A 57,671-nucleotide genomic window follows, 5' to 3' on the forward strand; every position below is an offset into this window, starting at 1 on the left:
CCCGAGCAGCAGGGCGAGCACCCCGACCAGCGCGACCCGGCGGCGCGGGGTCACTCCGGGCCGCCGATCCGGTAACCGGCCTTCGGCACGGTGTGGATGACGGTCGGCTGGCCGAGCTTCTTGCGCAGCGTCATCACGGTGACCCGAACGGCGTTGGTGAACGGGTCGGCGAACTCGTCCCAGGCCTGCTCCAGCAGCTCCTCCGCGCTGACCACCCGGTCGCCCCCGCGCATCAGCACGTGCAGCACGGCGAACTCCTTCGGGCTCAGGTTCAGTGGGTGGCCGTCCCGCGTCGCCAGGTGCCGGGCCACGTCCAGCACCACCCCGTGCCGCGCCAGCACGGGCGGGACCGCCGGGGCGGACCGCCGGCCGAGGGCCTGCACCCGGGCGACCAGCTCAGCGAAGGCGAAGGGCTTGGTCAGGTAGTCGTCCGCGCCCAGCCCGAGACCCTCCACCCGGTCCCGGATGCCGGCCGCGGCGGTGAGCAGGAGCACCCGGGTGCCCGCGTCCGAGTCGGCGATGCTGCGGCACACCTCGTCGCCGGTGTGCCCGGGCATGTCCCGGTCCAGCACGGCGACGTCGTACCGGTTCACCCCGATCCGCTCCAGCGCGCCGTCGCCGTCGTAGCAGACATCGACCGCCATGGAGAGGCGGCGCAGCCCCTCGGCGACCATGTCCGCCAGCAACCGCTCGTCGTCCGCCACCAACACCCGCACGATTGCTCTCCCCGTGGTTCCTCGTTGACCGGGACACCGTCTCAGGCTGGAGTTAAGGGTTCTGTAAGCACCCGCAGGAGCCATCCTCCACGGCGGCGATCCCGGGACAAACGACCGCGAGCCGCACGCGGGAGCTTGCCACCCCGGTACGCCGTCTGGGCGCGTCCGTCCCCGGTCCGCGACCGCACTTGGCGATAGCGGGTGAGCTGCGTCACGATGGGCGCGAGGAGGTCGCCGATGGCTGACCCGTGGCTCGCCCTTCAGTTCGGCGTCGATCCGGCGGAGCGGATCGCGCAGGTCGGTGCCGCCCACGAGGCCTTCCTCAGTGCGGGCGCGACGCCGCCGCAGGTGCGCGACGTGGTGGCCCGATCCTGGCGGCGGTCGGCGGGTGCGCTGCTCGACCCGGAGGCCACCCCGCCGATCGACCTGGCCGACGACGCGCTGGAGAGCTACCGCTCGGCGCACCCGCTCGCCCGGGTGCTGCCGCTCTTCCGCGACCTGCTCGGCGGGATCGCCCAGGACGGCGCGCACCTGATGGCGGTCTGCGACGCGTACGGGCGGATGCTGTGGGTGGAGGGGCATCCGGGGGTGCTCCGGCACGCCGAGCGGATGAACTTCGTCCCCGGGGCACGGTGGGACGAGCCGCACGCCGGCACCAACGCCCCCGGCACCGCCCTGGCGGTCGACCACAGCGTCCAGATCTTCGCCACCGAGCATTTCAGCCGGCCCGTGCAGCGGTGGACGTGCGCCGCCGCGCCCATCCACGACCCGGCCACCGGGCGGCTCCTCGGCGCGGTCGACATCACCGGCGGCGACCACCTGGCCAATCCGCAGAGCCTCGCCCTGGTCCGGGCCACCGCCCGGGCCGCCGAGGCGCAGCTCGCCGTCGACCGGCCGGTCGAGCCCGGGGCGGTCGCCGTCGCCGCGCTCGGCCGGGACGAGGCGGAGCTGCGGGTCGACGGGCGGCGGATCCGGCTCGGCCGACGGCACAGCGAGCTGCTGGTGCTGCTGCTCGGCCGTCCCGACGGGCGCACCGGCGAGCAACTCGGCCTCGACCTCTACGGCGACGACCGGCTGCACCCGGTCACCCTGCGGGCCGAACTGTCCAGGCTGCGCCGCGTCCTCGGACCCGAGCTGCTCGACTCCCGCCCGTACCGGCTGCGTGGCACCGTCCGGGCCGACTTCCGTACCGTCGGCGAGCTGCTGGAACGCGGTGATCCGGCGGGGGCGCTCGACGCGTACGCCGGCTCGTTGCTACCCGGGTCGGACGCGCCGGGAGTGGCGCGACTGCGCCGGCTGGTCGACGGCCAGCTCCGCGCGGCCGTGCTGGCCACCCGGGACCCGGCGCTGCTCGCGGCCTGGACCGGCACGCCCGCCGGCGCCGACGATCTCGCCGCCTGGCAGGCCCTGGCCCGGGCGTTGCCGCCGGGCGCGCCGCGCCGGCCGCTCGCCCTCGCGCGCATCCACCAGCTCTCCCAGGAGTACGACCTGCCGCGCGCAACGTCGCTGCAACGTTTCCGAAACTAGCCTTCCCGCCGTCACCCGAGATCGGACGGCGGAGGTAACCATGACGCGCTACGACGCGCCCACCCACTGGCAGTCCCGCTACGACCACTACATCGGCGGCGAGTACGTGAAGCCGCACCACGGCCGCTACTTCACCAACCCCACCCCCGTGACCGGGCAGGCCTTCTGCGAGATCGCCCGGGGCACCGCCGAGGATGTCGAGAAGGCGCTCGACGCCGCGCACGGCGCCGCCGACGCCTGGGGCCGCACCCCCGTCGCCGAGCGGGCGCTGATCCTCAACCGCATCGCCGACCGAATGCAGGACAACCTGGAGTCTCTGGCCATCGCCGAGAGCTGGGAGAACGGCAAGCCGGTACGGGAGACCCTGGCCGCCGACATCCCGCTGGCCATCGACCATTTCCGGTACTTCGCCGGGGCGATCCGGGCGCAGGAGGGCTCCCTCGGCGAGTTGGACGACGACACCGTCGCCTACCACTTCCACGAGCCGCTCGGCGTGGTCGGGCAGATCATCCCGTGGAATTTCCCGATCCTGATGGCCACCTGGAAGCTGGCCCCGGCGCTCGCGGCCGGCAACGCGGTGGTGCTCAAGCCGGCCGAGCAGACCCCGGCCTCGATCCACTACTGGCTGTCCCTGGTGGCCGACCTGCTGCCGCCCGGCGTGCTGAACATCGTCAACGGCTTCGGCGTCGAGGCGGGCAAGCCGTTGGCGTCCTCGCCCCGGGTGGCGAAGGTGGCGTTCACCGGCGAGACCACCACCGGGCGGCTGATCATGCAGTACGCCAGCGAGAACATCAGGCCCGTCACCCTGGAACTGGGCGGCAAGAGCCCGAACATCTTCTTCGACGACGTCAGCGCGGCCCCCGACGACTTCCTCGACAAGGCCCTCGAAGGCTTCACCATGTTCGCCCTCAACCAGGGCGAGGTCTGCACCTGCCCGTCCCGGGCGCTGATCCAGCAGGGCCACTACGCCGACTTCCTCGCCGCCGCCGTGGACCGGACCCGCGCCGTACGCCAGGGACACCCGCTGGACACCGAGACGATGATCGGGGCGCAGGCCTCCAACGACCAGTTGGAGAAGATCCTCTCCTACCTGGACATCGGCCGGCAGGAGGGCGCCCGGGTACTCACCGGCGGATCGCGGGCCGATCTGGGTGGCGACTTGTCCGGCGGATACTACGTCGAGCCCACCATCTTCGAGGGCGACAACTCCATGCGGATCTTCCAGGAGGAGATCTTCGGCCCGGTGGTCTCGGTGACCTCCTTCGCGGACCTCTCCGACGCCGTGAAGATCGCCAACGACACGCTGTACGGGCTCGGTGCGGGCGTCTGGACCCGGGACATGAACACCGCCTACCGGGCCGGTCGGGCGATCCAGGCCGGGCGGGTCTGGACCAACTGCTACCACGCCTATCCCGCGCACGCGGCGTTCGGCGGCTACAAGCAGTCCGGCATCGGCCGGGAGAACCACAAGATGATGCTCGAGCACTACCAGCAGACCAAGAACCTGCTGGTCAGCTACTCCCCCAAGAAGCTCGGCTTCTTCTGATGGGCGACCCCGTCTCCGCAGCCGAGGGCGACCCCGTCTCCATGACCAGGGGCGACCCCGTCTCCGTCACCTCCGCGGCGGCCGAACTGATCCGGTCGCTGCGGGGGCAGCACGGGCCGCTGATGTTCCACCAGTCCGGCGGCTGCTGCGACGGCAGCGCCCCGATGTGCTTTCCGGCTGGCGAGTTCCGCACCGGCGGATCGGACGTCCTGCTCGCGTCACTCGTCGTGGCGGGCGTCCCCGAGCCGGTCGAGTTCTGGATGTCGGCGAGCCAGTGGGAGTTGTGGAAGCACACCAGGTTGACGGTCGACGTGGTCCCGGGCCGAGGCAGCGGCTTCTCCCTGGAGGCCCCCGAAGGCGTCCGCTTCCTGACCCGCTCCCACCTCCGCTGACCCTCCCGCGCCCCGCCCGCCCCGCCCGCCCCGCGCTGTGCCCCGCGCTGTGCCCCGCGCCCCGCGCCCCGGGCTGGGGCTGGGGCTGGGGCTGGGGCTTGCCCCCGCGATCTTGCACTTTCGGCCCACCAAATGTCCGCTTCGCGCGAATCGTCGGGGCCGGAAGTGCAAGATCGCGGAGGACTGAGGGCGGGAGGCGCGGGGCGGGAGGCGCGGGGCCACGAACCCGCCCACCCCGCCCTTCCTTCTCCCGCCCCTTCCCTGCGCCTCCTGCGTGGGGTGGGTGGGGTGGATAGGGGTCAGGAGAGGGCGGCCTGGATGGTGGCGACTATGTGGGCGGGGCGCCGGTACAGGTCGCGGTCGGTGAAGTAGCGCATCCGCCAACCGTTGGCGTCGAGCCAGTTGACCCGCTCACGGTCGTACCGCAGTTGGTCACGGTCCAGGTGTGACAGCCCGTCGTACTCGATGCCGATCCTGCGCTTCCGGTAACCCAGATCCAGCCGGTAGCGGGGGACGCCGCCCCGGTCGTGCACCCACAGTTGCGGCTCGGGTGCCGGCAGCCGCCCGTCGATCAGGGTCAACCGCAACTGGCTCTCCTGCCGGCATTCCGCCCGGCCGTCCGCCAGCGGTACGAGTTCCCGGGCCTGCCGCACCCCACGCAGCGCCTGATGGACCGACACCTCCGCAAACAGTTCGTCCGGCGTGACGGCGCCCGCCCGGAGTGCGGCGTCGAGCACGGGCAGGGCGTCCAGCCGCCCGACGGTACGCGCCAGATCGACAGCGCAACGGGCCGCCGGCACGCAGGGCACCCCACGGACGACTACCGGCTGTACGGGGAGCACCGAGTGGTGCACGGCCAGTCCGGGAAGCCGGGGCTTGGGCACCTGCGCCGGCAACTGGACGTGGACCAGGTCCTCACGCAGCACGCCGAAGCCGTACCGGCGGGCCGCACTCTGTCTGGTCAACATGGCTTCCTCGGGCAGGCACAACATGAGGGCGCGCAGTTCGTCCTCGTCCCCGTAGGGCTGCTCGGCGTAGACACCCCTGCGCACCCGAAGCAGTTCCGCTCTGCCGACGCGGGTACGGATCCGCTTCACGGTAAGCCCCCGCATCAGCTCATCGACGCGCCACAGCTGAGTAGACATGCGCACAGGATCGGGAAATCCTGCCCGCCACCCCACCCCCGCGCCCGTTCCCTGTGGACAACACGCCCCCTGTGGACAACCCCCACCCGCCCCGCTCCCCGTGCTAAGCACGCCCCAACCCACACTCACTCGAGGGCTGTCTCGCCAAGGGCCTGTCTCGCTAAGGGTGTTTCCGGCGATCTTGCACTTGCGGCCCCCGCAATGCGAAGAATGCCCGTATTGTCGGGGCATAAAGTGCAAGATCGACGCGGAGAAGGCGCGGGGCTGGGAGGGGGAGGGAGGGGAGGGGGAGGGCGGGGAGGGAGTTAGCGGGGTTGGAGGTGCCAGGGGGTGCCGTAGGCAGTCAGGAGGTCCAGGAAGGGGCGTGGGGGGAAGGCTTCGGGGCCCAGTACGCCGGTGTCGGACCAGGCGCCGGTGGCGAGCAGTTCCAGGGCGATGACCGGGTTCACCGCCGTCTGCCAGACGACTGCCTGATGGCCGTACTCCCGCATGGACCACTCGTTGTCGACGACGTGGTAGAGGTAGACCTTCCGGGGCCGCCCGTCGGTCCCGGTGCCGGTCACGTACGTGCCGGCGCAGGTCCTGCCGTGCATCCGGTCGCCCAGGGTCGCCGGGTCGGGCAGGCAGGCGGCCACGACGTCGCGGGGCGACACTGACACGTCGCCGATCTGGACCGGTGCGACGGAGTCCAGGCCCAGCCGGTGCAGCGTCTTGAGCACCTCGATGAACTCGTTGCCGAGGCCGTACTTGAAGGTGACCCGCCGGGCCGGGACCCAGCGCGGGATGAGCAGCACCTCCTCGTGCTCGACGTTCACGCACTCGACCGGGCCGATCCCTTCCGGGAAATCGAAGATCTCCGGCTCGGAGAACGGCGGGGTGGTGTACCAGCCGCGTCCGGCTTCCCAGACGACGGGCGGGTTGAGGCACTCCTCGATGGTGGTCCAGATGGAGAACGACGGCGCGAAGGCGTAACCGTCGACGGTCAGGTTGGCGCCGTCGCGTACGCCGATCTCGTCGATCTCGGCGAAGAGTTCGTCGGCGGCGTAGCGGGCGAAGACATCCGACAGTCCCGGTTCGACGCCCATGCCGCAGAGCGCGAGCCGGCCGGCCGCCGACCACCGGTCGGACACGGCGAACTGGTCGTCGCCGAGCTTGACGCCGGTCTCCTCGTACGGTCGGAGCGGGTGCGGGTGGGACAGCGACATGGCCATGTCGAGGTAGTCGGTGCCGGCCGCGAACGCCCCGTCGAAGACCGACATGACGAAGCGCGGGTCGACGGCGTTGAACACGTGGGTGATCCGGTGTGCACGGCAGAGCGCGGCGATCTGGTCGGCCGAGCCGGCGTCGACGGTGGCGGCGACGAAGCGGTCGCCGTGGCCCGCCACGGCGCGGGCCGCGCGGTCGGCGTCGTGGTCGGCCACGACCACGGTCTCGAAGAAGGAGCGGCGGGCCGCGATGGCGACGGCGGCGGAACCGACCCCACCGGCGCCGACGAGCAGGATCCGCATCAGGAATCAAACCCCAAACCAAGACGGTCGAGCGTACGGAGCCAGAGGTTGCGCCGGCCCTCGTGCGCGTCGGCGCGGGCCAGGGACCACCGGGTGAGCTGGATGCCGGTGGTCCGCAGCGGCTCCGGCGGGAACGGCAGCGGTTTGCGGCGTACCAGGTCGAGCCGGGTCAGCGGGGTCGGTTCGCCGGCCAGCAGGTCGAGCAGCACGCGGGCCCCGAACCGGGTCGCGCCGACGCCGAGACCGGTGTAGCCGGCGGCGTACGCGAGCCGACCGTCGTACGCGGTGCCGAAGAACGGGCAGAACCGGGTGCAGGTGTCGATGACGCCGCCCCAGCGGTGGCTGAAGCGCACGTCGGCGAGCTGCGGGAACGTGGTGAAGAAGTGTGCGGCGAGGGCGGTGAAGGTGGCCGGTCGTTGGGCCAGTTCCGGGGCCATCCGGTTGCCGTGGTGGTAGACGGCGTCGTAGCCGCCGAAGAGGATCCGCCCGTCGCCGGTGATCCGGTAGTAGTGGAACTGGTTGCCGGTGTCGGCGAGTCCCTGCCGGTTGCGCCAGCCGACCGCGTCGCGCTGCTGCGGGGTGAGCGGCTCGGTCATCAGCGCGTAGTCGTAGACCGGCACGACGTACGCCCGCAGCCGGCGCAGCAGCGGCGGGAACGCGTTGGTGGCGAGCACCACCCGCCGCGCCCGCACCGAACCGGGAACGCCGTGACCACCCGGATCGCCACGTCTGAACGCCGGATCGCCGTGACCACCCGGATCGCCGTGGCCGGACGCCGGATCGCCGCGTCCGGGTGGTACGCCGAGGGTGCTGGCCCGCAGCGCGGCCCCGTCCCGCCGCAGCCCGGTGACCCGGGTGTGCTCGTGCACCCGTACGCCGAGTTCCCGGCAGGCGCGGCGCAACCCCCAGGCCAGCCTCGCCGGGTCCAGCATGGCTACCCGGTCGCGGTCCCACAGCCCACCGAGGTACGTCGGCGAGTCCACCTCGGCGCGTACCTCGGCCCGGTCGAGCAGCCGCACGTCGTGGCCGTACCGGCGGGCCAGCGCGGCATCCTCGGCGAGGCCGGCGAGCTGGTACGGCTGCACCGCGACGGACAGCTCACCGGTGCGCTCGAAGTCGCAGTCGATGCCGTACTCCTCGACGGTCGCCTCGATGGCGGCCAGGTTCTCCCGGCCGAGCCGCTCCAGCACGTCGATCTCGTCGGGGAAACGCTCGACGCCGTTGGCCAGGCCGTGGGTGAGCGAGGCGGCGCAGAACCCGCCGTTACGGCCGGACGCGGCCCAGCCGCAGGTGCCCGCCTCGACAAGCAGCACGTCGCGGCCGGGGTCGTCCTGCTTGGCGAGCAGCGCCGTCCAGAGGCCGCTGTAGCCGCCGCCGACGACCAGCAGGTCGGTGTCGGTGCCGCCGTACAGCGGCGGCAGCGGGTCGGGGCGTTCCGGGCGGTCGAGCCAGTACGGCACGCGTGTCGCGTCGGCGAGCGCCGGACCGGTAGGCGGACCGGTGCGCCGGCCGATACGCGGGCCGGTGAACGGGCCGATGCGCGGGCCGGTGAACGGGCCGGTCATGCCGGGTGCCGCCCCGGCGCGCCGCCCGCCGGTGCGGTCTTCCCGAGGTCGGCGCGACGGCCCCGCCGCCCGCGCAGGGTGCTGGTCAGCACCAGCAGCAGCGCGACCACGAACATCGCGGTACCGATGACGTTGACCTGCGGCGGGATGCCCCGCTGGGCGGCTCCCCAGACGTACATCGGGAACGTGACGGTGGTGCCGGCGTTGAAGTTCGTGACGATGAAGTCGTCGAAGGAGAGCGAGAACGCGAGCAGCGCGGCGGCCACGATGCCGGGCAGCGCCAGCGGCAGGGTGATCCGCCGGAAGGTCTGCCACTCGCTCGCGTAGAGGTCCATCGCGGCCTCCTCCAGCCGGGTGTCCATCCCGGCCAGCCGCGCCTTGACGGTGACCACCACGAACGACACGCAGAACATCACGTGTGCGACGACGATGGTCCAGAAGCCCTGCGGCACCCCGGCGGAGACGAAGAGGGCGAGCAGCGAGGTGCCCATCACCAGCTCGGGGGTGGCCATCGGCAGGAAGATCAGCACGTTGATCCCGGAGCGGCCACGGAACCGGTGCCGGGCCAGCGCGAACGCCATCAGGGTGCCGAGAACCGTGGCGACCACGGTGGCGATGAAACCGATCTGGACGCTACGTACCACCGCGTCGCACATGTCGGAGGTGGCGCACGGGTTGCGCCAGTTGTCGAGGGTGAACTCGTTGAAGTCGTACGACAGGCGGCTGGACGGGCGGTTGAAGGACAGCGCGGCGACCACGGCGATCGGCAGGAGGAGATAGCCGAGCACCAGCAGCGCCACGCCCGTCACCCAGCGGTCGGCCAGCCAGCGAAAGATCCGCGCGCTCACAGGAGCCGTCTCTCGTTCGCGACTGCGGTGCTCCGCTTCGCTGCACTCCTCGCGCTCACAGGACCTCCTCGGTGCCGGCCCGGCGCAGGTAGCCGAAGACCACCGCGAGGATCGCCGCCATCAGCAGGAACGACAGGGCCGCGCCCTGCGGGTAGTCCAACCGGACCAGGAACGCCGAGTCGATGACGTTGCCGATCATGTACTCGTTGGGGGTGCCGAGCAGTTCGGCGTTGATGTAGTCGCCGCTGGCCGGGATGAAGAACAGCAGCGTGCCGGCGACCAGGCCCGGCATGGACAGCGGCAGCGTGACCCTGCGGAACGCCCGCAACGGGCTGGCGTAGAGGTCGCCGGCCGCCTCCAGCAGCCGGGGGTCCAGCCGCTCCAGGCTCGCGTACAGCGGCAGCACCAGGAAGGGCAGGAAGTTGTACGTCAGGCCGAGCACCACCGCGACGGGGGTGGCCAGCAGCCGGCCGTCGGGGGCGAGCAGGTGCACGTCGCGCAGCAGCCCGACGAGCCAGCCGTTGTCCGACAGGATCGTCTTCCACGCCAGGGTGCGCACCAGGAAACTGGTGAACATCGGCGCGACCACGCAGACCAGCAGCAGGTTCTTCCACCGCCCGGCCTTCTGCGCGATGGCGTACGCCAGCGGGTAGCCCGCCAGCAGCGCCAGCACCAGCGCGGCCCCGGCGTAACCGAAGGACCGCACGAACTGCGGCCAGTACGCGGCGAGCGCGTCCGGGTAGTTGCCGAACGCCCAGGTCATCGCGTAGCCGGTGGCGAGCGAGCCGGCGGGGTCGTAGAGGCTGGCGGCGGCGAGCTGGAACAGCGGCACCGCGAAGAAGAGGAACAGCCAGGCCGCCGCGGGCAGCAGCAGGAGGTACGGCAGGAGGCGGTGCCGCCCGGGTCGGCGGGGTGGCGGTGCCGTCCGCCGGCCCGACCCGGTGGGCAGGTGCGCGAGGGCGCTCATGTCGCCGCCTCGCTGCGCTCACCGGCGTCACGAGCTACAGCCGCACAGCGCTGACCGGTTCGCTCGCTGCGCTCGTTCACGTCGCCGCCTCGTTGCGCTCGTTCACGAGGGTGTACCTACCGGCTCGTCGAGCACCGGCGTGGCCGGGTCGGGTTCGCGGGGTCCGCGGGCCAGCAGGAAGGCGTGCCGCGGGTCCCAGTACGCCACCGTCTCCGCGCCCACCGGCAGCGGACCGGTCGCGCCGCTGTTGGCCACGAAGGCGGACAGCTCGCCGCCCCAGTCGGTACGCAGCAGGTACTGGGTGCTCACCCCCACGTAGGAGGCGTCGGTGACCACCCCGGTGACGTGCTGGCATCCGGCGGGGACCTGGTCGGCGGAGTCGACCAGGTGCAGCTTCTCCGGGCGTACGCCCAGGTGGACCGGCCCCCGGTCGGCCCGGGCGCGGCCGGCGGGCACCGAGAAGCGACGGCCGTACGCCGACACCGCCACCTCGTCCCCGCCCGCGCCGGCCGCCTCCCCGGCGAGCAGGTTGGACTGGCCGAGGAAACTCGCCACGAACGCCGTGGCCGGGTATTCGTAGAGGTCGGCGGGGGCGCCGAGCTGCTCGATCCGCCCGGCGTTCATCACCGCGACGGTGTCGGCCATCGTCATGGCCTCCTCCTGGTCGTGGGTGACGTGCACGAACGTGATGCCGACCTCGGTCTGGATCCGCTTCAGTTCGAGCTGCATCCGCCGGCGCAGCTTCAGGTCCAGCGCGCCGAGCGGCTCGTCCAGCAGCAGCACCTGCGGCCGGTTGACCAGGGCGCGGGCCAGGGCGACCCGCTGCTGCTGCCCGCCGGAGAGCTGGGCGGGGCGACGGTGGCCGTAGTCGTCGAGTTGCACCAACGCGAGCATTCCCATGACCTCGTCGTCGACGGAGCGGATGCCCCGCCGACGCAGGCCGAACGCCACGTTCTCGAAGACGTTCAGGTGCGGGAAGAGCGCGTAACTCTGGAAGACCGTGTTCACCGGCCGCTTGTACGGGCGCAGCCGGGTGACGTCCCGGTCGCCGAGCAGCACCTGCCCGCCGGTCGGCTCCTCCAGGCCGGCGATCATTCGCAGGGTGGTGGTCTTGCCGCAGCCGGACGCGCCGAGCAGGGCGAAGAACGAGCCCTGCGGAACGGTCAGGCTGAGGTCGTCCACCGCGGTGACGGTGCCGAACCGCTTGGTGAGGTTGGCCAGCCGCAGGTCGCCGGCCGGGGTCTCGCGCCCCGCAGTCGTCCCACCCATCCCGCTCACGCCCCGATGACCTGCTGGAACTTGCCTTCGTACTCGCGTTCCTGCTTCTCGTCCAGCGCCATGAAGACCGTGGACTTCGCGAGGATGGCGTCGTCGGGGAAGACCAGCGGGTTGGCGGCCAACGCCGGATCGATCTTCTCCATCTCGGCCCTGGCACCCTGGACGGGGCAGATGTAGTTGACGAACGCGGCGAGCCGGGCGGCGACCGCCGGCTCGTAGTAGTAGTTGACGAGCTGTTCGGCGTTGCCCTTGTGGGTGGCCCGGTTCGGCACCACCACGTTGTCCGACCAGATCATCACCCCGGATTCGGGCACCACGAATTTGATCTTGTCGTCGTCGAAGCCGAGCTGGATGGCGTCGCCGGACCAGCCGATGCACGCGGCGATGTCGCCCTTGGCGAGGTCCGGCGCGTAGTCGTTGCCGGTGAACCGGCGGATCTGGCCGGAGTCGACGGCCTTCTTCAGCTTGTTGATGGCATCGTCGAACTGGGCGGCGGTGAAGTTCGCCGGGTCGTGGCCGTTGGACTGGAGCAGCAGGCCCATGGTGTCCCGCATCTCGGACAGCGCGGTCACCTTGCCCTTGAGGTCGGGGCGGGTGAGCAGTTCGTCGACCGTCCGGAGCTCCTTGGTCACCCTGCCGTTGTAGGCGAGGCCGGCCAGCCCGGTCTGCCACGGGATGGCGAGCTGGTTGTCCTTGTCGAAGGACCGGCCGCGCAGCGAGGGCAGCAGGTTGGCCTCGACGTTGGGCAGCTTCGACCTGTCCAGCTTCTGGATCCAGCCGAGGCGGATCATGCGCGCCGCCATCCAGTCGGTGAGGACCATGATGTCCCGCCCCGTCGACTGGCACCCCGCGAGCTGGTTCTGCACCTTGCCGAAGAACTCGTTGTTGTCGTTGACGTCCTCGGTGTAGGCGACCTTGATTCCGCTCTTCGCGACGAACGCGTCGAGGGTCGGCCGCTCTGACTCATCCTTGTCGTCCACGTCCATGTACTGCGGCCAGTTGGAGAATGTCAGCGTCTTCTCGGTGCCGGACAGGTCCTCGCTGACGCAGCCGGCCTCCGTCTGGGTGGCCGCCTTGGTGCCGCAGCCGGCCACCGAGCCGCCCGCGGCGAGCAGCGCGGCCGAGCCGAGGGTGCCGGTCAGCAGGCCACGCCGGGTGAGGGGCCGAAAGGGAGTTCGCATGTGACGACTCCTTGAGGTCATCGTCGGCGAGCGGGCGGGGGTGGCGCGCCGGCGGGAGGTCAGGTGCGGTGAACGACTGATCCTGACATGAGGAAACCTCTCTTACAAGGGATTCCGTTGCGTGAATAGCGATGTACGACGAAATACGCCAGACTGCGCGGTGGCACTAGGCTCAGCCGGGATTGAACATGGGGAGCGGTCTATGACGAACCGGCAGCACGACAACGGCAACGGCGGACGGCGGGTCACCGTACGCGGGGGTACCAACCACGTCCTGCTCGACGACGTGGCGAAGCAGATCATCGAACAGCTCCAGGAGGACGGCCGCCGCCCGTACGCGACCATCGGGAAGGCGGTCGGGCTCTCCGAGGCGGCGGTACGTCAGCGGGTGCAGCGACTGCTCGACGCCGGCGTGATGCAGATCGTCGCGGTGACCGACCCGCTCCAGCTCGGTTTCCCCCGCCAGGCCATGATCGGGCTACGCACCGACGGCGACCTGGAGGCCGTCGCCGACCGCCTCGCCGAGTTGGAGGAGGTCGACTACGTGGTGATCACCGCCGGCTCGTTCGACCTGCTGACCGAGGTGGTCTGCCGCAACGACGACCACCTGCTGGAGATCCTGCAACGGCTGCGGGCGGTCGACGGTGTGCTCTCCACCGAGGCGTTCGTCTACCTGAAGCTGCGCAAGCAGACATACACCTGGGGCACCGCCTGAGCGATGCGGCGCCAAGCTGAGCGATGCAGCCCCGAGCTGAGCGGTGCGGCACCCGGGGCGGCCGGCGTGGTCAGGCCCGCTGCCGCGCGGTCAGGCCCACGAACGCCCGCCAGGCGTCTGGGGCGAAGGTGAGCGTGCCACCGGCGCGGTCCTTGCTGTCCCGCACGAACACCTGACCGGGCAGGTTGTCGGCAACCTCGACGCAGTCGCCGCCGTTGTTGCTGCTGCGGGTCGCGGTGTGCCAGCGGGCGGCGGTCATGTCCATGTCGTCGCCACTTCCCTGATCAGCTCGATCGACCGGCGTCGCGGCAGCGCCTCGCCCGCGACGCTCTCCCATCTGGCGCCCAGGCTAGCAATGTCGGCACTCTCGGTCACCACCTGACCGCGTAATTGGTTGTCCACATAGGCCGTCTCGACGCCGTCGGGCAGCCGGATCAGGACGAACGGCCCGGCGAGCCCGGTGTGCCACGGCGCCTCGGCGGGAATAACCCGGACCTGCACGTGCTCCTGCGCGGCGACCGCCAGCAGGTGGGCCAACTGTCCGGCCATCACCGCCCGATCGCCGACCCGCCGGCGTAGCACCACCTCGTCGATCACGGCGACGAGCTGCGGCGGCGCGTCCCGGGCCAGGACCGACTGCCGGGCCAGCCGACCGCGCACGATCTCGTCGGCCTCCGCCGCCGGGAGCAGGCCGCCCGTCGCCAGCACCGCGCGGGCGTACCCCTCGGTCTGGAGCAGGCCCGGCACGAGCAGCGGCTGGTAGGACCGGATTGAGATGGCGTCCTGCTCCAACTCGGCCCAGGGGCGGAACCACGGCAGGTCGCGGCGGCGGAACGGCTCGGGCCACAGCTCAGCGGCATCCCGGCCGAGGACCTCGGCGACGGCCAGCCGGGTCCTGGGGTGCGGGATCCGGCCCGCCGTCAGCCAGCGGCCCGCCGTCTTCGGGTCGACGTCCACCTTCTCCGCCAACGACTCGGCCGTCTCGCCCTTCTCGGCCATCGCCACCCGCAGCGCCTCGTTCACATCCAACCTCCCGCCGACATCACACTCCGGCGCACGATAGCCACGCATCGTGTCCACACCTGCCGCCTGCCGGCGTGTCGGCCAGGACCTGTTTCGAGCACTTCAGCTCGCGCCACGAGCGCCCCAAAAAGGCCCCACCCGCGTCCACACCCAGCCCTATCGACGCCACTCCGGCCGAGCCCGGAGCGGCACCCCCTCCCTCTCCCCGCAACCTCCCCCCTCCTCCCCCTCCTCCCTCCCCTCCTCCCCGTGCCCTCCCCGCGCCCTCCCCCTCCCTGCTCGGCGATCTTGCACTTTCGGTCCACCTTTTGCAGCACTACGCGAAGAATGCCGGGGCTGAAAGTGCAAGATCGCCGAGGAAGTCGCGCGGGGCGAGCGTCGGCTCCTGCCGGATGGGCGCATGGATGGGGCAGCTCGACAGCGTTCGCCCGACTAGGCCGTTGGAGTCGGCGCAGGCGCGATCGGCTGTACGGAATCCGTTGCTTTCAGGAGCAATGTTGACTGATTCCGTCGCCAGATCGCCCACTGGCGATCGATCTCACTTGCGCCCATTCAACGGGCTGTGGGATAACCAAGGGCAGAGCGGCCGATGTCACCCCTGACCGGCCCGAGACCCGATGGGGCTGACATGGCCGACGCCACCGACCACCTCTGGATGCACTTCACCCGGATGGCGAGCTACTCCGCCGGAGAGGTGCCGACCATCGTGCGCGGCGAGGGCGCGTATGTCTGGGACGCCCGGGGCCGGCGCTACCTGGACGGGCTCGCCGGGCTCTTCGTCGTCAACGCCGGCCACGGACGCGCCGAGCTGGCCGAGGCCGCCGCCAAGCAGGCGGGCGAGCTGGCCTACTTCCCCCTCTGGTCGTACGCCCACCCGAAGGCGATCGAGCTGGCCGAGCGGATCGCCGCGCTCGCCCCCGGCGACCTGAACCGGGTCTTCTTCACCACCGGCGGCTCGGAGGCCGTCGAGGCGGCGTGGAAGCTGGCCCGGGCCTACTTCAAGCGCACCGGCAAGCCGAACAAGCACAAGGTGATCAGCCGTTTCCTCGCCTACCACGGCACCTCGATGGGCGCGTTGTCGATCACCGGGCTGCCCGGCATCAAGAGCGACTTCGAGCCGCTGGTGCCCGGCGCCGTCAAGGTGCCGAACACCAACTTCTACCGCGCTCCTGAGCACGGCGACTCCCCCGAGGCGTTCGGCCGCTGGGCCGCCGACGAGATCGGCCGGGCGATCGAGCGGGAGGGGCCGGACACCGTCGCCGCCGTGTTCCTGGAGCCGGTGCAGAACTCCGGCGGCTGCTTCCCGCCGCCGCCCGGCTACTTCGAGCGGGTCCGCGAGATCTGCGACGCGTACGACGTGCTGCTCGTCTCCGACGAGGTGATCTGCTCGTGGGGCCGGCTGGGTGAATACTTCGGCGCCGTCCGGTACGGCTACCAGCCGGACGTCATCACCACCGCCAAGGGCATCACCTCCGGCTACGCGCCGCTCGGCGCGATGATCGCCAGCGACCGGCTGATGGAGCCGTTCCTCACCGAGACCGGCATGTTCGCCCACGGGGTGACGTTCGGCGGGCACCCGGTCTCCTGCGCGGTGGCGCTGGCCAACCTGGAGGTCTTCGCCCGGGAGGACCTGACCGGGCACGTCCGGGCCAACGAGGCGGCGTTCCGCGCCACCCTGGAGAAGCTGCACGACCTGCCGATCGTCGGCGACGTACGCGGCGACGGCTACTTCTACGGCATCGAACTGGTCAAGGACAAGACCACCCGGGCGACCTTCGACGAGGCCGAGTCCGAACGGCTGCTGCGCGGCTTCCTGTCCACGGCGCTGTTCTCCGCCGGGCTCTACTGCCGGGCCGACGACCGGGGCGACCCCGTCGTGCAGCTCGCCCCGCCGCTGATCGCCGGGCAGGAGCAGTTCGACGAGATCGAGCAGATTCTGCGCGGCGTGCTCACCGAGGCCTGGTCACGCCTGTAGACCCCGGCCGGCGCGACGGGTCAGTGGTTCGGGGGGATGACGCGGAGGTGCCCTCGGCGACCCGTCTGTGGGGTCGAGTTGGGAGTCTCTTTGCCCTCCGGCGGGCGGGGAGCCACCGGGCGGGCGGCCTCGCGGACGGCCTCGGCGAGGGCGACCAGGTCGTCGGTGGTGGGCGGCGGGGGCTCGAACTCGCCCTCGTGCCGGACCACGTCCCAACCGCGCGGCGCCGTCAGGCTCCGGGCGTGCGGCTCACAGAGGTCGTACGTGTGCGGCTCGGCGAATGCCGCCAGGGGGCCGACCACCGCTGTCGACTCGTTGTAGACATAGGTCAACGTGGCGACCGCTTGCCGGGGGCAGCCGTTACGGGAGCAGCGCCGTGGTGACCTCACGGCGGCAGGGTATCCCCATTACCGGGTCCGGCGCACTGGTTCGCGTTGCGACACGCCCGTCGCGGTGATCACAATTCGGCCGGCGTGGCCGCGCCGCGCCGCGCCGGTGGCGCTGCCACCGGCCAGGTCGGTGCGGGCGCTAACCTTTCCTCATGACAAGCCCGGAACACCGCCGCCCCGGCCCCGGCCGGCGCGCCCACCGCGACCGGCACGGGCGCGGTCTGCGCGGGCGGCTGGTGCCGGCGACGGTCCCGTTGGCGCGTACGAAGGCGGAGATCTTCGACGACCTGGTGCTGGACACGGTCGAGACCCTCGAACGGCGGTTCGCCAAGGAGTTGGCCGGGGTCGAGTTCGCGGTGGAGGACGTCCCACCGGACCTCAACGTCTACGACTCCGACGTGCTGGAGGACGGCGAGGTGCCGCTCGCCCGGCTGCTGCCCGGTCGGCCCGGCCGGCAGGAGGTTCCCCCGCGGATCGTGCTCTACCGCCGGCCGTTGGAGTTCCGTGCGATGGACCGCGAGGACCTCGCGGATCTCGTGCACGACGTGATCATCGAACAGGTGGCCAATCTGCTCGGGGTTGACCCCGACGAGTTGGCCTGAACCGTCGCGCCTGAGCCGGGCGGCCCCCACCGCCCCGGCCCGGGCAACGCTCAGGCGGCCCGCCGCTTGAGCTTGCGCCGCTCCCGTTCCGAGAGCCCACCCCAGATCCCGAACCGCTCGTCGTGGCCGAGAGCGTATTCGAGGCATTCCGTCTTCACCTCGCAGCGCGAGCAGATCCGCTTCGCCTCGCGGGTCGAGCCGCCCTTCTCGGGAAAGAACGCCTCCGGGTCGGTCTGGGAGCAGAGCGCCCGCTCCTGCCACTCCGGCGCGTTTCCGAGCAGGTCGGCCACCTCAAGCTGGCCGTCCATCAGATGCCTCCTTGTCGCGCACCGGCGTCATCGCCGCTGCAACCCCCCACGCGGAAGGCGTGCTTGTCCGTACGGTCCTGTTTTGTTGCGTTCCGTGCGAACAACCCCATTCAAATTACACGCGTGTAATGCGTGCGCCGTCAAGCCGAACTTGATAATGGAGTCGCCCTCCCGACAAACACTCCGGACGGCCACCCGGCCACCCGGCCCTCGCAACCTGCCCTATCGATTCAGACCCCGGCCGAGTAACGCCCTCTCCGGCGAGTTGCCCGAGTTTTCTCCCGTGGCGCTTCCCCGTCGACCCGGGCGGGCGGGTCTACGGAGGCCCGGGAAAGTCACCCACCACGATCCGTTGATCTTGGTGGGGCACAGGTTAACCCGAGTTGGCGCGGACCGCCCGTCAAGCCGGGAACGTCGATGCCGCTCCGCCCACGATGTGGACGGGACGCGGCGACGGACCGACATCCCCCGGGTCGTGGACAGCCGCCGACGCGCTGCTGGACCGGACGAATCCGACCGTCTGTCCACTCCCGACAGAAATCCCGCCGTACGACACCCGATCGTCCCACCCAGCGGTACGTCACTCGGCGGGCGGCGCCGCTAGGGTCGAGGGCTGCCGTACGCGGTCGTACGCCTGCGGGCCGGCCGTCCGGCCGCCGACGCGATGGCGATCAACTGCTCCTCCGTACGCGCCGAGCCGTTGCCGGAACCAGCCATCCGGGAGATCGTCTCCTCCATCAGCGTGCCGCCCAGGTCGTTGCAGCCGCCCCGGAGCATCGCCGCCGTACCCTCGTCGCCGAGCTTCACCCACGAGCACTGGATGTTGTCGATCCGGCCGTGCAGCAGCAGCCGGGCCATCGCGTGCACCACCCGGTTCTCCCGCCACGTCGGCCCCGGTCGGGCGATGCCGGCCAGGTAGATCGGCGCGTTCGTGTGCACGAACGGCAGCGCCACGAACTCGGTGAACCCACCGGTACGGTCCTGCAACCCGGCCAGCACCCGGAAGTGCGCGAGCCACTGCCCGGGATGGTCGACGTGGCCGTACATCATCGTGGAGCTGGACCGGATGCCCAGCTCGTGGGCCGTGCCGACCACGTCGACCCAGGCGGCGGCCGGCAGCTTGCCCTTGGTGAGCACCCACCGCACGTCGTCGTCGAGGATCTCCGCGGCGGTGCCCGGGATGGTGTCCAGCCCGGCCTCGCGCAGCCCGGTCAGCCACTCCCGCACGGACACGCCGGCCTTGGCGGCGGCGGTGACGATCTCCATCGGCGAGAACGCGTGCACGTGCATCCCCGGCACCCGCGCCTTGATGCCCCGGACCAGGTCGGCGTAGACGGTCACCGGCAGCTTCGGGTCGATCCCGCCCTGGAGGCACACCTCGCTGGCGCCGGCCGCCCACGCCTCCTCGGCCCGGTCGGCGACCTGCTCCACCGAGAGCCGGTACGCGTCGGCGTCCCGCTCCCGCTGCGCGAACGCGCAGAACCGGCAGCCGACATAGCAGACGTTACTGAAGTTGATGTTGCGGTTGACCACGTACGTCACGTCGTCGCCGACCGCCGCCCGGCGGACGTCGTCGGCCAGCCGGCACAGCTCGTCGAGGGCGGGCCCGTCGGCGCCGAACAGCGCCAGCGCCGCCGCCTCGTGCCCCGGGTCGAGCAGCGCGGCCGGGTCGTCGGCCGCCAACCGCAGCCCGGCCCGCAGGTCGTGGTCGGTCCCTACCCCGCCACCTGAAGTGACCTTGCCCGCCACCTCGGACCAGTCGCCGTAGACGTGGTCGAAGTCGCCGCGCCGGTCGCCGGTCCGCCCGGTGGTGTCGATGGTGGCGTGCAGGTCGGTCCGGCCGCCGTACGTCTCGTCGGGCTCCTGCCAGGGGCGGCCCACCGGCCGGGCCTCCTCGACGGCCAGCCCCGTCGCCGGGTCGGCCAGCGCGCCGACGTGCGGCAGCAGGCGCGGGTCCAGCCACGGGTCGCCGGCCCGTACGTACTCGGGGTAGATCGTCAGCCGCTCGCGCAGGGTGAAGCCGGATTTCTCCGTGTGCCGGGCCAGCTCGTCGATCTGCGGCCAGGGGCGCTCCGGGTTGACGTGGTCCGGGGTCAGCGGGGAGACCCCACCCCAGTCGTCGATGCCGGCGCGCAGCAGCAGGTCGTACTCGCCCGCGATGAGGTTCGGCGGGGCCTGGATCCGGGCCTTCGGCCCGAGCAGCACCCGGGCCACCGCCACCGTGGCGGCCAGGTCGCGCAGCTCGGCGTCGGGCATCCCGCGCATCGCCGTGTCCGGCTTCGCGCGGAAGTTCTGCACGATCACCTCCTGGAGGTGGCCGTACTCGCGGTGCGCCCGGCGGATCGCGAAGATCGCGTCGACCCGCTCGGCGGGGGTCTCGCCGATGCCGATCAGAATTCCGGTGGTGAACGGCACGCCGACCCGGCCCGCGTCTTCGAGCACCCGCAACCGGACCGCCGGCTCCTTGTCCGGCGAGCCGAAGTGCGGGCCGCCCGGCTCCGACCAGAGCCGCGTCGCCGTGGTCTCCAGCATCATCCCCATGCTGGGCGCGACGGGCTTGAGCCGCTGCAACTCCGACCAGGACAACACGCCCGGGTTCAGGTGCGGCAGCAGCCCCGTCTCCTCCAGCACCGCCACCGCGCAGGCGCGCAGGTAGTCCAGGGTGGAGTCGTAGCCGCGCTCGTCCAGCCACTGCCGGGCCGCCGGCCAGCGTTCCTCCGGCCGGTCACCGAGCGTGAACAGCGCCTCCTTGCAGCCCTGGGCGGCTCCCGCCCGGGCGATGGCGAGGACCTCGTCCCGGTCGAGGAAGGCCGCCGGCAGCCGGTGCGGCACGGTGGCGAAGGTGCAGTAGTGGCACCGGTCCCGGCAGAGCCGGGTCAGCGGGATGAAAACCTTCTTCGAGTACGTGACCACGCCCGGCCGCCCGGCCTCACGCAGCCCGGCGTCGCGGACGCCACCCGCCACGTCGAGCAGCCCGTCGAGCGTCTCGCCCCGGGCGGCCAGCAGCGCGACGGCCTCGTCGACGTCGAGGGCCCGCCCGCTCGCGGCCCGGTGCAGCGCCCGCCGCACGCTCGCGTCGGTCGGGCCGGGCCCGGTGCGATCAACCATCCGCCCAGCCTAAGCGCCCTGCATCCCGGCCCGCCCACCCGGCCCGCGCCATAAACGAGCGCACCCCACCCACCGCCCCACCCACCGCCCGGACGCAATGCCGAGAGGCCGACCGAAACCCGTACCCCGCGCCGCTGCACAGGCATCCCCGGCCCAGGGAATGCCGTCTGCGCAGGCATCCCCGCCCCGCCGGTGATCAAGAAGTTTTCGCCCTGGCAGGCGCTTCCTGCCGACCAGAACCTCTTGATCACCGCACCCGAGAGACGGGGTGGGACGGCGAGCGCCCCGCACGGTGACGTGCGGGGCGCTCGGGTGTGGGCCGTTGGCCCGGTCAGCGTGGGGCGTCGGGGGTGTCGCCGGGGTTGATCCGCTGGGTACGGTCGGTCTCGTCGGCGGCGGGACGCGGAATCGCCTGGGTGGGCTCGGTGAGCTCGGCGGACTGGCGCGGGATCGCCTGGGTGGGGTCGGCCGAGGGCGGCTGGCCGAACGGCGGGACACCCTGCGGCTGGCCGAACGGGGGCGCCGATTGCGGGGCCTGGCCGAACGGCGGCGCGGACTGCGGGGCGGGCGCGGCCGGGGGTGCCGACTGCGGGGCCTGGCCGAACTGCGGAGCCGGGCTGAACTGCGGAGCGGTCTGCGCCTCCGACGCCGGCGGAGGCGCGGACTGCGGGGCCTGGCCGAACGGCGGGGCGGACTGCGGCGTCGGGCTGAACTGCGAGCCCGGCTGCGGGCCGCCGGCGAACGGCGCGGCCTGCTGACCGTATGGGGCTCCGTAGGGGCCCGGCGCCTGCCAACCGCCCTGCTGACCCGGGACCTGCTGACCGGGCACCTGCTGACCGGGGACCTGCTGGCCCGGCGCCGGGTAGCCGCCCTGCTGCTGGGGCCAGCCCGGCTGCGGCTGGCCGTACACGCCGGGCTGGGGCTTCGGCTTCGGCACGTAGTAGAGCGTGCGCCAGATCTTGAACACGACGTACGCGGCGACCGCGAACAGCGCCAGCCAGGCCACCCGGCTGAGCAGGCCCAGGAAGGCGTCGAGGATCTCGCCGTCGGCCAGCCGGGTGACCGTCCAGAAGAGGAAGGTCAGCCCGCCGAAGAGCGCACTGACGGCGTACTCGCCCAGGGCGACCTGGGTGATCAGCTTCGCCTTCGGCACCGGGGGCTTCACGTGCGTGGCGAGCAGCACGGCCAGCAGCGGCAGGAACACCGACTCCACGCCGACGAAGGCGTAGAAGGCGCTGCCCGCCCGACCCCCGAATGTGCTGTACTCGGTCGGCGTCGCCAGCCGGATCAGGCCGACGAAGAGGAACACGGCGTTCGCGCCGAGCAGCGCGAACGCGGCGAGTTCACGCAACGGCTTGGTCAGCTGGCTGGCCTGCGTCGCGTCGGTGGACGCGGGCTCGGCGGGGCTGGTCACGGGTTCCCCCTCGGGGCGAATGCGGACAGTTGCCGACGTGAGCCTAGTCTCCCGGCCCACAGTCGGACCGGAGGCGGCCCGTACGCGAGGATGGTCGCATGCGCATCGTGGTTCTGACGGGCGGCATCGGGGGCGCTCGTTTCCTGGTCGGCGTCCGGGCGTACGCCCGCGAGGTCGGCGCCGAGGTGACCGCCGTGGTCAACGTCGGCGACGATCTGCTCCTGCACGGGCTGAAGGTCTGCCCCGACCTGGACAGCGTGATGTATACGCTGGGTGGCGGCGCCGATCCCGAACGTGGCTGGGGACGGATCGGCGAGAGCTGGACGGTCAAGGAGGAACTGGCCGCGTACGGCGCCGAGCCGACCTGGTTCGGGCTCGGCGACAAGGACATCGCCACCCACCTGGTGCGGACCACGATGGTCAACGCCGGCTACCCGCTGCACGCGGTCACCGAGGCGCTCGCCACCCGCTGGCAGCCCGGCGTACGCCTGCTGCCGGCAACCGACGACCGGCTGGAGACCCACGTGGTGGTGAGCGGGCCGGCGACCGCGGGTGACTCCGGCGCGGACGGGCCCGACGGCGGGCAGCGGGCGATCCACTTCCAGGAGTGGTGGGTACGCCACCGCGGCGACCTCCCCACCCACCGGTTCGTCTTCGTCGGCGCGGAGACCGCCAGGCCGGCGCCCGGCGTCGTCGAGGCCATCGCCGCGGCCGACGTGGTGCTGATCGCGCCGAGCAACCCGGTGGTGAGCATCGCCCCGATCCTGGCCGTGCCCGGGCTGCGCGAGGCGGTCGCCGGCGGCCCCGCCCGGGTGGTCGGCGTGTCGCCGATCATCGGCGGCGCACCGGTGCGCGGCATGGCCGACCGTTGCCTGGCCGTGCTGGGCGTGGAGTGCAGCGCGGCCGGCGTGGGCCGGCTCTACGGCGGCCGGTCGGCCGGCGGGCTGCTCGACGGCTGGCTGGTCGCCGAGGAGGACGCCGGCACCGTGGTGCCGGAGCTGACGGTCCGCGCGGCGCCGCTGCGGATGACCGACGAGGCGGCGACGGCGGCCATGGTCCGTGCCGCGCTGGAGCTGACGTGAGGCTGGAGATCCTGCCGGTGCCGGGCATCGGCCACGTGTCCGAGGGCGACGACCTGGCGGCCCTGATCGCCACCGCCGCGCCCTGGCTGCGTGACGGCGACGTGCTGGTGGTGACCAGCAAGATCGTCTCGAAGGCGGAGGGCCGTCTGGTCGACGTTCCGGCGGACGGGCCGGAGCGGATCGTCGCGCGCAACGAGGTCCTGGCCGCCGAGACGGCGCGGGTGGTGGCCGCCCGGGGCGAGACCCGGATCGTGCAGACCCACCACGGCTTCGTGATGGCCTCGGCCGGCATCGACGCCTCGAACGTCGACAAGACCCGGCTGGTGCTGCTCCCCGAGGATCCGGACGCCTCAGCCCGGGCACTGCGCGCCGCCCTGCGCGAGCGCCACGGCGTGGACGTCGCGGTGATCGTCAGCGACACGATGGGCCGGCCCTGGCGCAACGGGCTCACCGACGTGGCGCTCGGCGTCGCCGGGATGGACGCGATCCGCGACCACCGGGGCGAGGTCGACCCGTACGGCAACGAGCTCCAGCTCACCCAGATGGCGGTCGTGGACGAGCTGGCCGGCGCGGGCGAACTGATCAAGGGCAAGTGCGACCAGATGCCGGTCGCGGTGGTGCGCGGCTACCTCACCGCACTTCGGCCGGACGACGGCGTCGGCGCGTCGGCGCTGGTCCGGGACGCCACGATGGACCTCTTCTCGCTGGGCACCGCCGAGGCGAAGGCCGCCGGACTGGCCGCCGCCGCCACCCTGCCGGACGGCCCCAACCCGACCCCGCCCGACCCGGAGGCCGTACGCCGGGCGATCGGCACGATCGCGAACGTGGTCGCACCCGGCACGTCCTTCAGCCTGGTCGCCGACGAGGAGGTACGCGCGGGGCTGACCGCCCGGGTGCCCGGCTGGCCGGTGGCGGCGACGACCCTGGTGCTCGGCTCCCCCGCCACCCCCGCCGGCCCGGCCGACCTGGTCCGTTTCGGCGCCGACCTGCAACGCCTCCGCACCGCCCTGGCAGCCGAGGGCGTCACCTCCCTGCTTCTTCCCCCGCCCCCCGGCACCACCGCCAGCGCCGCCCTGGCCCTGTAACACCGCCGAGGCACGAACGCCCCGCCCCCGGCTCCCCACCCTCCGCCCCCGGCCCCGGACCCGCCCTCCACCCCCGGCCCTGCCCTCCAGCTCCCCGCTCCCAGCTCCCCGCCCTCCAGCTCCCGCTCTCCGCTCTCCGCTCTCCGCTCTCCGCTCTCCGCTCTCCGCTCTCCGCTCTCCGCTCCCGGCTCCCGGCTCCCGGCTCCCCGCTCGATCGTTTGACGGTGGACCGGGGTAGCGGGGCTTCCTTGGCCGGTTGCCGATCAACTGATCATGGTTGCCCCGCAGACCGCCCCGAGGCCGCTCGCAGACCGCGCCCCCGTGCGCCGGGCTCCGGAATCCGAGGCGCTGGCCTCCATCCACGCCCACGCCGTCGGTGCCCCGGGGCAGCCTGCGGAGCAGCCGCCCGGCACCGCAAGGTGAGACGCCGGCACCGCACGGTGAGACGCCGGCACCGCACGGTGAGACGCCGGCCAGACGCCGGCCAGACGCCGGCCAGCAGGACACCGATGACACCCAGCGAGACATCGACACCTCATCAGGCGCGGGCGCGCTCAGGAGTTGAGCATCGCCCGTCCCAACGGGGTCAGGGTGTGCAGGACGGTGTTGCGGTCGCGCTGGCTGACCAGGAGGCCGGCGTTGCGCAGCACGGTGGTGTGCTGGCTGGCGGCGGCTGCCGAGATGTTCAGCCGGCGGGCCACCTCGCCGGTGGTGCAGCCGTCGTGGCTGGCCACCAGCACCGCGGCCCGGGTCCGACCGAGCAGCGCGGCCAGCGCCTCCCGCCCGGGATCCGGCGCCCCGGCGCCCTCACCGGGGGCCGGCAGCAGGCCGCCGAGCCGGTCCACCGGATAGACCAGGACCGGGGGCAGCGCCGGGTCGAGCAGGGCCACCGGGGTGGCCGCGCAGAAGAACGACGGCACCAGCAGCAGCCCGCGCCCGTCCAGGTGCAGCTCCCGGCTGTGCGGGTAGTCGCGGATCTCCAACACCCCGGACTCCCAGCGCATGGCGGGTCGCAGGCTGGCCAGCAGCCCCTCCACCCCGCCGTCGAGCAGGGCCCGGGCCCGCCGGGCCCGGTCGGCCTCCACCGCCGCCTGGATCCGGGTCCAGTACGGGTCGATGGCCAGGCCGCGGTAACGCTCCATCGCGTCGGTCAGGCCGCGCAGCGTGTCCGCCTCCCCCCGGGCCAGCGGCACGGCGCCGGCGGGCAGGGAACTGTCGGCGGCGAGCAGCGCCAGGTCGCGGTGCAGCAGCGCCACCGGGGTGCTGCGGACCGCCTCCATGCCGGCCTCGAACCCCGACATGCTCTCGTACGGGGTGAGGAAGTCGGGGAAGTAACCGCGGGGCGGGTTGAGCGTCAGGAGGAGCCGCAGCCCCACCGAGCCGCTGCCCTCGCGCAGCCCGCGGGTCACACTGTGCCGCCAGCCCGCCAGCAGTGGATCCCGGCCGCGGCCGGGCAGCAGGTGCAGGCTGAGGACCAGTTCCCACACCGGGTCTGCCGCCGGAGCCACCCTGGTCCGGAGGATGTCCTCGGCGGAAAAGTAGATCTTGAGCATGGACCGCTCCCGCGTCGCCCGGCAGAGGGGACACCTGGCAACCGTTTGCACTGTACCTGGCCGGCAATTATCTCCGTCTTTAAGCGTGGGCTGAAAAACCTCGACGCCCCTGGCGCCGTTCGGCATGCTTCCACTACCCGCGCACGAGGGTTGGCGCGTCACCGACGCGTCCGGAACCCGGCGCCAGGGGGGCGGGGAATGACCCGGCGACCGGGCGGCACCACGAGGGTCTGCGGCCAAGCTCCGCGGAGGTGCCGCCCGGTCGTCGGTCCACCCGCCGGTCAGCCGATCCAGAGCGCCACCCGATGGTCCTCGTCGGTGACATAGAAGCTCTGCCCGTCCCACTCGGCCACACCCTCCACATGGTGGAACGGCGCCAGGTCGGCCACCAGTTCGCCGGGGACCAGGTGCCCGTCGCCGGGCGGGGAGAACCGGACGTGTCGGGAGGTGACCTCGCCGCCGGCCGGATGGTCGTCGAGCAGCACCGAGCCCTTGCCCAGTGCGTCGATCGACCCGATGATCGCCGCGTAGCCGCCGTCGTCCGTGGGCGTGATCGCCCGGAAGCCGGCCAGCACGCCCGGCGGGGTCACCCCGGTCAGGACGTACGCCCCCGACGCCTGCGGCCAACTCGGCGCGGGGTCGAACATGCCCGGCACACCGGTCAGCTCGACCAGGATCGGCTCACCGTCGGCGGTGACCGGGAACCGCAGTCCGAGCAGGACGGTGCAGGTCGGCGTGAAGGTCGCCGCCTCCACGTTCAACGGCAGGTCGTCGGCGACGAGCCGGCTGACCCAGCCCTTCGACCGGGCGGTGCCCCGGGCGACCGTCTCCCCGATGAACCGGGACCGCACCCTCTCGCCCGGCGGCAGCGGCGTGAACGCCGCCTTGAGCAGGGCGTCGTTGACCGCCCGGTGCAGCCGGAACCGGTTACGCACCACCCGCACCGGCAGCGGGCCCGCCGCCGCGTCGTCCTCGCGGAACCGGGCCACGAAGGCGCGGCGCGGGCGCAGCGGCCCCGCCTTCGAGCCGAAGTGCGATCCGAAGACGTACACCCAGCCGTCGTGGTGGGCGAGCGCCTCGCTGTCCTCCGTGCGGCCGTTCTCCACCCCGGCGTCGGCGGCCACGTGGTGGGCGACCCAACGGTCGTCGTCCAGTTCCAGCAGCAGGGCCAGGCAGTGCTCCACCGGCCCCTCGTCCAGCACCGTCCAGAAACCGCGCCGGGCACCGTGCGCCCGCAGCAGCGGCACGGAACGCACCGGCAGCAGGTCGCTGGCCTCGTTGCCGGCCACGACGAACTCCAACAGTCGCAGGGTCACCGGGCCAGGGTACGAATCGTCGGCTCGTACAGTGTCGACATGGCCGACTCCCCCACCGCCGCCGCTTCCCGACGGTCGCCGGACGCCGAGGTGTACGCGGCGCTGCACGCCGACGCCGTCGTGACCCTGAGCCGGTGGGAGCCGACCGGCCCGGCCGCGGCCGACGCCCGGGACCGCACCGTGGCGCTGCTGGCCGCCGGGCCGGTGGCGATGAGCCGGGCACACCGGCCCGGGCACGTCACAGCGAGCGCGTTGGTGCTCGACGCCACCGGATCACGGGTGTTGCTCTGCCTGCACGGCAAGTTCCGGCGGTGGGTGCAGCTCGGCGGGCACTGCGAGCCGGTCGACCGGACCCTGGCCGCCGCCGCCCTGCGCGAGGCGGGCGAGGAGTCCGGCATCGCCGGCCTGCGGATCGACCCGGTGCCGATCGACGTCGACATCCACCCGGTGAGCTGCCAGGGCGGCTCGTTGCACCACGACGTCCGCTTCGCCGTCCTCGCCCCGCCCGGCGCGGTGGAACGGGTCAGCGAGGAATCCGAGGCGCTGGGCTGGTTCCCGCCGGACCGGCTGCCGCAGCCGCTGGCCGGCGGGACGGCGCACCTGGTCGCTCCGGCCCTGGCGACGCTCAGACGAGCCCCTCTTCGCCCCGTTCCTTGAGTTCGTCGACGACCTTCTTGACGTCCTGCGCCCGACTGCGCGGGCAGACCAGCAGCGCGTCCGGGGTGTCGACGATGATCAGGTCGTGTACGCCGACGGCGGCCACCAGCCGCCCCGAGTGCGGCACCACCACCAACCCGCCGCTGTCGCGCAGCAACACGCCCGGCTTGGCGTCGGCGCCGAGCACCACGTTGCCGTCCGCGTCGGCGGGCAGCACCTCACCCAGGGTGTGGAAGTCGCCGATGTCGTTCCACCCGAAGTCGCCCGGCACCGTCGCCACCCGGCCGGCGGTCGCCGCGCCCTCCATCACCGCGTAGTCGACGGAGATCTTCGGCAGCGTCGGCCAGACCGTGCCGAGCACGTCGTCCTGCCCGTCGGTGCCCCACGCCCCGGCGATCGCGACGATCCCGGCGTGCAGGGCGGGCTGCTGACGGGCCAGCTCGGCGAGGAACACGTCGACCCGCCAGACGAACATGCTGGCGTTCCAGAGGTGCCGCCCGGAGCGGAGGTACGCCTCGGCCACCTCGGCGCTCGGCTTCTCCTTGAACTCGGCCACCGGTCGCAGCGGCCCCCCGTCGACCGGGTCGCCGGTCTGGAGATAGCCGTAGCCGGTCTCGGCCCGGGTCGGGGTGATCCCGACCGTCATCAGCAGGCCCTGCTCGGCGCCGCGTACCGCCTCCCCGACGACCTCCCGCCAGCGCTGCGGGTCGCCGATCAGGTGGTCGGCGGCGAAGGAGCCCATCACCGCCTCCGGGTCGCGCCGCGCGATGACCGCGGCAGCCAGGGCGATCGCCGCGCACGAGTCCCGGGGCGAGGGCTCGACCAGGATGTTCTCCTCCGGCAGCCCGGCGAGCTGGCGGGCCACCGCCGTCACGTGGGCGGTCCCCGTGACCACCAGGGTGCGCTCGGCGGTGGCCAACGGGCCCAGCCGGTCCACCGTCGCCTGGAGCAGCGAGGCGGCGGAGCCGGTCAGCGGGTGGAGGAACTTGGGATGGCCGGCACGGGACAGCGGCCACAACCTCGTGCCACTACCACCCGCCGGGATGACGGCGTAAATCACCCGCACATCATGCCCGATTCGCCTGCCCGAGGACGCATTCTCGCGTCGCCGGCCCTCGGCGGTCAGGACCGGGCCCGGCTCCAGGCCGCGATGTGCACCTCGGCGCTGGACTCCCAGGTGAACTCCTTGGCCCGGTCGAAACCGGCCTTGGCCAGCGACAACCGCCGCTGCTCGTCGTCGAGCAGCGCGGCCAGGTCGGCGGCGATCTGGTCGGGCGCCTCACTGGTGTACGCGACCGCGTCGCCGCCCACCTCCGGCAGCGACAGCCGGGGCGTGGTGAGCACCGGTGCGGCGCACGCCATCGCCTCCAGGATCGGCAGGCCGAAACCCTCCCCGTAGGACGGATAGGCGGCCACCAGCGCCCCGCCGAGGAAACCGGGCAGGTCCGCGTAGCGCAGATAGCCCGGACGGAGCAGCCGCAGGTGCGACGGGACCTCCGCCACCGCGCGGTCGATGTCGTCGTCGTGCCCCTGGCCGCCGGCGATCACCAGGGCCGGCGGATCCGCCCGGTCGGTCACCGCGCGGGCCCAGCCGCGGATCAGGTTCGGCACGTTCTTGCGCGGCTCCTTGGCCCCCAGGAAGGCCACGTAGTTGGTGCCGCCGAGCCCCAGCCGGGCCCGGACCCGGGCCTTCTCCTCGTCGCTGGGCGCGTGGAAGGCGGTGTGGTCGACGCCGTGGTAGGCGACGTCGATCCGGGTGGGGTCGGCGTCGAGCAGCCGGATCAGCTCGTCCCGGGTGGCCTTGCTCGGCACGATCACCCGGTCGGCGCGGCGCAGGGACGTCTTGATCGCGCTGCGGAAGAAGGTGCGCCGCGACTTGTCGTAGTGTTCCGGCTCGGTGAAGAACGTCGCGTCGTGCACGGTCACCGTGACCGGGCAGCCGGCCCGCAGCGGGCAGGTGTAGAAGGGCGAGTGCAGCACCTGCGCGCCCACCTGCTGGGCCAGCAGCGGCAGGCCGGTCTGCTCCCAGGCCAACCGGGCGGGGCGGTGCGCGACGGCGGCCGGGGCGGGGATGATCTCCGCGCCGGGCAACATCCGGGTGTAGCGCTCCAGGTCGGTGCGGAGGCTGACGACGGCCAGCTCCACCCCCGACCCGCACACCTTGCCGAGGGCGCCGAGCAGGCCGTCGACGTATCGACCGACGCCCCCACGGTCGGCGGGGACGCTCGTGGCGTCGATGAGCACGCGGGGCGGGCGACCGGCGGTCACGGGGCGACTCCTTGCACTGACGGGCCTGTGGGGAACAACACTCCGGGCAAGCCTACGCCGGAGCCCGGCGCGGACGCTGACTGCGACCCGACGGTACGCCGACTTGTCGTTGTCATCGAGTACGGCCGCTGGGGCGTATCGTTCGCGCCGATGGCCGACAACATTGCCCGGGTCTTCGCCGACGCGATCGCGACCGATCCGACCCGACCGCTGCTGACCTGGTACGACGACGCCACGGGCGAACGGACCGAACTCTCCGGTGCGACACTGGCGAACTGGGTGGCCAAGACGGCCAACCTGCTCGTCGACGAGGTGGCCGTGGGTTCCGGTGACGTCGCCGGCGTACTGCTACCCCCGCACTGGCAGAGCGCCGCGGTGCTGCTCGGCTGCTGGTCGGCCGGGCTGACCGTGACCGACACGCCGGGCGACGTGGACGTGCTCTTCGTCGCCACGGCACGGGTCGCCGAGGCGGAAGCCTGGTCGGCGGGCGAGCGGTACGTCCTCGCGCTGGACCCGTTCGCCCTGCCGATGCGCCAGGTGCCGACCGGCTTCGCCGACTACGTGTCGGAGGTACGCGCACACGGCGACCACTTCAGCCCGTACGCGAAGGGTGGCCCGGGCGACGCGGAACTGCTGGCCCGCGCGAGCGCCCGCGCGACGGAGTTGGGCATCACGCCCGGCGACCGGCTCCTGATCGACACAGCCAGGTACCCCGACCCGGTCGACTGGCTGCTCGCCCCCCTGACGACCAGGTCCACCACGGTCCTCTGCGCCAACCTCGACCCGACGACCCTCCCCACCCGCACCACCACGGAGAGAGTCACCCACCCCCTAACCTGACCCACCCCTACCTCCCCGCCCCCGCAGGTCCCCTCCCCGCGCCCGCCGCCCACCCGTCTCGCCGATCTTGCAGTTTGCGCCCTCGATACAGGCGGTTCACCCCTTATGCCAGGGCACAAAGTGCAAGATCGCCGCGCGGAGGGGGCGGGGTGGGGCGGGGTGGGATGGGGTGGGGATGGGGTGGGGATGGGCGGGGGTGGGGATGAGCGGGGGTGGGTGGGGTTATGGGCGGGGGGTGCGGTGTTGGGCGAGGGTGGCGAAGGCCGTGAGGGACTCCGGGTTGGCCAGGGCGCCCCTGGCCGCCGCCGCGTCGACCGGAGTGCCCGTGAGGATCTTCTTCACCGGGACCTCCAGCTTCTTTGCCGACAGGGTGCGCGGGACGGCCCGGACCTGGTGGATCTCGTCCGGGACGTGCCGGGGCGACAACGCGGTACGCAACTCGCGGCAGATCTTCTTCCGCATCGCGTCGTCCAGCTCCAGCCCCTCGGCGAGCACCACGAACAACAGCAGCTCCCCGGCGCCGCCCTCGTCGTCCTCCAGGTGCACCACCACCGAGTCGACGACCTCGTCGAGCCCTTCGACCACTGAATAGAACTCGGCGGTGCCGAGCCGCACACCGCCCCGGTTGAGGGTGGCGTCGGAACGGCCCGTGATCACGCAGCCACCCCGGTCGTTGATGGTGATCCAGTCGCCGTGCCGCCAGACGCCCGGATAGAGGTCGAAGTACGCCTCCCGGTAGCGGGTGCCGTCCACGTCGTTCCAGAAGCCCACCGGCATGCTCGGCATCGGCTCGGTGATCACCAGCTCGCCCAGCTCGCCGATGACCGGGGTGCCGTTGGCCGAACGGGCCTCCACCTTGGCGCCGAGCGCCCGGCAGGTGATCTCCCCGGCGTGCACCGCCAGCAGCGGCACCCCGCCCACGAAACCGGTGCAGACGTCCGTGCCGCCGGAGAGGGACTGGAGCTGGAGGTCTTCGCCGACCGTCTCGTACACCCAGGTGAAGCCCTCGGCGGGCAGCGGCGCGCCGGTCGAGCCGACCCCGCGCAGCGCGGACAGGTCGGCGGTCTCCTTCGGCACCAGCCCGGACTTGCGACAGGCCAGCAGGAACGGGGCGGACGTGCCGAGGTAGGTCGTGCCGGTCTCCTCGGCCAGCCGCCACAGCGCACCCAGGTCGGGGTGGCCCGGATTGCCGTCGAAGAGCACGATCGCCGCGCCCACCGCCGGCCCGGAGACCAGGAAGTTCCACATCATCCAGCCGGTGGTGGTGAACCAGAAGAACCGGTCCGCCGGGCCCAGGTCGTGGTGCAGGGCCAGCATCTTCAGGTGCTCCAGCAGGATGCCGCCGTGGCCGTGCACGATCGGCTTCGGCAGCCCGGTGGTGCCGGAGGAGTAGAGCACGTAGAGCGGATGGTCGAAGGCGACCGGGGTGAAGGTCAACGGCTCGTCGGTGGGCGCCGCCAGCTCCGTCCAGGAGATCGCGCCCTCCGGCGGCGGCCCGGCCGGGTCGAGGTAGGCGATGCTGACGGTGTGCTCCAGCGACGGCAGGGCGGCCCGGATCGCGGCCACCTCGCCGCGCCGGTCCACCGGCTTCTCGCCGTAGCGGTAGCCGTCCACCGAGACCAGCACCTTCGGTTCGATCTGCTGCCAGCGGTCGGTGACGCTGCGGGTGCCGAACTCCGGCGCGCAGGAGGAGAAGATCGCGCCGAGGCTGCTGGTGGCGAGCAGCAGCACGTACGTCTCGGGGATGTTGGGCGCGTAGGCGGCAACCCGGTCACCGGCGGTGACGCCCAGCCGGCGCAGCCCGGCGGTCACCCGGCGGACCTGCTCGCGCAGCCCGGCGGCGGTCAGGGTCACCGGCGCCCGGGTCTGGCCGTGCGCGATCACCACCGGGTCGTCGTCGGCCCGGCCCGGCATCCGCAGCACGTTCTCGGCGTAGTTGAGGGTGGCGCCGGGGAACCACCGCGCGCCAGGCATCCCCCGGTCGGTCAGGGTGGCGGTCGGCGGGGTGTGCGCGACGACCTCGAAGTGGTCCCAGACCGACCGCCAGAACGCGTCCAGGTCCGTGACCGACCAGCGCCACAGCTCGTCGTAGTCGGCGAACTCCAGCCCCCGGTGCTCACGCAGCCAACGCAGGTAGCTCCCGATCCGGGACCGCTCGCGTACGTCCGCCGGCGGCGTCCACAGCACGTCACCCACTGCTCCACCCTCCCCTGGCCCCGCACGACACTGTGAAGTGGGCCGTGGCGCCATCTTGCCTTACCTCAGAGCGCCATTCTCCGCACCCGACCCCCGTCGGCGCACGTGCCGAACCCACATGCCCCACCCCCACCCGGTGTGGGCCGGGTGCAGGGAGCGTCTCCGGCATGGGAAGGCCTGTCAGCCGGCTCGGTGGGCCTGGATGGCGCGGCGGCGGGCGAGCCGGTGGGCCCGGCGGATCTCCGCCTCCCGGAACCGGCGTTCGTCCTCCGGGCTCTCCGGCAGCACCGGCCGCACCGTCCGCGGCGCCCCACCGAGGTCGACGCCCACGAAGACGAGGTACGCGGTGGCCACCCGGACCGGCTCGTCCTCGGCCGAGTCCCACCGCTCGGCCACCACCCGCACCCCCACCTCCATCGAGGTCTGCCCGGTCCAGTTCACCTGGGCGTGCGCGTGCAGCAGATCCCCGACCCGGACCGCCTCGGTGAAGACGATCTCGTCGATGGCCGCGGTGACCGCCGTACCGCCGCTGTGCCGGGCCGCGGCGGCCCCCGCCACGTCGTCGATGAACTTCATCAGCACGCCACCGTGCACCGTGCCGTAGAGGTTGACGTCGACCGCGGTCATGATCCGGCTCAGGGTGACGCGGGAGTACGAGGTCGGCTTGCCGGCCGGCGCGGTGGCTGGGTGCTCGGTCATGTCGAAAACGGTACGGTGCGCGGATGCGACATCTCTGGAGCTTCCTCGCGGGGTTGGTGGTGGCGCCCGTCACGTGGGTGCTGGTCACCCTCGGGCAGGACGGGTCGGCGGGCACCGTCGACCGTTGGGTCGAGATCGGCACGTCCAACTCGGCCAATCTCATCGAGCCCGCCGTATACCTCGCCGTCGGCGGGGTCCTGCTCGGCCTGCTCGGCACGCTGCGCACCTCACCGCTCGGCCCGCTCGTGGCCGGGCTGCTGCTCGCCGCCCCGTACGTGGGGATGTTCGTCGCGCCCTTCCGGGTGCGCGACCGCATCCCGAACGGCTGGAAGGTCTTCGGCGACCCCCTGCCGCTGCACGTTCCGGTGGAGAACGGCACGCTCTTCCTGATCGGCCTGCTGCTGGTCGTGGCCACCTTCAGCGGGCAGCGCTGGCGGCGGTGGCCCCGACCGCTGGCCGAGCCGACGCCGGCGCCCGCCGAGGGGCCGGACCGCAACGACTTCACGCTGACCGACTGGCCGCCGGCCGACCCGGCCGACCGGGACACTGCCCCGCCGAGCCTCGGCTACCCGGACCCGACGCCGACCGAGCCGCTGCCGCGCCGCACCGGCGGGGAGTCACCGTGGTCGGCGCCGCCGCGCGGCAGCAACCGACCGGAGGAGGACACGACGACCGAGATCCGGTGACGATGCGGGCGGGCCGGGCGACCGGTCCGCCCGCCGGCCCGGTCAGCCCTTCAGGAGCTGACGGGCCATCACGATGCGCTGCACCTGGTTGGTGCCCTCGTAGATCTGGGTGATCTTGGCGTCCCGCATCATCCGCTCGACCGGGTAGTCCCGGGTGTAGCCGTAGCCGCCGAGCAGCTGCACCGCGTCGGTGGTGATCTCCATGGCCGCGTCCGAGGCAAAACACTTGGCCGCCGCGCCGAAGTAGGTCAGGTCGGCGTCGCCCCGCTCGGACTTGCCGGCCGCGGCGTACGTCAACTGCCGGGACGCCTCCAGCTTCATGCCCATGTCGGCGAGCATGAACTGCACGCCCTGGAACTCGGCGACCGCCTTGCCGAACTGCTTGCGCTCCTGGACGTACCCCTTGGCGTAGTCGAGCGCGCCCTGGGCGATGCCGACGGCCTGCGCGGCGATGGTGACCCGGGTGTGGTCCAGGGTCTGCATGGCGGTGCCGAAGCCGGTGCCCTCGCCGCCGATCATGCGGTCCGCGGGGATCCGGACGTTGTCCAGGTAGACCTCGCGGGTGGGCGAGCCCTTGATGCCGAGCTTCTTCTCCGGGGCGCCGAAGCTGACCCCGGCGTCGGACTTCTCGACCACGAAAGCGGAGATGCCCCGGGATCGGGCCGACGGGTCGGTCACGGCGAAGACGGTGTAGAACTCCGAGACCCCGGCGTTGGTGATCCAGCGCTTCACGCCGTTGAGCACCCAGTGATCACCGTCACGTACGGCGCGGGTGGTCATCGACGCCGCGTCACTGCCGGCCTCCGGCTCGGAGAGGCAGTACGAGAACATCGCGTCGCCCGCCGCCACCGGCGTCAGGTAGCGCCGCTTGAGCTCCTCGGAGCCGGCCAGCAGCAGCGGCATGGTGCCGAGTTTGTTGACCGCCGGGATCAGCGAGGACGAGGCGCAGGCGCGCGCCACCTCCTCGATCACGATGGCCGTGGCCAGGGCATCCGCGCCCGCGCCGCCGTACTCGACGGGGATGTGCGGGGCGTGGAAGTCGGCGGCCCGCAGCGCGTCGTAGGACGCCTTCGGAAACTCACCGGTCTCGTCGGCCTCGGCGGCGTGCGGCGCCACCTTCGCCGCACAGACCTCACGGACCGCCTCCCGGATCGCCTCGTGCTCCTCGGGCAACCGGTAGACGTCGAACGACTGCTCTGCGGCCATGTCGGCCCCTCCCCTTCACCGCTATCATGCGCAGTCTGTAGCGTCTTCTGACCGCCGACGGCGCAGACTGAAGGATAGCGACACAGTCGAGGTGATGTTACCGCCGCGTAGCTCGGCCGTGACGAAGCGCCGACGCCGCCCGGCGTCGACGAAACAGGCAGACGTTAGAGTCCCTCCGGTGCCCGCCCAGGCGCCGCAGAACGCGACGCGACGACGCGACGCCAGCGCGAGCGGAGAAGACAGGCGTGACGATCCCGTACCCGAACACCCAGCCGATGCCCGCCATCGCCGCGGTGACGCCCCCCTCCGGCGCGCAGCGCCCCCGGGTGACCTTCCTGGGCACCGGCTACCTCGGTGCGACCTACGCCATCTGCTACGCAGAACTCGGCTACGAAGTCCTCGGCTACGACGTCGACGCCGAGAAGATCGCCATGATGAACGCGGGCGAGGTGCCGATCCACGAGCCCGGCCTGGACGAGCTGCTCAAGCGCAACCTGGCGGCCGGGCGGCTGCGGTTCAGCACGGACATCGCCGAGGTCGCCGAGTTCGGTGACGTGCACTTCATCTGCGTCGGCACGCCGCAGCGCGCCGACGGGATGGGCGCCGACCTGTCGTACGTCGAGGCGTCCGTCACCAGCCTGGCCCAGCACCTGACCCGCAAGGCGCTGATCGTCGGCAAGTCCACCGTGCCGGTCGGCACCGCCGAGTGGGTGGAGCAACTGGTCAGCAAGCACACCCCCGCCGACCTGACCGTCGAGGTGGCGTGGAGCCCGGAGTTCCTCCAGGAGGGCTTCGCCGTCGACGACGTGCTGCGGCCCAACCGGATCGTCGTCGGCGTCAAGAGCGAGTGGGCCAACGGCATGCTCTACGCCGCCCACAAGGGCGTCTTCGACCTGGCCGCCACCGAGGACCGCGAGGTGCCCCTGGTGGTCACCGACTTCGCCACCGCCGAGCTGGTCAAGGTCGCCGCGAACGCCTTCCTCGCCACCAAGATCTCCTTCATCAACGCGATGGCCGAGGTCTGCGAGGCCTCCGGCGGCGACGTCACCCACCTCGCCCGAGCCATCGGCTTCGACCCGCGCATCGGCAACCGGTTCCTCCAGGCCGGGCTCGGCTTCGGCGGCGCCTGCCTGCCCAAGGACATCCGCGCGTTCCAGGCCCGCGCCCAGGAGTTGGGCGCCGGGGAGGCGTTGCGCTTCCTGCACGAGGTCGACCTGATCAACCTGCGCCGCCGGACCCGGGTGGTCCAGCTCGCCGCCGAACTGCTCGGCCGCCGGTCCGGGCCCGCCGGGCCGGATCTCTCCGGCACCCGCGTCGCCGTGCTGGGCGCGACCTTCAAGCCCAACACCGACGACGTACGCGACGCCCCGGCGCTCTCCGTCGCCGCATTGCTGCGCAAGGCCGGCGCCGACGTGCACGTCTACGACCCGCAGGGCATGGAGCGGGCACGGGCCGTGGCACCCGAACTGGTCTACGAGCCCGGCATCAACGAGGCTGTGACCGGCGCGGACCTGGTCTGCGTACTCACCGAGTGGGCCGACTTCCGCAACGCCGACCCGGTGAGCCTCGGCGAACTGGTCGCCGGCCGCAAGGTGGTCGACGGCCGCAACTGCCTGGACTCGGCACTGTGGACGCAGGCCGGCTGGGAGTACCGCGGCATGGGCCGACCCTGACGATCGACGACCGGCGGCCGGTCGCGGAGCACCCTCCGCGACCGGCCGTTCGCCGTCCGTCCTGACGATCTTTGCCCCGGACCCGCCGACAACTGTCGAAATCCGCGCCCGCATTGGGCATGCTGCCAAGGTGGAAGTCCACAGTGCGGGCGGAGGGGTGTCGTGGCGAGCTTTCAGTGCTCCTCGTGCGGCCGGGAGATCAAGCCGGCCGTCAGCTGTCCGCACTGCGGTGCACACCAGCCACAGTGGGTCGAGCACCTGGCGGAGATCGAGCGGTCCATCGCGGAGATGAAGGCCCGTGAGGCCGCCATCGCCAGCGAGCAGCGGCAGATCGCCGCCAAGATGCAGGCCGCGCTCTTCCAGCGGGACACCCTCGCGCACGCCGGTGAGGAACGTCTCAAGCAGGCCGCCCGCCCCCGCCGGGTGCTGCGCCGCAGGGCGAATCGCCGACCGCCCACGGCCACCACCGGTGCTCCACCCCGGGTGCCCCGGCAGGGCGCCCCGGCCGGCCCGGACGACCCGCCGCCACCCCCGCCGTCGACCGCCACCTGGCTCGACGCCGATGACCCGGAGCACCCGCCGGAGGCTTCCTCCCGCGAGGTGCAGAACATTCCCCTCGGGCTCGGTGCGCTGCTGCTCGGGGTCGCCGCCGTGGTCTTCGCCGCGGTGGCCACCAGCTCGATGGACGCGCTCGCCCGGCTGGGCATCCTGCTGCTCGCGACCGTGCTGATGCTGCTCGCCCCGCCGGTGCTGGCCCGACGCGGGCTCACCTCGACCGCCGAGACCATCTCCGCGGTCGGCCTGCTCCTGGTGCCGCTCGCCGGCTACGCGCTGTGGGCGGTGGACCGGATCGGCAACGGCGGTGCCTCGGGCGCGGTCTTCGCCGGGATCATCTTCGCCGTCACCGCCGGCGTCGCCTTCGGCTACGCGGGCTGGACGGGGCTGCGCGCGCCCCGGTTCGCCACGGTGCTGGCCGCCCAGCCGGTGCTGCCGCTGCTGGCGTACGACCGGATCACCGGCGCGGGTGGCTGGGCACTGGTGCTGACCGCGGTGGCCCTGCTCGACCTCTGGCTGGCGCGTTCCGCCGTCACGGTGGAGCGATCGGTCCGCCCCGACCTGCCCGAGCCCCCGGCCGAGCCCGCCGGGTCGACGAATCCCGCCGCGCCCCGCCAGCGCCGCGCCGACGACCGGCCGGAGGGGGCGCCGGAGGAGGCCGGCGAGGTGCTCGACGGCGGGCTGTCGGCGCAGGAGCGGGGCTCCGCCACCCGCCCGGTGCCGTGGCTGTGCGAGCTGACCTGGGTGCTGCACGGGGTGGCGGTCGCCCTCGCCCTCGCGTACGCCGTCTCCGCCCTGTTGCGCGCGGGCACCGTGCCGACCGCGACCGGGGCGGGGCTGGCGCTGCTGCTGGCCGCCGCGGTGGGGCTGGCCGGGACGCTGCTGCTGCGCCGGCCGCCGCTGCCCGACCTCGGCGCCGGGATCTTCACCCTCGCCGTGATCGGCGCGCTGAGCCGGATCGCCTCGGTGGCGTTCCCGGGGCGGGCGCTGCTGCTGATCGCGGCGGTCATCACACTCACCGGGCTGGCTGTCCGGGCGGTGCCCGAGGCAGCTCGACGCGGGCCGCAGCTCGCCTCGGCGGTGGCGCTCACGGTCAGCGGGGTGGTGGTCGCCGGGGGCGCCCTGCGCGCCGGCGTCGCCCCCGTCCGGGCCGCGCTGCCGGCCTGGGCGGCCGACCTGGACCGCTACCCGGCCGAGCTGTCGGCGGCCGTGGGCCCGGCCGCCTGGCAGCTCGCCGCGAGCGCCTTCCTGCTGACCGTCGCCGCGGTGCTGGCCCTGCCGACCGAGATCCGCCGGGAGTTCGCCGTGGTCGGCGCGGCGCTGACGGCGCTCGCCGTACCGGCGTCGTTCGGTCTCGGGTGGGCGGTGGCCCCCTGGCCGATGGTGCTGACGGCCGTCGGCATCGGGGTGGTCGGGCTCTCCGCCCGCACCGGACGCGCGGCACTGGCGCACGCGGTGACCGCCGGCGGTGTCGGCCTGTTCGGCGCGGGCGCCGGACTGGCCCGGCCGGCGTTGACCGCCGCGGTGCTGCTCACCCTGTTCGCCGCCGGTGTCCTGGTCGCCGTGGCGCCCCGGATGCGGCTCGCCCCGGCGGCGGCCGACACCGTCTCGGCCTGGGCCGCCGGGGGCGCGGCGTTCGCGCTGCCGGGTGCGGTGGCCGCCTTCGTGGCCGCGACCGTGCCGGTCGACCCGACGCCCACCCCGGCGAGCCTGCGTGAGGTCACCGTCCCGGTGCTCGCGGCCAGCTTCCTGGCGGTCTGCGTCACCCTCGGCCACGCCGCCGTCGTGCAGGTCTCCCAGCGACGCATCCCGACGCCCCTGGCGGTCGGCACCGCCATCGGCGCGGTCATGGTCACCGCCGCCGCGTTCGGTGCTCCGGGCGCCACCGCCGCCGACGCCTGGGTCGGCGGTCTGCTGCTCGTCGCCGCCGCGATGGTGGTGTTCGCCGGTCCCATCGACGCCGGCCGGCGCTCCGACCTCACCCTGGACGGCTCCGACCTGGCCGCCGCGGCGGTGACCGCCGCCCTGATCGCCACCCTGGCCCGGATCGCGGCCGTGCTCGCCCCCGGCGGGCAACTCGCCGTCGCCGCCGGGCTGGTGCTGGTGGTGGCCGTGGCCGCCCGGGCGATGCCGGAGGAGTGGCGACGCGGGCCGATCGCCGGCCTTGCCGTCGGCGGCGTGCTGATCGGGCTGCTGGCCGGCTGGAGCGCGCTGCGGGGCGGGCTCGGGGTGCTCGCGACCCCGGGCCCGATCTGGGCCGGCGACCTGACCGGCTGGCCGGCCGGGCCGACCGGCGGGTCGACGTGGCAGGCCCCGGTCGCGCTGGCCCTGCTCGGCGTCGCCGCCGCGGTCCTGCTGCCGCCACCGTGGAAGTACGACGTGTCGGGCGCGGCGGCCGTGCTCGCCACGATCGGTGCGCCGGCCGCGTTCGATCTGCCGTGGTGGTCGCCCGTCCTGGTCGGCGGCATGGTCGCCACCGTCTTCGGGGCCGCCGCCGTGGCCGCGGTCGACCCCCGCGCCGGCCTGTCCCGGGCGGTCGTGGCCGGGGTCGTCGCCCTGCACGCCTCCGGGGCGGGACTGGTCCGGCCGTGGACCACCGCGCTGGCCCTGGGCAGCATCGCGCTGATCGGCGTCATGGTGGCGGCGCTGGCCCGGTCGCTGGCCGTACCGCTGGTGGAGGACATCGAGACCGAGGGAATGCCGCCGCACCTGGCCCAGATCGGGGGTGCCGCAGCCGGCGCCGCCCTGCTCGCGTTCCCCGGCGCCGTCGCGGCGCTGGCGGTCGAGTTCGGGCGTTCACCGGAGGTGGTGCTCACCGCCGCGTTGGCCGCGTCGAGCCTGGGGCTGGCGACGGTGGCCGCCGCCCGGCGGCGGATCCCGCAGTACCTGCCCTGGGCGAGCGCGGCGGTGGCCGGGGGTGCCACGGTGAGCGCCCTGGCCGCCGTGCCCGCCGGCCTGCCCGTCGGTGTCTACGCCGCCGCCGCGGCCCTGCTCGGGGTGCTCGCCGAGCTGGTCCGGGGCGCGACCGAACCGCCGATCGGCGCGGCCCAGCCGGTGCGCCGCTGGTCGGTGCTGCTCGACGGCGCGCTGCGACGCCTGCCGGACGACGGGACACGCCGCTGGCGGGTCAGCCCCGCCGCCGGCGCGCTCGCCGCCGCCGCGCTGCCCACCGCCCTGGCGCTGGTGTCGATCGCGCCGTCCCTGGTCGTCGCCCTGGTCGATCCGCACCGCAGCCTCGCCCGGGTCTGGCAGGGGCCACCGCCGGAGCTGCTCACCCCGCCGGCCGACGCGGTCGACGCGACCCACGTGCTGACCGCGCTGCTGCTCACCGCGACCGCTGCCCTGGCCGCCACCGGCTTCAGCGGCGGGCGCCGTTCCCGGGCGGTACCGGTGGTGCTGCCCGGTGCCGCCGTGACCCTGTTGATCACCCCGGTGTCGCTCGGCAACGGCTGGCCGGCGAGCACGCTGGCGGGGCTGGCCGTGTTCACCATCTCGATGCTGGGCCTGGCGCTCACCCCACCCCCGCCGCTGGCCGAGCGGGCCCGCTCGCTGCGCCTTACCCGGGTGCTGGTGTTCGTCATCGGGCTGGCCGCCGGGGGCGCCGGCCTGGTGGGCAGCCTGGCGACCCGGGAGCTGACCCTGTTCACCCTCGGCGGCGCGGTCGGCGTCGGCGCGGTGGCCGCCCTCTTCGGCACCACCCAGCGGGCCCGCATCCTCGGCTGGCTGTTCGCCTCGCTGATGGCGCAGCTCTTCGTGCTCACCGCCGGCCTGGTGGCCGGCCTCGCGGCTGTCTGGTCCGCGTTCGGTGTGCTGGCGGTCGGCGCGGCCCTGCAGGTGTTCGCCGCGACCCTGCCCCGGCTGCGTCGCCCCGAGGCCCAACGGGAGGCGGCCACCGTCGAGTGGAGCGGGTACGCCGCCGCCCTGATCGCCCTGGCGCTGGCCTTCGACTCGCCCCGGCACATCGCGGCGCTGCTGGCCGCCTGGGGTGCGGTCCTCGGCGTGGCGGCGACCCGACCGGGTCGCCGGCCGGTGGAGCGGCACATCCTGTTCTGGGCGGTGGTGGTCTGCGAGATCACCGCCTGGTGGATCCTGATGTGGGTCGCCGACGTGGCGCTGCCGGAGGCCTACACGCTGCCCTTCGCGGCGCTCGCCCTGCTCGTCGGAGTGCTGGAGTTGCGGCACCGGCCCGACCTGAGCAGCTGGGTCGCGTACGGGCCGGCTCTGGTCGCCGCGTTCGTGCCGACCCTGGCGATCGTGCTGGCCACCGAGTCCAGCACGCTGCGCCAGGTGCTGCTGCTACTCGGCGCCGTGGCCGTGCTCGTCTTCGGGTCGATGAGTCAGCAGCAGGCACCCGTGATCGTCGGTGCCGCCGTCACCGCGGTCGCGGCGGTGCACGCGCTGTTCAGCCTGGGGCCGTGGCTGGCTCTGATTCCGGTAGGCATCCTGCTGCTGGTGCTCGGCGCGAGCAACGAACGCCGACGCCGCGCCCAGGAACGCCTCCAGACAGCCCTACGCGGCATGCGCTAACCCAACCCTCCCCCACCCTCCCTGGCGTGGGCGCACTGACCGCGCCACCCTGCTCATCGCGATCTTGCACTTCTGGCCCGCACAAGTGGCACAAACCGCGCATATCAAGGGCCAAAAGTGCAAGATCGCGAGCTTGGCAACGCGGACGGGCGGGGAGGGAGGGGCAGGGAGGGAGGGGCAGGGCGGGAGGGGCGGGTCAGGTTAGGGAGGCTCGGAGGGCGGCGTCCTTTTCGGCGACCAGTTGCTCCAGGTCTGCCTGATACGCCGACATGCGGTCGAGCAGGGGGCGGTCGGCGGCAGCCAGGATGCGGACGGCGAGCAGACCGGCGTTGCGGGCGTTGCCGATCGACACGGTGGCCACCGGCACGCCGGCCGGCATCTGCACGATGGACAGCAGCGAGTCCATTCCGTCGAGGTGCTTCAACGGCACCGGGACGCCGATCACAGGCAGCGGGGTGACCGAGGCGATCATCCCGGGCAGGGCGGCGGCGCCACCCGCCCCGGCGATGATGACCTTCAGGCCCCGGTCGGCTGCGGCACGCCCGTAGTCGATCATCTTGATCGGGGTACGGTGCGCCGAAACCACCTCGACCTCGTACGACACCTCGAACTCGTCCAGCACTTCGGCGGCGGCCTTCATCGTCGGCCAGTCCGAGTCGCTGCCCATGATCAGCCCAACGGTGCTCACTGGTGTCCCTCCCGCAGCCAGCGGGCGGCCCGCGCGGCCCGCGTCCGTACGTCGTCCAAGTCGTCGCCGAGCACCGTGACGTGGCCGATCTTGCGGCCGGGTCGCACCTGCTTGCCGTAGAGGTGCACCTTGGCGCCCGGCTCGGCCGCGAAGAGGTGGTGCAGCCGCTCGTCGATCGACATCCCGCCCGGCTCTCCGCCGAGCACGTTCGCCATCACCACCACGGGAGCGGTCAGCGAGGTGTCCCCCATCGGGTAGTCGAGCACCGCCCGCAGGTGCTGCTCGAACTGCGACGTGCGGGCACCCTCGATGGTCCAGTGCCCGGAGTTGTGCGGTCGCATCGCCAGCTCGTTCACCAGGAGCCGGCTGCCCCCGGGTGCGGCCGGGTCGGCGACCTCGAACAGTTCCACGGCGAGCAGGCCGACCACGCCGAGCGCGGTCGCCAGGTCGATGGCGAGCTGCTGGGCGGCGACCGCCAGCTCCTCCGGCAGGCCCGGTGCGGGGGCGAGCACCTCCACGCAGATGCCGTCGCGCTGCACGGTCTCGACCACCGGGTACGCGGCGACCTGCCCGAACGGCGAGCGGGCCACCTGCACCGCGAGCTCCCGGCGCAGCGGCACCCGCTCCTCGACGATCAGCAGGGTGCCGCCGGCCAGCAGCGTCGTGGCCAGCTCGTCGGCCTGCGCCGCGTCGCCGACCAGCCAGACGCCCCGGCCGTCGTACCCACCGCGGGCCGCCTTGAGCACCACCGGCCAGCCGGTCCCGTCGCCGAACGCCACCAGGTCGGCGGGCTCGGCGACGGGCCGCCACGCCGGGTTCGGTGCGCCCAGCTCACCGAGCCGCTCCCGCATGGCCCGCTTGTCCTGGGCGTGCAGCAGCGCGTCGGCCGGCGGGAAGAGCTTCACGCCCTCGGCGGCCAGCGTCCGGATGTGTTCGGTGGGGACCTGCTCGTGGTCGAAGGTGACCACGTCGCAGGCCTTGGCGAAGGTGCGCAGCGCGGCGAGGTCGGTGTGGTCGCCGTACTGGACGTCGGCGGCGACCAGCGCGGCACCGTCGTCGGGAGCGAGCGCCAGCACGCGCAGCGACTGGCCGAGGGCGATCGCGGACTGGTGGGTCATCCGGGCCAGCTGGCCGCCGCCCACCATGCCGACAACGGGCAGACCGGTACGGGAATCCATAGCGGCGCCAGCCTATCGGGACGGCCCGCCACCTGCGCCGCCGGATGGCCGATCGCACACCGCCGCAGCCGGGCGGCTCAGCGCCGGGCGAGCTGGGCGACCAGGTCGTCCACCGTCGTCACCGGGCGTTCACAGACGAAACCCCGGCAGGCGTACGCGGTGGGCCGCCCGTCGACCATCGGCCGGTCGGCGAGCAGCGGCACCCCGGGCTGGCCGGGGCGGCCCGCCACGATCACCGCGCCCGGCGGGGCGTGCCGGTGTGCCGCCGCCACCAGCGGGTCACCGGTCGGGTCGTCGGTGACCACCGCGATCTCGTACGGCCCGGAGAGCAGCGCCTCCCCGACGGTGGCCGCGTAGCCGGTGAACCGGGCGTGCCGGCCGACGATGGGCGCCACGGTCGACAGGGCCGCCTCGGCGGCCTCCCGGTAGCGGGTCTCCCCGGTCAACGCCGCGTACGCGACCAGCGCCGCGACGATCGCCGAGCGCCCGGACGGGGTGGCGTTGTCAGTCGGGTCGGCGGGGCGGGTGACCAGCCGCTCGGCGTCGTCCGCGGTGTCGTAGAAGGCGCCGCCCGGGGCGGCGAACCGCTCCAACGCGGTGTCCAGCAGCTCGCCGGCCAGCTCCAGCCAGCGGCCCTCGCCGGTGGTCTGGTGCATGGCGCAGAACGCCTCGGCGACACAGCCGTAGTCCTCCAGCACGCCCGCCGGATCACCGACCACCCCGTCGCGGGAGACACGACGCAGCCGACCGTCGACGATGTGCACGTCAGCCAGGTACCGGGCGGCGTCAAGCATCGCGCCGTAGCTGCCCTCGGCAACGCCCTCCAGCGTCTGCGACCCCTCGTCCGCGCCGGCCGGACCGAACGTGTCGGCCACCCGGCTGAACTCGGCGATGGCGGTGATCGCCAGCCCGTTCCAGGCGGCCACCACCTTGTCGTCCAGAGCCGGCTGCGGCCGTTCGCGGCGGGCCACGAGCAGCCGGCCGACGACGTCCTGCCAGCGCTGCCGTACCGCCGGGTCGGCGTCGTCCACGTCCCGGGCGAGTCGCAGCACGCTGGTGCCGTGTTCGAAGTTGCCGGCCTCGGTGACGGCGAAGAGGTCGGCGGCCCAGCGGCCGTCCTCCTCCCCCAGCGCCTCGACCAGCTGGGTCGGCGTCCAGGCGTAGGTCGCCCCCTCGACGCCCTCGGTGTCGGCGTCCAGTGCCGAGGCGAACCCCCCGGACGGGGTGCGCAGTTCGTCGGCGAGGAACCAGGCGGTGTCCTGCGCGACCCGGCGGGCCAGCGGGTCGCCGGTCAGCCGCCAGAGCTGGGTGTACGTCCGCAGCAGCAGGGCGTTGTCGTAGAGCATCTTCTCGAAGTGCGGCACGGTCCAGTGCCCGTCGACGGAGTAGCGGGCGAAGCCGCTGGCGAGCTGGTCGTAGATGCCGCCCCGGGCCATCGCCTCACAGGTGTGCCGGACGATCTCCAGGCTCCGCGGCGAGCCGGTGCGCTGGTGGTGCCGCAGCAGGAAGAGCAGGTTCATGTGCGGCGGGAACTTCGGGGCGCCGCCGAACCCGCCGTTCGTGGCGTCGTACTCCTCGGCGAGCTGGTCGGCCGCGGCGTCGAGCAGCGCGGCGTCCAGCGGCGCGGTGGGGCCACCCACGGCCTGCGCGCCGCCGATCGCCTCGACCACGGCGGCGCCCTGGCTGATGACGGCGTCCCGCTGGTCCCGCCAGGCGGCGGCGACCGACTGGAGCAGCCGGACGAAGTTCGGCCGGGGGAAGTAGGTGCCGCAGAAGAAGGGGGTGCCGTCGGGGGTCGCGAAGACGGTCATCGGCCATCCGCCCTGCCCGGTCATCGCCTGGGTGGCGGTCATGTAGACGGCGTCGACGTCGGGGCGTTCCTCGCGGTCCACCTTGATGGCCACGAAGTCGTCGTTCACCAGTGCGCCGACCTGCTCGTCCTCGAACGACTCGTGGGCCATCACGTGGCACCAGTGGCAGGCGGCGTAGCCGACCGAGATGAGCACCGGCACGTCCCGCCGCCTCGCCTCGGCGAACGCCTCGTCGCACCACGGCCACCAGTCGACCGGGTTGTCGGCGTGCTGGAGCAGGTACGGGCTCGTGGCGTCAGCGAGTCGGTTCACCCGACGACCATAGCCACCCGGTGGCGTACCCGTCGGGCGGTCAGGAGGCGCCGTCGGCGCGCAGCGGCAGGACGTTGGGGCGGGCCTCGGCGAGCAGGGTGCCGAGCACCGCGCCGATCTTGTCGGCCGGCATCGGCTTGAAGAAGTGGTAGCCCTGGGCGGCCGTGCAGCCCAGCTCGGCCAGGGCGGAGCGCTGCTCGGCGGTCTCCACGCCCTCGGCGACCACCCGCAGCCCCAGCTCGTGGGCGAGCCCGACGGTGGTCCGTACGATCGCCGCCGCCTCGGGGGAGTCGGCCATCCGGATCACGAAGGAACGATCCACCTTGAGCTCGTCCACCGCGATCCGGGTGAGGAACGTCAGCGAGGAGAAGCCCGTGCCGAAGTCGTCGACCGCGAGCTGCACGCCCATCGACCGCAGCGTTGCGAGCACCTCGTCGATGACCTCCAGCTCGCTCATCACCACCGTCTCGGTGATCTCCAGGACCAGCCGGTGCGGCGGCACCTGGTGCTGGCGCAGGGCGTCGGCGATCTCGGCGGGCAGGCGGCGGTCGAGCAGACTGCGCGCCGACAGGTTGACCGAGATCGGCACGTCGAGCCCGTCGCGGGCCCAGCCGGCGGCAACGGCGAGCGCCTTGTCCAGCACGTAGCGGGTGAAGGTGCCAAGCTGCTCGCTGTTCTCCACTGGGCGGATGAAGTCGTGCGGCCCGAGCCAGCCCCGGCGCGGGTGGCGCCAGCGGATCAGCGCCTCCACTCCGGTCGGGGCGCCGGTGGCCAGGTCGACCGCCGGCTGCAACGCCAGTACGAGCTGGTCGTCGGTCTTCAGCGCCTCGCGCAGCTCGGCCAGCAGGGCCAACTGGTCGGTGCTCGCGGCGTCCCGGGTGGAGTCGTAGGCGGCGACGCTGCCGCCGCCCTCCTTGGCCTGGTACATGGCGATGTCGGCCCGGCGCAGCAGCTCGGTCAGGTCGGCGGTGCCGGCGTCGGCGACCACCACCCCGACGGAGACCTCGACGGACATCCGCACCCCGGCCACCTCGGTCGGCGCGGCGAGCCGCTCGGCGATCTCGCGGGCCTGCCGCAGCGCGTACGCCATCGGGGCGGCCCGGTCGCCGATCACCGGAACCGACGTCAGCAGCAGCGCGAACTCGTCGCCGCCGAGCCGGGCGAGCAGGTCCCCGGTGCGGGCGAGGGTGCCCAGCCGGTTGGCGGTCAACCGCAGCAGCTGGTCACCGGCGGCGTGCCCGAGGGTGTCGTTGACCCCCTTGAACTGGTCGATGTCGAGCAGCAGCAGCGCCACCGGGTGGTCGTGGGCGAGCTGGCGCAGCGCCTGGTCGCCCTTGCTGAGCATGGCCGACCGGTTCACCAGCCCGGTGAGCTGGTCGTGCACCGCCTCGTACGACGAGCGGGCGGTGACCAGCCGCAGCTCGCGGTGGGTCGCGGCGTCGTGCAGCGCGGCGGCGAGCGCGTCGCCGAACGCGGCCACGGCGTCGCCCTCCCGGGCGTTCGGCGGCGCGCAGCGCGGGAACCGGACCCGCAGTTCGCCCACCCGGGCGGCACCCACGGTGAGGGTACGCACCAGCTCGTGTTCCTCCGGCTCGGTCCGACCGGGCGGCGCGACCTCCCGGTCGACCAGCTGGCCGCCCGCGTCGCCCCGATAGCGCCGCCACCGGCCGTCGCCCCGGGCCACGTCGACGTCCACGAGTTCGGCGTTGAACAGGGTCAGCGCGCCGCTCACCGCGGCCGTGGCGACACCCCGCTCGTCGAGCTGGTTGAGCGCGGCGGTGGCCTCGGCGAAGGCCCGCCAGGTGCGCCGCTCCTGGTCGGCGCGGAGCCGGTGCCGGTAGGTCTGCTGAAGCAGCCAGAGCGGCGGCGGGAGCAGCAGCAGCCAGCGCGCGTCGAGCTCCAGCAGCGCCACCACGCCCAGGCCGACGGCCACGTTCCCGACGAACATCAGCAGCTTGCCGCGCAGCGCGGCGAGCAGCAGCGGTGCGACGGGGATGCCGTGCCGCAGCGCCAGGGTGGCGCCGCCGAGCCAGGCGGTGGTGAGGAGGTAGGTGACCGATCCGGCGAGTACGGCCAGGGCGAGCGCCGGGGTGGGCGTCGCCAGCAGCGGATCACCGAGCGCGGTGGTGACCGAGACGGCCAGGGCGGTGGCGGCGGTCAGCGAGGCCGTGATCCGGACGACCTCCAGCACCGGCCGCCGGTCGCCGAGCAGCGACATGGCCGACCAGGCGAGGGCGCCGCCGAGGAGCGCGGCGGAGGGGAGCCAGCCGGTGGGGGTCAGGTAGAGGCAGACGATCAGCGCTGCCTCCACCCAGGTGATGCTCACCATTCCGGCGGCGCTGCGGAACCGCAGCCGGGCCAGCTGGGCGACGGCGAACACGACGACGGCGAGACCGAACCGGGCCGGCCCGCCGAGCGGGTCGTCGGCGGGGAGACGCGGCGGTGCCGTCCACCCCAGCCCGGCGGCGACCAGGGCGGTGAGTACGACGGCGGCGGTGAGCAGGAGCAGCCGCGTGGGCGTGCCGCGGGCTCCGAGCCGGTCGGTCGACTCGCCGGCCCTGCCGGAGGTCACCGACCCGCTCCGCCCGCGGGCCCCTGGCCGGTACGACGGGCAGCCGCTGGTGTGGTGGTCATCGGCGCCCCCTCCCGCGCACGGCTACGGGAACTCTTGGTCCCCCCGGCGAGAGGCTAAGGCAAACCAGGGGGCCGCAACAGGGGGCGACGGCCCGGTTCGACGTGAATCATGCGTGGACTAGCCGTTGCGACGCTGCTGACGCCCGGTGGGAGCGGCGGAGGATGAATCCTGCGCCGGCGCGCCTTCTGTCGGATCGACGACTGCCGCGTCCGCCCGGTCGGACGTCATCGGCGGGCCCTGCTGGGGGAACCGGTCGGGCAGCCGACGCAGCCGGGAGTTCATGTTGCGGATCAGCAGGACGGTGGCAGTCGCCAGAACGAGGATGAGGAAGAGGCCCATCGGCCCGGCCAGACCACCCGTGCGGGTGTCCCCGAAGTTGTTCTGGGCGAGCACCTGTGCGGCGGTCAGCATGGTGTTCCTCCGGTGTGCGGTTGGTGACCAGGGTAACCCTCGGCCGGATCAGCGGGCATGGGCCGTCTCGCGCACCCCGGCGAAGAGGTCCGACTCGGGCAGCGGGCTGTCGACCATCGAGCGCACCAGCTCGAAGTCCTCCGTCGGCCACGCCTGCTTCTGCAACTCCATCGGCACCTGGAACCAGAAGCCGTCCGGGTCGATCTGGGTGGCGTGGGCGCGCAGCGCGTCGTCGCGGACCGGGAAGTAGTCGGCGCACTCGACCCGGGTCGTGATCCGGGGGCCCTTGTCGGGGCGGTCCTCCCAACGCTTGATCCACTCGTCGTAGGGCGACTTGTGGCCGGCGGCGAGCAGCCCCTCGTGCAGCGCCATGATCTTGCCCTTGGAGAAGCCGATGTCGTAGTAGAGCTTGAGCGGCTGCCACGGCTCGCCCAACTCCGGGTAGCGCTCCGGGTCGCCGGCTGCCTCGAACGCGGCCACGCTGACCTGGTGGGTCATGATGTGGTCGGGGTGCGGGTAGCCGCCCTCCTCGTCGTACGTCGTGACGACGTGCGGACGGAACTGGCGCATCAGCCGCACCAGCGGGCCGGCCGCCACTTCGACCTCCTGGAGGGCGAAGCAGCCCTCGGGCAGCGGCGGGAGCGGGTCGCCCTCGGGCAGGCCGGAGTCGACGAAGCCGAGCCACGCCTGCTCGACGCCGAGGATCGCCCGCGCGGCGTCCATCTCCGCCCGGCGGACGTCGGCGATGTTGGCCCAGACGTCCGGTCGGTCCATCTTCGGGTTGAGCACGCTGCCGCGCTCGCCGCCGGTGCACGTGACCACCAGGACGTCCACGCCCTCGGCGACGTACTTCGCCATGGTCGCGGCGCCCTTGCTCGACTCGTCGTCGGGATGTGCGTGGACGGCCATCAGTCGCAGTCGCTCTGCCAACGTCGGCGCTCCTCAGTCTCTGCCCGCCGGCGGACCCCCCGCAGGACCGCCAGGCTGACCTGCCGGAATCCTCCCCCGCGCCGGGACCCGACGGTGCCGACCTGTCATATTTGACGACGGGACGGGCTGGGAGGATGGAACTCTGCCATTCTTGCCGATGCCCCCGACAACGACGCCAGGAGATACCCGCCGGTGACCGAGACGCACGCCACACTTCCGCCGGGCGCGCCCGCCTTCCCACCGGGGCGGTACGGCCGCCGCCGGGAGCCCCGGCGACGCCGGCCGCTGCTGACGACGCTGCTGGTGGTCGCACTGGTCGCGGTCATGACCCTGGTCTCGGTGCGGCTCTACCGGCAGTACGGCGACCCGAACTACGACGCCCAGGTGATCACCTACACCGGGATCACCGACAGTCAGGTGCTGGTCGACTTCCGGGTCAACGTGCCGGAGGGCGGCTCGGCGGTCTGCCTGCTGCGCGCCCGGGACCGCGACGGCGCCGAGGTGGCCCGAGAAGAGGTGACGGTCACCGCCCGGCCCGACCAGCGGCAGGTGACCACCCAGCACCGGCTGGCCACCACCGCGCGACCCTTCATCGGCGAGGTGGTGCGCTGCCGGCCCCCGGCCTGAGCAACCACGACACGGGGCCGGACGCGCCCCCGGCCTGAGCAGCCACGACGCGGGGCCGGACGCGCCGGCACGGACGCCGCCGGCGGCCTCGGTGCCGGGGGCGGCGCCGGTGCTCGAGCGCACCCTGTGTCGTACCGCACTGGTAACTTGGAGTTTCACCTGTCAGCCAGCACGCACAAACGAGGAGACCGCCTGTGTCTACTGGCAACGAGGCGCCCGCCACCTGGCTGTCCCAGGACGCATTCGACCGGCTCCAGGGCGAGCTCGACGAGCTGATCGCCAACCGGCCGGTCATCGCCGCCGAGATCAACGCCCGGCGCGAGGAGGGCGACCTGCGGGAGAACGGTGGCTACCACGCCGCCCGTGAGGAGCAGGGCAAGGCCGAGGGGCGCATCCTCTACCTCAAGGAGCTGCTCCGCACCGCCAAGGTGGGCGGGGCACCGACCGCCGACGTGGTGTCGCCCGGCATGGTCGTGACGATCTTCTTCGACGACGACAAGGACGACACCGAGACCTTCCTGCTCGGCTCCCGGGAGATCGCGGCGACCACCGACCTGACGGTCTACAGCCCGGAGTCGGCGCTGGGCAAGTCGATCCTGGGTGGCCGCCCCGGCCAGACCTGCACCTACACGGCCCCCAGCGGCGCCGACATCAAGGTGACCGTGGTCAGCTTCGAGCCGTTCTCCGGCTGAGCCTCCGCCGCCCGGCCCGGGTGGGTCGGGCAGCCGTCCCGGCCGCCCGGGCACCGACCCGACCGGGCGGAAACGAAGAGCGACGCGCCCCGGCGAGGCGTGGCACCGGTTCCGGTGTCACGCCTCGCCGGCGAAGACCACCTGGTAGCCGCTGGCCCGCAACGCGCTGATCAGCGTGTCCGAGTGCTCGACGCCCCGGGTCTCCACCGACAGGGCCACCTCCACCTCACCCAGGCGCAGGTGCGGATTGGCCCGCTGGTGCTCCACGTCCACCACGTTCGCCCGGTGTTCGGCGATCTCGCCGAGCAGTGAGGCGAGCTGCCCCGGGCGGTCCGAGCAGCGCACGGTCACCCGCAGGTAGCGCCCGGCGGCGGCGAGGCCATGCTCGATCACCCGGAGCATCAGCAGCGGGTCGATGTTGCCGCCCGAGAGCACCGCCACGACCGGCGCCTCCACCTCGACGACGCCCGCCAGCAGCGCGGCCACGCCCACCGCGCCGGCCGGCTCGACCACCTGCTTGCCCCGCTCCAGCAGCAACAGCAGCGCCCGGGAGATGTCCTCCTCGGAGACCGTGACGACCTCGTCCACCAGGTCGCGGACATGGCTGAAGGTGAGCTCCCCCGGCCGGCCGACGGCGATGCCGTCCGCGATCGTGCCGAACGACGGAAGGCGTACCGGCTCGCCGGCCACCAGGGAGGGCGGAAAGGCGGCGGCGGTGGCCGCCTGCACCCCGATGATCCGCACGTCGGGCCGTAGCGCCTTGGCCACCACCGCCATGCCGGAGATCAGGCCGCCACCGCCGACCCCGGTGATGATCGTCCTGACCTCGGGGCACTGTTCGAGGATCTCCAGGGCCACCGTGCCCTGACCGGCGATCACGTCCGGGTGGTCGAACGGGTGGATCAGCGTCGCCCCGGTCCGCTCGGCGAAGCTCTGCGCCGCGACCAGGGACTCGTCGACGGTGTTGCCGACCAGTTCGATCCGGGCGCCGTACCCCTTGGTGGCGGCCACCTTCGGCAGCGGCGCGTTCACCGGCATGAAGACCGTGGCGTGCGTACCGACGAGGCCGGCGGCGAGCGCCACGCCCTGGGCGTGGTTGCCGGCGCTCGCCGCGACCACGCCGTCGGCCCGTTCCGCCTCCGACAGCCGGGAGATCCGCACGTACGCGCCGCGCACCTTGTACGAGCCGGCGCGTTGCAGGTTCTCGCACTTGAGCCACGTCGGCCCGCCTAGCGCCGCGCTGAGCGGCCGGGAGGGCTCCAACGGGGTGGTGCGAACGATGCCGGCGAGCAGTTCCCGCGCGGCCCGCACGTCGGCAAGACCGACCAGTTCCGTCATGCCCTGATCGTGCCACCCCCCGCCCCCGCCACCCCCACCGACGCCCGCACCCCGACTCCCCCCGCGATCTTGCACTTCCGGCCCCCGGAACGCACCTTCCGTCCCGATTCGCGAGGGCAGAAAGTGCAAGATCGCGGAGGAGGGAGGGGTGGGGAGGGTGGGGTGGGGAGGGGGTGGGGTGGGGTGGGGTGGGTTAGACGGGGGTGGGGATTCGGGGGTAGGTGGGGGCGTGGCGGGGCCAGGGGGCCTGCATCTCGAACTGGCCGGCGATGCCTAGCAGGAGCAGCTCGCTGCCGGGCGGGCCGATCAGTTGCACGGCGACCGGCAGGCCGTCCGGGCGGCGGCCGACCGGCACCACCAGCGCGGGCAGCCCGGCGATGTTCCACGGTGCGGCGAACGGGGCGTACCTGATGCTGGTCAGCATGTTGGCCCGCCAGGACCGGCCGGACCAGCCGTCGGCCTCCGGCGGCACGGTGGCCAGCGCCGGCGTGAGCAGCAGGTCGATCGAGTGGTCGACGAAGAAGCCGATCGAACGCTCGCGCCAGGCGGCCCGGTCGGCCTCCCGGACGTACCCGCGCCGCTGCGCCCACTCGCCGAGGGCGACATGCCGGCGGCTGCGCCGCTGGAGGCCGCGCCGGTCCAGCCCGGCGGCACGGACGTCGGCGGCGGCTGCGGCGAGCCAGGTGGCGATGCCCTGGAGACCCAGGGCCGTCGGGTAGACCGGATCGGCCGGTACGGTGTCGTGCCCCGCGCCCGCGAGCAGCCGGCCGGCGGCGGCGACCGCGTCGCGGTTGGGTGCGTCGGCGTGCACGCCCCGCACCGGGGAGCGGAGCGAGACGCCCACCCGCAGCCGCTGCGGCGGCACCAGCTTCTCCGGGCGGCGCCCGGCCAGCACCGAGAAGCCGACGGCCGCGTCGGCGACCGTGCTGGTCAGCATGCCGTGCTCGGTGAGGCCGAACCAGTCGTCCGCGCCGAGCTGGCACGGCACCACCCCCCGGCCGGGCTTGAGCCCGACCAGGCCGCAGCAGGCCGCCGGGATGCGGATCGAGCCGAGGCCGTCGTTGCCGTGGGCGATCGGCACCAGACCGGCGGCGACCGCCGCGGCCGCGCCGCCGGACGAGCCACCGGGGGTACGCCGGGTGTCCCAGGGGTTGCGGGTCACGGCCGTCTCGTCGTCGGTGATGCCCCACAGGCCGAGCTCCGGCATCCGGGTCACCCCGAGAATCACCGCGCCGGCGCCGCGCAGCCGGCGGACCACCTCGTGGTCGGCCTCGGCCACCGAAGTACGCACCGCGGCCGACCCGTTCCAGGTGGGCAGCCCGGCGACGGCGGTGTTCTCCTTGACCGCCACCGGCACCCCGGCCAACGGCAGGTTGGCCAGATCCTCCTGCTCGTCGACCTTCTCCGCCTCGGTGATCGCCTCCCCGCCGCGTACCGTACGGAACGCGGCGAGGTCGGCGTCGACCCGGGCGATGTGGTCCAGGTGGTCGGCGACGACCTGGGTGGCCGTGACGTCACCCCGGCGTACGCCCCGGGCGATCTGTTTGGCGGTCGTCCCCACCCAGGTCGGCATGATGTCCTGCACGGCCACCCTCCCAGCCAGCGGTCAGCCCAGCGCCTGCTCCAGATCGGCGAGCAGGTCGTCGACCGTCTCGATGCCGACAGACAGTCGCACGAGATCGCCGGGAACTTCAAGCGGCGAGCCGGCAGCACTTGCGTGTGTCATCCGGCCCGGGTGCTCGATCAGGGATTCCACGCCGCCGAGCGACTCGGCGAGGATGAAGAGTCTGGTCCGGTTGCAGATCTCGACGGCCTGTTCCTCGCCGCCGGCAGCCCGGAACGAGATCATCCCGCCGAACCGGTGCATCTGCTTCGCGGCCACCTCGTGACCCGGGTGCGCGGGCAGCCCCGGGTAGATGACCTGACCCACCTTGGCGTGCCCGTCCAGGTAGGCCGCGATCCGCTCGGCGTTGTCGCAGTGCCGGTCCATGCGTACGCCCAGGGTCTTGATGCCACGCAGGGTTAGCCACGCGTCGAAGGGGCCGTTGATCGCGCCCATCGCGTTCTGGTGGTAGCGCAGTTCCTCGCCGAGCCCGGCGTCGGCTGCGACCAGCGCGCCACCGACCACGTCGGAGTGGCCGCCGATGTACTTGGTGGTGGAGTGCACCACCACGTCCGCGCCGTGCGCGATCGGCTGCTGAAGGTACGGCGAGGCGAAGGTGTTGTCGACGACCAGCAGGGCGCCCGCGTCGTGCGCGATACCGGCCAGCGCGGCGATGTCGGCGATGCCCAGCAGCGGGTTGGTGGGCGTCTCCACCCAGACGATCCGGGTGCGGCCCGGCTCGACGGCGGCCCGGATCGCGTCGGGGTCGGAGACCTTCGCCGGGGTGAAGTCCAGCCCCCAGCGCTCGGCGACCCGGGCGAAGAGCCGGTACGTGCCGCCGTACGCGTCGTCGGGGATCACCACGTGGTCGCCCGGCTTGCAGACGGTACGCAGCAGGGTGTCCTCGGCTGCCAGGCCGCTGGCGAAGGCAAGCCCGACCGGCCCACCCTCCAACGCGGCGAGGCACTCCTGGAGGGCGTCGCGGGTCGGGTTGCCGGAACGGCTGTACTCGTAGCCCAGCCGGGGCGCGCCGACGGCGTCCTGGGCGTACGTGCTGGTCTGGTAGATCGGTGGGATCACCGCGCCGGTGCGGGCCTCGGGATCCTGGCCGGCGTGGATGGCGAGCGTGTCGAAGCCGTGACTCATCCCGTGAGGCTAATCCCCCGTCCCGCAGGCTGGAACGGAAAGGTCCTCCCGGGCTCCCGGGCTCCCGGACTGCCGGCCCGCCGGCCTGCCTGGCTGCCTGGCTGCCGGGATGCCGGGATGCCGGGCTGCCGGGCTGCCGGGCTGCCGGGCTGCCGGGCTGTCGGGCTGTCGGGCTGTCGGCATAGCCTGGGCGGATGAGCGGGTGTGCGTTCTGCGGGATCGTGGCGGGCGACGTCCCCGCCTTCCGGGTCGCCGACGAGCCCGACGGGATGGCGTTCCTGGACACCCGACCGGTCTTCAAGGGCCACGTGCTGGTGGTGCCGCGCAGCCACCTGGTCACCCTGTCCGACCTGCCCGCCGAGGCGCTGGCCGGCTATTTCGGCCTGGTGCGCCGGCTGGCGGTCGCGGTGGAGACCGGTCTGGGTGCCGGCGGGACGTTCGTGGCGATGAACAACAAGGTGTCCCAGTCCGTCCCGCACCTGCACACCCACGTGGTGCCCCGCACCAGGGGCGACGGCCTACGCGGCTTCTTCTGGCCCCGCACCCGCTACGCCGACGACGCCGAGGCCGAGGCCCACGCCGCCCGAATCACCGCCGCCCTCTGACCCACCACCGACCCGGCTCCGCCCACCGACCCGGCTCCGCCCACCGGCCCGTACCCGGTACCAGCCCGGACCCGCCCACCGGCCCGAACCCGGCCGCCGGCCCGTACCCGGTACCAGCCCGGACCCGCCCACCGGCCCGAACCCGGCCACCAGCCCGGACCCGGCCCCCGGCCCAAACCGGTACCGGCCCAAACCGGTACCGGCCCAAACCCACCTACCGGCCCGGATCCACCTACCGGCCCGGATCCACCTACCGGCCCAAACCGGTACCGGCCCGGACCGCCCACCGACCGACCCGAACCCGGCCACCGGTACCACGGGCGAGCACGGCGCCCATCAGCACCCGCCCAACCCCCGTTACCTTTTTGATTGTCCCCAGTCGGGGACCCTCGGTCGCCCGGCCCGGTATGACTTACTTCCCCTGTCGTGTGGATGATCCGGGGGGTGTTGTCGCCGGGTCGGGTGGCGTCGGCGGACCGCTGATAGGGACACGGCCACCCGTGTTGGGGTAGGTCTCTTCGTAACGTGGCTGCCGGCAGTCCGACGCCTGACCAGCGGCCGGGGCCACGAGAGGATGCGTGGAGGCGGGTGTGGTGCACGACGGTTACGGCGTCTACCTCGGGTTGGACGTCGGCAAGGGTGATCACCACGCGGTCGGGTTGGCCCCGAACGGCAAGCGGCTGCACGACGCGCCGTTGCCGAATACCGAGGCCCGGCTGCGGCAGCTGTTCGACAAACTCGCCCGTCACGGCACGGTGTTGGTGGTGGTCGACCAGCCGGCCTCGATCGGCGCCTTGCCGGTCGCGGTGGCTCGGGCGTGTGGGCATCAGGTGGCCTATCTACCGGGGCTGGCGATGCGTCGGATCGCTGACCTGCACCCGGGTTCGGCGAAGACTGACGCTCGTGACGCCTATGTCATCGCTGACGCGGCCCGCACCCTGCCGCACACGCTGCGGCGGGTCGACATCGGCGACGAGACCTTGGCCGAGTTGGAAGTCCTGGTTGGCTTCGACGACGACCTTGCTGGCGAAGCCACTCGAGTGTCGAACCGTATCCGGGGCCTGCTGACGCAGATCCACCCCGCCCTGGAACGGGTCCTCGGCCCGAAAGTGCATCACAAGGCGACCCTGGAGCTGCTGTCGCGC

General features: G+C 73.0%; 47 protein-coding genes and 2 pseudogenes (2 of these 49 only partly in view). 17 read left to right on the forward strand and 32 right to left on the reverse strand.

Annotated elements, in window-relative coordinates; all coding sequences use genetic code 11:
- A protein-coding gene (locus GA0070608_RS04880) for a sensor histidine kinase (protein ID WP_091622374.1) crosses the window boundary here: on the reverse strand, positions 1–54 show its start. Its footprint begins 999 nt before the window's first position; 54 of the gene's 1,053 nt are visible here — the first part of the coding sequence; the start codon lies at positions 52–54; the stop codon falls past the left edge of the window.
- Complete coding sequence (locus GA0070608_RS04885) at positions 51–716, reverse strand: response regulator transcription factor (RefSeq protein ID WP_091622377.1); 666 nt, start codon at positions 714–716, stop codon at positions 51–53. The genes GA0070608_RS04880 and GA0070608_RS04885 overlap by 4 nt, the downstream gene beginning before the upstream one ends.
- A 237-nt stretch (positions 717–953) precedes the next feature.
- Between GA0070608_RS04885 and GA0070608_RS04890 the strand changes: the two genes are divergently transcribed.
- The 3 genes from GA0070608_RS04890 to GA0070608_RS04900 are packed head-to-tail and all read left to right on the forward strand — an operon-like array spanning position 954 to position 4,181.
- Positions 954–2,243 (forward strand): GAF domain-containing protein, encoded by a 1,290-nt coding sequence (locus GA0070608_RS04890; protein WP_091622380.1) that lies wholly within the window; start codon positions 954–956, stop codon positions 2,241–2,243.
- Between the two features lie 40 nt (positions 2,244–2,283).
- Positions 2,284–3,789, forward strand: coding sequence for an aldehyde dehydrogenase (gene adh, locus GA0070608_RS04895; RefSeq protein ID WP_091622383.1), 1,506 nt, complete (start codon positions 2,284–2,286; stop codon positions 3,787–3,789).
- A gap of 41 nt (positions 3,790–3,830) precedes the next feature.
- Entirely contained in the window at positions 3,831–4,181 is a 351-nt protein-coding gene (locus GA0070608_RS04900) for a DUF779 domain-containing protein (RefSeq protein ID WP_091634313.1), read from the forward strand.
- Positions 4,182–4,480: 299 nt separating this feature from the next.
- On the opposite strand, the gene GA0070608_RS04905 is transcribed toward GA0070608_RS04900, so the two are convergent.
- The 7 genes from GA0070608_RS04905 to GA0070608_RS04935 all read right to left on the reverse strand — a co-directional run bounded on the left by GA0070608_RS04905 (position 4,481) and on the right by GA0070608_RS04935 (position 12,673).
- The gene (locus tag GA0070608_RS04905) at positions 4,481–5,326 is read right to left on the reverse strand and encodes a DUF559 domain-containing protein (RefSeq protein WP_091622386.1); all 846 of its coding nucleotides are present in this window, start codon (positions 5,324–5,326) and stop codon (positions 4,481–4,483) included.
- Between the two features lie 305 nt (positions 5,327–5,631).
- Positions 5,632–6,834, reverse strand: coding sequence for a saccharopine dehydrogenase family protein (locus GA0070608_RS04910; protein ID WP_091622389.1), 1,203 nt, complete (start codon positions 6,832–6,834; stop codon positions 5,632–5,634).
- Positions 6,834–8,399, reverse strand: coding sequence for an NAD(P)/FAD-dependent oxidoreductase (locus GA0070608_RS04915; protein WP_091622392.1), 1,566 nt, complete (start codon positions 8,397–8,399; stop codon positions 6,834–6,836). The genes GA0070608_RS04910 and GA0070608_RS04915 overlap by 1 nt, the downstream gene beginning before the upstream one ends.
- On the reverse strand, positions 8,396–9,247 hold the full coding sequence (locus GA0070608_RS04920; protein WP_245715701.1) for an ABC transporter permease: 852 nt from the start codon (positions 9,245–9,247) through the stop codon (positions 8,396–8,398). Before GA0070608_RS04920 ends, GA0070608_RS04915 begins: the two co-directional genes overlap by 4 nt.
- Before the next feature lie 55 nt (positions 9,248–9,302).
- Positions 9,303–10,214: an ABC transporter permease gene (locus tag GA0070608_RS04925; RefSeq protein WP_091622395.1), complete on the reverse strand. Its 912-nt coding sequence runs from the start codon at positions 10,212–10,214 to the stop codon at positions 9,303–9,305.
- A 102-nt stretch (positions 10,215–10,316) separates the two neighbouring features.
- Complete coding sequence (locus GA0070608_RS04930; protein WP_091622399.1) at positions 10,317–11,483, reverse strand: ABC transporter ATP-binding protein; 1,167 nt, start codon at positions 11,481–11,483, stop codon at positions 10,317–10,319.
- A 5-nt stretch (positions 11,484–11,488) separates the two neighbouring features.
- The gene (locus tag GA0070608_RS04935) at positions 11,489–12,673 is read right to left on the reverse strand and encodes a polyamine ABC transporter substrate-binding protein (RefSeq protein ID WP_091622402.1); all 1,185 of its coding nucleotides are present in this window, start codon (positions 12,671–12,673) and stop codon (positions 11,489–11,491) included.
- Between the two features lie 202 nt (positions 12,674–12,875).
- Here GA0070608_RS04935 and GA0070608_RS04940 point away from each other — a divergent pair, with 202 nt between their 5' ends.
- On the forward strand, positions 12,876–13,388 hold the full coding sequence (locus tag GA0070608_RS04940) for an Lrp/AsnC family transcriptional regulator (protein WP_091622405.1): 513 nt from the start codon (positions 12,876–12,878) through the stop codon (positions 13,386–13,388).
- 70 nt (positions 13,389–13,458) lie between these two features.
- Here the strand turns inward: GA0070608_RS04940 and GA0070608_RS04945 are convergent, their stop codons facing one another.
- Together GA0070608_RS04945 and GA0070608_RS04950 are read right to left on the reverse strand one after the other, a co-directional pair.
- A complete protein-coding gene (locus GA0070608_RS04945; RefSeq protein WP_091622408.1) occupies positions 13,459–13,653 on the reverse strand; it encodes a DUF397 domain-containing protein in 195 nt (64 codons plus the stop codon).
- The gene (locus GA0070608_RS04950; protein ID WP_091622413.1) at positions 13,644–14,411 is read right to left on the reverse strand and encodes a helix-turn-helix domain-containing protein; all 768 of its coding nucleotides are present in this window, start codon (positions 14,409–14,411) and stop codon (positions 13,644–13,646) included. The genes GA0070608_RS04945 and GA0070608_RS04950 overlap by 10 nt, the downstream gene beginning before the upstream one ends.
- 628 nt (positions 14,412–15,039) lie before the next feature.
- On the opposite strand from GA0070608_RS04950, the gene GA0070608_RS04955 reads away from it, so the two are divergent.
- Positions 15,040–16,386 carry an aspartate aminotransferase family protein gene (locus GA0070608_RS04955; protein WP_091622418.1) on the forward strand — a complete coding sequence of 449 codons (1,347 nt, stop codon included), beginning with the start codon at positions 15,040–15,042 and terminating at the stop codon, positions 16,384–16,386.
- Between the two features lie 20 nt (positions 16,387–16,406).
- On the opposite strand, the gene GA0070608_RS04960 is transcribed toward GA0070608_RS04955, so the two are convergent.
- Positions 16,407–16,775 (reverse strand): DUF3499 domain-containing protein, encoded by a 369-nt coding sequence (locus GA0070608_RS04960; RefSeq protein ID WP_091622421.1) that lies wholly within the window; start codon positions 16,773–16,775, stop codon positions 16,407–16,409.
- Positions 16,776–16,927: 152 nt separating this feature from the next.
- Here GA0070608_RS04960 and GA0070608_RS04965 point away from each other — a divergent pair, with 152 nt between their 5' ends.
- Positions 16,928–17,377, forward strand: coding sequence for a metallopeptidase family protein (locus tag GA0070608_RS04965; protein WP_089001916.1), 450 nt, complete (start codon positions 16,928–16,930; stop codon positions 17,375–17,377).
- A gap of 50 nt (positions 17,378–17,427) precedes the next feature.
- On the opposite strand, the gene GA0070608_RS04970 is transcribed toward GA0070608_RS04965, so the two are convergent.
- The 3 genes from GA0070608_RS04970 to GA0070608_RS04980 form a co-directional block, all read right to left on the reverse strand.
- Positions 17,428–17,685: a WhiB family transcriptional regulator gene (locus GA0070608_RS04970; protein ID WP_007455784.1), complete on the reverse strand. Its 258-nt coding sequence runs from the start codon at positions 17,683–17,685 to the stop codon at positions 17,428–17,430.
- A gap of 600 nt (positions 17,686–18,285) precedes the next feature.
- Positions 18,286–20,793, reverse strand: coding sequence for a bifunctional FO biosynthesis protein CofGH (locus GA0070608_RS04975; RefSeq protein ID WP_091622425.1), 2,508 nt, complete (start codon positions 20,791–20,793; stop codon positions 18,286–18,288).
- Between the two features lie 331 nt (positions 20,794–21,124).
- Entirely contained in the window at positions 21,125–22,207 is a 1,083-nt protein-coding gene (locus GA0070608_RS04980) for a hypothetical protein (protein ID WP_091622428.1), read from the reverse strand.
- A 98-nt stretch (positions 22,208–22,305) separates the two neighbouring features.
- Here GA0070608_RS04980 and cofD point away from each other — a divergent pair, with 98 nt between their 5' ends.
- Together cofD and GA0070608_RS04990 are read left to right on the forward strand one after the other, a co-directional pair.
- Positions 22,306–23,289: a 2-phospho-L-lactate transferase gene (cofD, locus tag GA0070608_RS04985; protein ID WP_091622432.1), complete on the forward strand. Its 984-nt coding sequence runs from the start codon at positions 22,306–22,308 to the stop codon at positions 23,287–23,289.
- Positions 23,286–24,374, forward strand: coding sequence for a coenzyme F420-0:L-glutamate ligase (locus GA0070608_RS04990; RefSeq protein ID WP_091622437.1), 1,089 nt, complete (start codon positions 23,286–23,288; stop codon positions 24,372–24,374). The genes cofD and GA0070608_RS04990 overlap by 4 nt, the downstream gene beginning before the upstream one ends.
- Before the next feature lie 554 nt (positions 24,375–24,928).
- Here GA0070608_RS04990 and GA0070608_RS04995 read toward each other — a convergent pair.
- Together GA0070608_RS04995 and GA0070608_RS05000 are read right to left on the reverse strand one after the other, a co-directional pair.
- The gene (locus tag GA0070608_RS04995) at positions 24,929–25,927 is read right to left on the reverse strand and encodes a winged helix-turn-helix domain-containing protein (protein WP_091622441.1); all 999 of its coding nucleotides are present in this window, start codon (positions 25,925–25,927) and stop codon (positions 24,929–24,931) included.
- Between the two features lie 281 nt (positions 25,928–26,208).
- Entirely contained in the window at positions 26,209–27,243 is a 1,035-nt protein-coding gene (locus tag GA0070608_RS05000; protein ID WP_091622446.1) for a hypothetical protein, read from the reverse strand.
- Positions 27,244–27,282: 39 nt separating this feature from the next.
- On the opposite strand from GA0070608_RS05000, the gene GA0070608_RS05005 reads away from it, so the two are divergent.
- Positions 27,283–27,900 (forward strand): NUDIX hydrolase, encoded by a 618-nt coding sequence (locus GA0070608_RS05005; protein ID WP_091622451.1) that lies wholly within the window; start codon positions 27,283–27,285, stop codon positions 27,898–27,900.
- Here GA0070608_RS05005 and GA0070608_RS05010 read toward each other — a convergent pair.
- Positions 27,869–28,960 (reverse strand): mannose-1-phosphate guanylyltransferase, encoded by a 1,092-nt coding sequence (locus tag GA0070608_RS05010; protein ID WP_091622454.1) that lies wholly within the window; start codon positions 28,958–28,960, stop codon positions 27,869–27,871. The genes GA0070608_RS05005 and GA0070608_RS05010 overlap by 32 nt on opposite strands.
- A gap of 62 nt (positions 28,961–29,022) precedes the next feature.
- Positions 29,023–30,168, reverse strand: coding sequence for a glycosyltransferase family 4 protein (locus tag GA0070608_RS05015; RefSeq protein WP_091622457.1), 1,146 nt, complete (start codon positions 30,166–30,168; stop codon positions 29,023–29,025).
- A gap of 150 nt (positions 30,169–30,318) precedes the next feature.
- On the opposite strand from GA0070608_RS05015, the gene GA0070608_RS05020 reads away from it, so the two are divergent.
- Entirely contained in the window at positions 30,319–31,008 is a 690-nt protein-coding gene (locus GA0070608_RS05020) for a TIGR03089 family protein (RefSeq protein ID WP_091622460.1), read from the forward strand.
- A 222-nt stretch (positions 31,009–31,230) separates the two neighbouring features.
- On the opposite strand, the gene GA0070608_RS05025 is transcribed toward GA0070608_RS05020, so the two are convergent.
- Positions 31,231–33,204 (reverse strand): acetoacetate--CoA ligase, encoded by a 1,974-nt coding sequence (locus GA0070608_RS05025; protein ID WP_091622464.1) that lies wholly within the window; start codon positions 33,202–33,204, stop codon positions 31,231–31,233.
- Between the two features lie 180 nt (positions 33,205–33,384).
- A complete protein-coding gene (locus GA0070608_RS05030) occupies positions 33,385–33,903 on the reverse strand; it encodes an acyl-CoA thioesterase (protein ID WP_091622470.1) in 519 nt (172 codons plus the stop codon).
- 23 nt (positions 33,904–33,926) lie between these two features.
- Here GA0070608_RS05030 and GA0070608_RS05035 point away from each other — a divergent pair, with 23 nt between their 5' ends.
- Positions 33,927–34,589 carry a hypothetical protein gene (locus GA0070608_RS05035; protein WP_091622474.1) on the forward strand — a complete coding sequence of 221 codons (663 nt, stop codon included), beginning with the start codon at positions 33,927–33,929 and terminating at the stop codon, positions 34,587–34,589.
- A gap of 42 nt (positions 34,590–34,631) precedes the next feature.
- Here GA0070608_RS05035 and GA0070608_RS05040 read toward each other — a convergent pair whose 3' ends face one another.
- Positions 34,632–35,795, reverse strand: a complete 1,164-nt coding sequence (locus tag GA0070608_RS05040) for an acyl-CoA dehydrogenase family protein (RefSeq protein WP_091622477.1) — start codon at positions 35,793–35,795, stop codon at positions 34,632–34,634.
- Between the two features lie 245 nt (positions 35,796–36,040).
- Between GA0070608_RS05040 and GA0070608_RS05045 the strand changes: the two genes are divergently transcribed.
- Both GA0070608_RS05045 and GA0070608_RS05050 read left to right on the forward strand, forming a co-directional pair.
- Positions 36,041–37,468 carry a UDP-glucose dehydrogenase family protein gene (locus tag GA0070608_RS05045; protein WP_091622481.1) on the forward strand — a complete coding sequence of 476 codons (1,428 nt, stop codon included), beginning with the start codon at positions 36,041–36,043 and terminating at the stop codon, positions 37,466–37,468.
- A 162-nt stretch (positions 37,469–37,630) separates the two neighbouring features.
- Complete coding sequence (locus tag GA0070608_RS05050) at positions 37,631–42,550, forward strand: SCO7613 C-terminal domain-containing membrane protein (RefSeq protein WP_091622486.1); 4,920 nt, start codon at positions 37,631–37,633, stop codon at positions 42,548–42,550.
- Positions 42,551–42,746: 196 nt separating this feature from the next.
- On the opposite strand, the gene purE is transcribed toward GA0070608_RS05050, so the two are convergent.
- The 7 genes and pseudogenes from purE to mca form a co-directional block, all read right to left on the reverse strand.
- Positions 42,747–43,238, reverse strand: a complete 492-nt coding sequence (gene purE, locus GA0070608_RS05055; protein WP_091622489.1) for a 5-(carboxyamino)imidazole ribonucleotide mutase — start codon at positions 43,236–43,238, stop codon at positions 42,747–42,749.
- Positions 43,235–44,416 (reverse strand): 5-(carboxyamino)imidazole ribonucleotide synthase, encoded by a 1,182-nt coding sequence (locus GA0070608_RS05060; protein ID WP_091622492.1) that lies wholly within the window; start codon positions 44,414–44,416, stop codon positions 43,235–43,237. Before GA0070608_RS05060 ends, purE begins: the two co-directional genes overlap by 4 nt.
- 77 nt (positions 44,417–44,493) lie before the next feature.
- Positions 44,494–45,219: pseudogene (locus GA0070608_RS34265) on the reverse strand (hypothetical protein); the annotation flags it as partial.
- 65 nt (positions 45,220–45,284) lie between these two features.
- Positions 45,285–46,539 (reverse strand): annotated as a pseudogene (locus tag GA0070608_RS34270) (thioredoxin domain-containing protein); the annotation flags it as partial.
- Between the two features lie 40 nt (positions 46,540–46,579).
- The gene (locus GA0070608_RS05070; RefSeq protein WP_091622498.1) at positions 46,580–49,111 is read right to left on the reverse strand and encodes a putative bifunctional diguanylate cyclase/phosphodiesterase; all 2,532 of its coding nucleotides are present in this window, start codon (positions 49,109–49,111) and stop codon (positions 46,580–46,582) included.
- Between the two features lie 180 nt (positions 49,112–49,291).
- Positions 49,292–49,585 carry a hypothetical protein gene (locus GA0070608_RS05075; RefSeq protein WP_091622501.1) on the reverse strand — a complete coding sequence of 98 codons (294 nt, stop codon included), beginning with the start codon at positions 49,583–49,585 and terminating at the stop codon, positions 49,292–49,294.
- 48 nt (positions 49,586–49,633) lie between these two features.
- Positions 49,634–50,515, reverse strand: coding sequence for a mycothiol conjugate amidase Mca (mca, locus tag GA0070608_RS05080; RefSeq protein ID WP_091622504.1), 882 nt, complete (start codon positions 50,513–50,515; stop codon positions 49,634–49,636).
- Positions 50,516–50,707: 192 nt separating this feature from the next.
- On the opposite strand from mca, the gene GA0070608_RS05085 reads away from it, so the two are divergent.
- Entirely contained in the window at positions 50,708–51,142 is a 435-nt protein-coding gene (locus GA0070608_RS05085) for a DUF4307 domain-containing protein (RefSeq protein ID WP_091622507.1), read from the forward strand.
- Between the two features lie 194 nt (positions 51,143–51,336).
- Positions 51,337–51,834, forward strand: coding sequence for a transcription elongation factor GreA (greA, locus tag GA0070608_RS05090; protein WP_091622509.1), 498 nt, complete (start codon positions 51,337–51,339; stop codon positions 51,832–51,834).
- Positions 51,835–51,951: 117 nt separating this feature from the next.
- Here the strand turns inward: greA and ilvA are convergent, their stop codons facing one another.
- The 3 genes from ilvA to GA0070608_RS05105 form a co-directional block, all read right to left on the reverse strand.
- The gene (ilvA, locus tag GA0070608_RS05095; RefSeq protein WP_091622512.1) at positions 51,952–53,172 is read right to left on the reverse strand and encodes a threonine ammonia-lyase; all 1,221 of its coding nucleotides are present in this window, start codon (positions 53,170–53,172) and stop codon (positions 51,952–51,954) included.
- Positions 53,173–53,365: 193 nt separating this feature from the next.
- Positions 53,366–54,763 (reverse strand): amidase, encoded by a 1,398-nt coding sequence (locus tag GA0070608_RS05100; RefSeq protein ID WP_091622515.1) that lies wholly within the window; start codon positions 54,761–54,763, stop codon positions 53,366–53,368.
- A gap of 15 nt (positions 54,764–54,778) precedes the next feature.
- A complete protein-coding gene (locus GA0070608_RS05105; RefSeq protein ID WP_091622519.1) occupies positions 54,779–55,921 on the reverse strand; it encodes a cystathionine gamma-synthase in 1,143 nt (380 codons plus the stop codon).
- Between the two features lie 194 nt (positions 55,922–56,115).
- On the opposite strand from GA0070608_RS05105, the gene GA0070608_RS05110 reads away from it, so the two are divergent.
- A complete protein-coding gene (locus GA0070608_RS05110; RefSeq protein WP_091622523.1) occupies positions 56,116–56,526 on the forward strand; it encodes an HIT family protein in 411 nt (136 codons plus the stop codon).
- Positions 56,527–57,119: 593 nt separating this feature from the next.
- A protein-coding gene (locus GA0070608_RS05115; RefSeq protein WP_141719611.1) for an IS110 family RNA-guided transposase crosses the window boundary here: on the forward strand, positions 57,120–57,671 show its start. The gene runs 648 nt beyond the window's last position; 552 of the gene's 1,200 nt are visible here — the first part of the coding sequence; its start codon is at positions 57,120–57,122; the stop codon falls past the right edge of the window.

The organism is Micromonospora peucetia (assembly GCF_900091625.1).
GTDB classification, from domain to species: domain Bacteria; phylum Actinomycetota; class Actinomycetes; order Mycobacteriales; family Micromonosporaceae; genus Micromonospora; species Micromonospora peucetia.

Bases quoted from the DNA above. Each gene is read 5' to 3' on its own strand.
- GA0070608_RS04905 (WP_091622386.1), bottom strand. From the start codon at position 5,326: ATGTCTACTCAGCTGTGGCGCGTCGATGAGCTGATGCGGGGGCTTACC.
- GA0070608_RS04970 (WP_007455784.1), bottom strand. From the start codon at position 17,685: ATGGACGGCCAGCTTGAGGTGGCCGACCTGCTCGGAAACGCGCCGGAG.
- GA0070608_RS05105 (WP_091622519.1), bottom strand. From the start codon at position 55,921: ATGAGTCACGGCTTCGACACGCTCGCCATCCACGCCGGCCAGGATCCC.
- GA0070608_RS05005 (WP_091622451.1), top strand. From the start codon at position 27,283: ATGGCCGACTCCCCCACCGCCGCCGCTTCCCGACGGTCGCCGGACGCC.
- GA0070608_RS04965 (WP_089001916.1), top strand. From the start codon at position 16,928: ATGACAAGCCCGGAACACCGCCGCCCCGGCCCCGGCCGGCGCGCCCAC.
- GA0070608_RS04945 (WP_091622408.1), bottom strand. From the start codon at position 13,653: ATGGACATGACCGCCGCCCGCTGGCACACCGCGACCCGCAGCAGCAAC.
- cofD (WP_091622432.1), top strand. From the start codon at position 22,306: ATGCGCATCGTGGTTCTGACGGGCGGCATCGGGGGCGCTCGTTTCCTG.
- GA0070608_RS05060 (WP_091622492.1), bottom strand. From the start codon at position 44,416: ATGGATTCCCGTACCGGTCTGCCCGTTGTCGGCATGGTGGGCGGCGGC.
- ilvA (WP_091622512.1), bottom strand. From the start codon at position 53,172: ATGACGGAACTGGTCGGTCTTGCCGACGTGCGGGCCGCGCGGGAACTG.
- GA0070608_RS04975 (WP_091622425.1), bottom strand. From the start codon at position 20,793: ATGGTTGATCGCACCGGGCCCGGCCCGACCGACGCGAGCGTGCGGCGG.
- GA0070608_RS05035 (WP_091622474.1), top strand. From the start codon at position 33,927: ATGCGACATCTCTGGAGCTTCCTCGCGGGGTTGGTGGTGGCGCCCGTC.
- GA0070608_RS04935 (WP_091622402.1), bottom strand. From the start codon at position 12,673: ATGCGAACTCCCTTTCGGCCCCTCACCCGGCGTGGCCTGCTGACCGGC.
- adh (WP_091622383.1), top strand. From the start codon at position 2,284: ATGACGCGCTACGACGCGCCCACCCACTGGCAGTCCCGCTACGACCAC.
- GA0070608_RS04890 (WP_091622380.1), top strand. From the start codon at position 954: ATGGCTGACCCGTGGCTCGCCCTTCAGTTCGGCGTCGATCCGGCGGAG.
- GA0070608_RS05075 (WP_091622501.1), bottom strand. From the start codon at position 49,585: ATGCTGACCGCCGCACAGGTGCTCGCCCAGAACAACTTCGGGGACACC.
- GA0070608_RS04925 (WP_091622395.1), bottom strand. From the start codon at position 10,214: ATGAGCGCCCTCGCGCACCTGCCCACCGGGTCGGGCCGGCGGACGGCA.
- GA0070608_RS04940 (WP_091622405.1), top strand. From the start codon at position 12,876: ATGACGAACCGGCAGCACGACAACGGCAACGGCGGACGGCGGGTCACC.
- GA0070608_RS04910 (WP_091622389.1), bottom strand. From the start codon at position 6,834: ATGCGGATCCTGCTCGTCGGCGCCGGTGGGGTCGGTTCCGCCGCCGTC.
- GA0070608_RS04915 (WP_091622392.1), bottom strand. From the start codon at position 8,399: ATGACCGGCCCGTTCACCGGCCCGCGCATCGGCCCGTTCACCGGCCCG.
- GA0070608_RS05110 (WP_091622523.1), top strand. From the start codon at position 56,116: ATGAGCGGGTGTGCGTTCTGCGGGATCGTGGCGGGCGACGTCCCCGCC.
- GA0070608_RS05020 (WP_091622460.1), top strand. From the start codon at position 30,319: ATGGCCGACAACATTGCCCGGGTCTTCGCCGACGCGATCGCGACCGAT.
- GA0070608_RS04955 (WP_091622418.1), top strand. From the start codon at position 15,040: ATGGCCGACGCCACCGACCACCTCTGGATGCACTTCACCCGGATGGCG.
- GA0070608_RS05030 (WP_091622470.1), bottom strand. From the start codon at position 33,903: ATGACCGAGCACCCAGCCACCGCGCCGGCCGGCAAGCCGACCTCGTAC.
- GA0070608_RS04930 (WP_091622399.1), bottom strand. From the start codon at position 11,483: ATGGGTGGGACGACTGCGGGGCGCGAGACCCCGGCCGGCGACCTGCGG.
- GA0070608_RS05040 (WP_091622477.1), bottom strand. From the start codon at position 35,795: ATGGCCGCAGAGCAGTCGTTCGACGTCTACCGGTTGCCCGAGGAGCAC.
- GA0070608_RS04995 (WP_091622441.1), bottom strand. From the start codon at position 25,927: ATGCTCAAGATCTACTTTTCCGCCGAGGACATCCTCCGGACCAGGGTG.
- GA0070608_RS04900 (WP_091634313.1), top strand. From the start codon at position 3,831: ATGACCAGGGGCGACCCCGTCTCCGTCACCTCCGCGGCGGCCGAACTG.